We start from the raw sequence: 51,563 nt of genomic DNA on the forward strand, positions 1-51,563 counted from the left end.
GCCTGAGGATGCGGGCAAGAGTATCTCCTATAATCGAGTTGCGGATATGTCCTACATGAAGAGGACCATTCGGGTTTGCCGAAGTGTGCTCAAGGAGAATTCTGTCCTTTGGTGCCCCACAGCCAAATTTTTCTTTTTCTACCCGGACCGCATTTACGGTTCTGTCCAGGTAGTGCCTGCCTGCAAAGAAGTTAATGTAAGGACCTGCGGCACTTACTTCTCCTATATATGAGTCTTCAGGAATTTCAATTGCAGAAACGATACGGGATGCAAGATCTTTTGGGTTTTGCTTGTGAATGCCTGCAAGCCTGAAGGCGGCTCTGCTCGCAAGGTCAGCATGGGAAGAGGTTTCGAATTGAAGTTCAGAATCCTCAACCTCAAACCCGACCTTTCGGATAGCTTCTTTTAAGATTGATGTAGCCTGAGCTTTGAGTTCCAGGAACAAGATAAATCACCTATATAAATCACCGTAAAAAACTAAAAATCCTTAATGTAATCCTCATGTGATAGATTTAATCTGTCAAATAATCTGTCAACTTCTAATCTTCTGATCTGATTGATGTGATAGACTTTAATTTACCAATTTCTGATCCACTGATCTAAGGACAATTTAATTAAAAAAGTATTGGGTGAAAATCACTTAGAAGAGGATCTTGCCCCTTAGTGAGATCAAATCCCAGTGTTGTACCTGAGGATTGCAGCTATGCCTCCAAAAGCATTCATAAGCTGGGAACCTTCATCAAAGTCGGTGGATACGAAGAATACCTTTGCATTACTCTTGTCGGCAAGCTCTGAGAATTCATCCACGACATCTGTAACGTCCGTAACCTCAAGAGAAGAACCACATTTAGGGCAATTTCCGGCTGTGGGAGCAGGTTCTCCAGGCTTCCAGCGCCGTGTCCACTTATTTTCGTATTCACAGACACTACATTTCGTAGTTACCCTTTCTGCACGCAGGTCTTCGGAAAGCAGGAGCACATCCACTGAATTGATCTCGAGGTTTGCCCTGACCTGGGCTTCTCCATAAGCTACCTTACCCGAATCGGAAATCAGTTCTTTGAAAAAGGATCTGACGGCATTCTTCTGTCCCGTGAGCTCAAGGTCCTGGAGCTTTTCCCCTGCAGCATTAACAAGTTCTGAAAGCCCGGACTCGTCGGTATATGCCGTATCAAAGAGCCCAATAATTTTTTTCAGGAGCTCGTGGTGCAGGAAATCACCTGCATAGAACTCTTCCTTTGTCGGTGAAGGACCCCCTATCAGGACGCCTTTGAGATCTTTATGGTCTACACCCATGAAAATCTCACTTGCAGCATCTCCTATCCTCTTGTAGAACTCATGAATTGCAATGAGCCTGAGCTGCTGGAAACGATGAGCACTCTGACCACCTTTCCTTTGCTTTCCGGGAACCGTTGAGGTCAAGTTGCGGAAAGCCTGGATTCGTTTTCCGACCAGAAGCCCTACAGTTGCTTCCCTGCGGTCAAGAACCAGAAGCCCGTAGGTGTTCTTATCTTTGAGCATATCCTCAAGAGGCTCAAGGTAGAAAGATGAGTCACAGTGGTATTTGTAGACAGTTATGGGGTCAGGAGGAACAATTACCTCGCTTTCCATATTTGTCTTGTTGGCTCCGATATCCACAGCTCCTGTAAAGTACACTACCCCATTCTCAGGTACTTTGTCCAGGTATCTTAGCCTTGAAAGCAGAGACTCAATTGCTCCCTGCACATTCGTCCTCGTAAGCTTGGACTTGATGTTTGCAGCCTGTCCGTGCTCGTCTTTTAACTGGTTTGTAACATCGAAAATCTGCTTGTCAGCAGGAATATAAAGAGAAATAAGCTCCGTGCTCCTTCCTCTCTTATTCCTGAGACCTTCAAGCTTCTTTTTAAATTCATACTTTTCGTGTGCGGATTGTTCAGTCATTTTAAAATTTCCCCGATGAATAAAGTAGTAAGATTCGTGAGTTAGGAATTATTCAGTTTAGTTTATTCTGATTAACTCGAAATTATGAAACTTCTATTGAAACCGGTGATTTCTATTGGAAAGTTATAAAGTCCGGCATCATAATAAATTTAGTTATTCAGTGTAATATTCGTTTAGCATTTCGGATTCGTTTAGCACGTCGGTTGGTATACAACGGATAACCGGAGGATTCGATGAGGATAAATCACACAGTGAGTTCCTGTCTCACCCGAAATCCGGGTACAAAAACCGCCTGGAAAACGAAGAACCTGAGAGTGAAAAATACACCCTTCAAAAGCCGGCATCTCAACAAGCCGCTAAAGCTTGCATTTATGCTGCATAAACCTGCCAGGTTTCGCATTCTTTTGATCGCACTAGATATGAGACATAATCTTACTCAAACTGTATATGATAATTTGATAATTAACGATTTGATTTAATTTAATATTGAATTAACCCCTGTGGGATGATACTCTAATTGAAACTTAGGTTTATATTTGTTTCTATCCCCCGATCTATTTTATAGATTTATGCAGCTATAAAAGAGTTACTGTACACTGATCTCCTGCTTTAGAATTCACTTCCAGATAGAAAAGAGATAGAGAAAGCCAGAAAAAGGAGAACTAATTAGATAAGTAAGAATCAAAGTGAGAATTGAAAATAAAAAAGTTAGATGAAAAAAGCTGATAAAAAAGATTAGCTGATAAAGGTTTAATCCAAGCAGGAAACCTTTTTTACGGGAGATTTTTTCCCGTCCTTTGAGAGCAGGACAACCCTGCTAATTTCGGACTCATCTACGATTTCATACCCCAGGTGCTTTACAAGCTCTTTCGAAAACTCCAGTACCTCTGCGTGGGTCGGCATGGCAGAGCGGTCTAGACGAAGGCGTGAAAAGCCAAGGTGCATGTAAGCCTTTATTTCCACAAAATCCGGGGAGGCTCTTTTAATTAGTTCAGCGTAACCTTCCGGATTGAACATATTTTTGCCCTTGACCAGTGTAATCCTGATGACCGTTCTTGAGCATTTATCTTTCATAATATCCAGAGACTCGTTGATCCTGTCCCAGAGTGAAGGGGATTTTGGCTGGCAGACTCTGAGGTAGGTCTCGAGGTCCGGAGCATCGAGACTCATGTATAACTGGGAAGGGCTGACCTTTGCAAACATTGAAGGGACAGTTCCGTTCGTAACCAGAAAGGTAGTAAAACCTCTCTTTTCATATTCTTCAATAAGTTCAGGAAGGTAAGGGTAAAAGGTCGGCTCTCCAGACAGGGAGATTGCAACGTTATTCGGTTCATTGCCTTCAAGCCAGCGTTCCCTGAGTGCATTTGGAGAGCCGCCGAACCCTGTGATCAATTTACGCTGGCAGGCGATGCTTTCCTCAACTATTTTCTCAGGAGAATCCCATTCTCCGGGTGCAGGGACCGGAACCTCAGTCGGACGCCAGCAGAAAAGGCATCGCTGGTTGCACATGAGAGTAGGAGTCATCTGAAGGCAGCGATGGGACTGGACACCATAAAACTTCGATTTGTAGCAAAAACCTTCATCGTTCATGGCTTTCCTGAGCCAGAGACAGGTCTTTACTGCTGAATGGCGACCTGCGAGGGCATAGCCCTGCTTTTTAAGAAGGGTTGCAAAATCAGGGATATCAAAGGGAAGAGAGGTCTGCTCTTCATCCCGATTTTCTTCCTGAATTTCCGGAAAGCTTTCTCCGGAACCTTCTTTTTCTTCCTTTCTTTCTTCAAGCGACATTTTCCAGATATTAAACCTTTGTGGTATATATAAGGATCGGAAAATAATTTTAGAGAACTTCATCAGGCTAGAGGATTTAGAGAAATGGAAAGTCTGAGTTTTCAGACCCGGCTTAGTCAAATGCCAGAATTTTCACATCGAAATCCGCAAGATCCACAACTGGAACTCTGGCTGGCACAGGCATCAGGTTTACACGCTTCTGGAACTCAGTCTGGGCCTGCCAAGTTCCGGAATTAACCAGTAGAACATTTTTGTATCGCTGGACTCCAAGGGTATGGACATGACCTGTATGAATGATATCCGGAACAGGGTCAATTATAAAGTAGTCTTTTTTCTCCGGGGATATGGAAACCCTGCTCCCGTACGTTGGAGCAAGGTGCCTGCGCTTAAGCATCTCAAGGACTGCACCTGCAGGATCCTGATAAGAGACGCCGGGAACACTTGCCACCAGATCGTCAATCGACCTGCCGTGGTAGATAAGGATTCTGACGCCGTCAAGATCCACAAGAGCCGGGTTGCCTACAAAAGTGACATTTTTTGGAAAATCTGCGCAGATCCTCTCAGGCAGGGCTGGCTGTGGTTCTGCCTGGCGTACAGCGTCATGGTTTCCAGGGCTTATGATCACGTGTATGTGTTCAGGAACTTCTCTGAAGTACTCTGCTGCTTTTCTGTACTGTTCATAGACATCCAGAATATCCAGTTCCATTTCCTGGTCAGGATAAATCCCTATACCGTCCACGAGGTCTCCTGCAACAACGAGATAACGGACCTGAGCTGCAATCTCCCGCATTTCTTCGGAGTCAGATTCACCTTTCAAAAAGTCCAGGAAGTCCAGCCAGGCCTCTTCCAGGAACTGGGAACTACCTACGTGCACATCCGAGATAAGTACGGCTTTCCCATAGCTACCTGTCCTGCGCTGAACACTGTTCGGGACATCTGGCTGGATGATCTTTGTGGCAAGCATAAGCTTTCCGTCGTTAGTAACCGAGCCTGTTACCCCGATGACCTCGTCCAGAAGAAGCTGCGAAGCCAGCTCAAAGAGTTCCTTGTCGCTATTTCGGATAAGAACTGAAAAAGAGCCTGTAGAGTCTTCAAGAGAAAAGATTTTGTGCCCATTGGTTGTGCTGCTGATATCAGAAACCATTCCTATAATCGATATCTCCTCAGTGTTTCCGTCTGATCCACGGCGAAAATTCCTCCTTTTCAAACTCTCTATAGGGCGTGCATTAATCCTGCCCCGGATGATCTCAGAGAGCCTGCTGTACCTGTCCCTGAAATACTGCACAAACTGCATATACTCCCCAACACAGGTCGAATGCCCGGTAATATCGGAAAGCACGGTAACAGGGTTGCGGCCTGGGAGATACCTGACTTCTTCATCTCTGGAACTCGAACGGAAAGAATTTCCCTGGTTTGAAAAGAGAGAATCTGCTCCGTAAGCACGGTTGGAGGGAGAAGGAGAGCCTGCATGTCCAAAAAAAGAGGAGGCTGATTTTTCTACACTTCTTGAAGAAGCAGAGGGATAAACAGGATTGGAAAAAGAGCCATGAGCAGAATCATGAGCAGAATCATGAACAGAATCATGAACAGAATCGTGAACAGAATCGTGAACAGAATCGTGAACAGAATCATGAACAGGATCGTGAACAGAATCGTGAACAGAATCATGAACAGAATCGTGAACAGAATCGTGAACAGAATCATGAACAGGATCAGAACCCTGAGAAGAAAGAATGTCAGGTTTAATCTCCGGATTGGAGTCTGAGACTTCAACCGCCGAAAAAACATCCGATTCAATACTTGATAATCCTGGTTCCTCAAGGGCATCCAAAGCAGGGTCAAAAGTTTTTACCACGTGCGAGTCTACGGGTTCTAAGGGAGAAGAGGAAATTTTACCTGAAGCCATCTGGGAAACTGCCCCGGGAGATGTTTCAGAAATTATCCTGGAAACCATTTTAGAAGCTTCAAAGTCCTTCAGGTCGATATGTTCGGGTTCAATAACGAAAACACAATCATCAATAGTTGAAAGGATATATTTTAGAAGGCTTTCAGGAGAGTTACTCAATTTGATTAATTCTACGGCTTGCGGACTTATCTGGTATCCTTCCTCTATAACTGCCCGTACAATATCGATCTCATTCATAATTCCGACCTGACTATCTCAACCTGACTATCTCAACCTGACTATCTCAACCTGACTATCTCGACCTGACTATCTCGACCTGACTATCTCAACCTGACTATCTCAACCTGACTATCTCGACCTGACTATCTCAACCTGACTATCTCGGCCTGACTATCTCGACCTGACTTTATGACCGCCAGGGTCTGTTGAACCTCATTTGATATGATATCAATCAACTTGAGGTCAAATAGATTTAAGGCAAAGACCCACTTAAAATATAAAAACTAAACACATACAAAATTGCTTCGATGCCAGCAAAATAACATCATACATTAGTAAGGGTTTTCAGTTAAATTAATGATTTGAGATTCTCCAGTGACTGTTTATATAGGACTTTCTTAATTATAAAAATATTTCCTGAAACTTATCATTTTTCCCACTTATCGGTATAATCAGATTTCTAAATAATCATTCAAATTTTATAGAATTTCAGTCTATTTTACACAGAATGGCCTGTAAAAAATATCATGGTCTGACGATAAATAGTAAATTAATATAGGATAAAAACAAATCGTATAGGCAAGTATACTGAGAAGAGTCGTATAATAAAACAAAGGATTCTGGTACAATTAAAGCGTGAAAATGAGATTTATACAAAAATATAAATTACATAGCTGATGAAATGCTGGCACAGACACTACAGACCGAATGAAATATGATACAGCACCAAAAGAATAAGATAAAGGGAATAAAGACTTACTATGAGCAACACTAATACACAAAAAAGTACCCAGGAAGAAGAAAGCTTCCTAGTCTCCCTTGGGAAGGATTTACTGTCGGTTGCGGCTGTACTGATAACCTTTATGATTCTTTCCAAACTGGCGTTCGGGCTCTGGACACCTATGGTCGCAGTGGAGTCCGGAAGTATGGAACCGCATATGCAGATAGGAGATATTATCTTCATCAAAAACATCGATCGAGTTGATCTTGTTACCAATGAAGAAGGGAAAAATTCAGACTATATGACCTTTAGTGACTACGGAGACGTCATCCTCTATCGACCCTATGGGCAGGAAGGCATAACTCCCATAATACATAGAGCGATGTACAGGGTAGAAACCGGCGAGCCTATGTGGGAAAATGGTCCTGCTGCCCCTTACTCAGGATACATTACCAAAGGAGATAATCCTGTGACCAACAAGCACTTTGATCAGGAAGGACAGATCAGTTATTATGTGCCTGTAAAGGATGAATGGATAATAGGGGTCGCAAAGTACAGGATTCCTTATCTCGGACATATCAGGCTGTTCTTTTCATGAGCCTTTTGAGTTGTATAACCACCAGCGGATAATCCTTCAAGTTATTAACCGATGAACATACCTCCATCAAAGGATATAAACACTGATTATATCCCCTTCCAGTTACATACCCTCTTGACCTGTACATTTAATTCCAATCAGCACTTAATTCCAATCAGCACTTAATTCCAATCAGCACTTAATTCCAATAAACACTTAATTCCAATAAACACTTAATTCCAATAAACACTTAATTCCAATAAACACTTCCGTACTCTTAATTCCAATAAACACTTCCGTACTCTTAATTCCAATAAACACTTCCGTACTCTTAATTCCAATAAACACTTAATTCCAATAAACACTTCCGTACTCTTAATTCCAATAAACACTTCCGTACTCTTAATTCCAATAAACACTTAATTCCAATAAACACTTAATTCCAATCAACACTTCCGTACTCTTCATGAAAATTCTGAACCAGACTTTCCTTCCCTGGTTCAAGCATCTTGCTTTTCACTTCTTTTCTTTCAGTCACCCGGACTTGTACATTCGGCAGTTGTTCAAACTTTTTCCATACATTTTTGCGAAACCTTTTTGAGCTTCAACAAATCAGAGTAGACAATAACTATAAAGTGAATCTAAAACTGAAAACGAACCTAAAAAAATTATAAAAACAGCTAATAAGTATAAGAAACATGAGCCTTAAAAAACTGAAAATTGGCAGGACAGAGCTTCCTGGAAACCTTCTTCTTGCACCTATGGCAGATGTAACAAATCTGGCTTTCAGGCTGCTTTGCAGGCAGTATGGAGCTGACCTGACGTACACAGAGATGATAAATGCAGATGCCCTGCTCAATGAAAGCAGGAAATCTTTTATTAAAGGACTGAGTTCTCCTGAAGACAGGCTCTTCGGGGTTCAGCTTGTGGGAAGCTGCCCTGATAAACTGAGAGAGGCTGCACTTCTTGTTGAAGAAGAGTATAGGCCTGAAGTTATAGACGTTAATATGGGCTGCCCCGTAAGACGCATCACGGGGGCTGGCTGCGGCTCAGCTCTCCTCAATTCTCCGGGACTTATCTATACAATAATCTCAGAGCTTACCGATGCCCTGAAGACTCCGGTCAGCGCAAAGATCCGCCTCCTTGAAAAGGAGGAAAAAACTCTTGAAATTGCCCGTCTGATAGAAAAAGCAGGAGCATCAACTCTGACTGTGCATGGAAGGACAGCAGCACAGATGTACTCAGGCAGCTCGGACCTTAAAGGAATAAAGGCTGTCAAAAATGAGCTTTCTATTCCTGTTATTGCAAACGGGGACATCAAAGATGAAGAGTCGGCAGAAAATACCCTGGAGGTTACAGGCTGTGACGGGCTTATGATAGGGCGCGCTGCAATGGGAAACCCTTTCATTTTCAGAAGGATCAGGCACTACCTTGAAACCGGGGAAAGAATGGAGGTGAACCGGCCTGCAAAGCAGCTTGAAGAGTTTGAAGCTTACATCCTCCTCCTTGAAAAATATAATCTTCTTTCTTCCATGAATCTCCGGATGCATGCCCACTGGTTTACAAAAGGACTTCACGGCTCGCGGCATATAAGAGAAAAAATTAACAGTTTAAAAGATGGAAAAGCCATAATTGAGCTGATGAGAAGTTCCCGCCAGGAAAAATATTAAAATATACTATCTTTTGAAGGCAAGGATTGTTTACAGCTAAAGTGAGAGAAAACAGATCAAGAAGGCAGGTTAACCTGATAAAGGAAATTATAAAATGTCTGAAAAATAATTATAGGTTAGAAATATATATAAATAACTTCTTGATTTTCACCGAAAAACTAATAATAATCTACACTATTATCCATGAACTATGGACACAACACGGCGTGAATATAAAATTGAAAAAATATTACGTTTAAGATAAGTTATGATCCAGTTATTATAATACTTTCAGGTTAACAATCAGCCGTCCAAACTTTTGGGTCCTTGCGCATCTGCCTGTGCGTTTCGCCCAGTGTCTGTAGAAAGCGTTATGTGCAAAGCCGCAATGAGCAACAGATGCTGAATTTGATCTGACAAACATTAATAGATTGAATAACATCAGGTTAATTCGATTAACAGCAGTGTGCCAGACAACTAAATTATATAAGTATGCCATACAGACTGCAAAGAAACATCCAAAAACGTCCAAAAACATTCAAAAACGCCCAAAAACGTCCAAAAACATCCAAAAACGCACTAATAAAAATCACATTTAAAAAGGAGAATCCAGATGAAGGAAATCAGAATACACGGTCGAGGAGGCCAGGGTTCTGTTACTGCGGCTGAAATGCTTTCCGTTGCAGCTTTTGAAGATGGGAAGTTCAGCCAGGCCTTCCCCGCTTTTGGGGTAGAACGTAGAGGTGCCCCTGTGCAGGCATTCACCAGACTCAGTGACAGTCCCATTAGACTCCGAAGCCAGATATACACACCAGATTACGTGATCGTCCAGGATGCCACTCTGATCGAAACTGTCAACGTTGCAAGCGGGATTAAAGACGACGGTATCATCCTCATCAACACAAAAGAAAAACCCGAAGAACTCAAACTTGATACAAAAGCAAGGGTCATGACCGTAGATGCTACAAAGGTGGCAATGGACATCATAGGTCTTCCGATTGTGAACACTGTCCTTCTGGGAGCTTTTGCAGGTGCGACCGGAGAGATCAATGTAGAATCCATTAAAAAAGCCGTAAGGGACCGTTTTTCCGGCAAAGTAGCCGAAAAGAACTCTCAAGCAATTCAGAAAGCCTATGAGCTTATCAGGGGGAAAGAAGCGTGAAAATCACAACAGGAGGAGCTTGTGAGCCGGGTTCTACCCTGGTAAACAAAACCGGAGGCTGGAGAAACTTCCGTCCCGTATATATTTACGAAAAATGCACCAAATGCGGAATCTGCGAGATTATGTGCCCTGACATGTCAATCCGTCCCAGAGGAGATGGCTTTTTCGAATACAACTACGACTACTGCAAGGGATGCGGCATCTGCGCAAATGAATGCCCTGCAAATGCAATTGAAATGATCCTGGAGGAAAAATAATGCCGCTCAATTCAGCTGACAAGGCCAAAATGGTCGTCGTGGAAGGTTCATACGCAGTTGCCCAGGCAGCAAAGGTTTCCCGTCCAAATGTTATTTCCGCTTATCCTATCACCCCTCAGACCCATATTGTTGAGGACTTATCTCAGTTTATTGCAGACGGGGAAATCCCGAACTGTGAATATATCAACGTGGAATCCGAATTCTCGGCAATTTCTGCCCTTGTGGGAGCTGCCGCTGTCGGGGCAAGGACATACTCCGCAACCACCTCCCAGGGGCTTTTGCTCATGCACGAGGTTCTCTTCAACGCCGCAGGAATGAGAATGCCCATCATCATGACCGTGGCAAACAGGGCAGTCAGCGCCCCGATCAATATCTGGAACGACCACCAAGACTCAATTGCCCAGAGAGACACAGGCTGGCTCCAGCTTTATGCCGAGGATATCCAAGAAGCCGCAGACATGATCCCCCAGATCTTCAAGATCGCAGAGGACAAAGATGTGCTCCTGCCTGGCATGGCCTGTATGGATGGATTTATCCTCTCCCATGTCTACGAACCCGTTGTGCTGCTTGAGCAGGACCTTACTGATGAGTTCCTGCCCAAATATGAGCCGGAATACGTGCTTGACCCCAAAAATCCTCTTACTTTCGGAGCCTTTGCTGACCCCTCGACTTACACCGAATTCAGGTACCTGCAGGAAAAGGCAATGCAGGCAGCTCTTCCGAAGATAGAGGCCGTTTCCAAAGAATTCGCAGAGATCTTTGGAAGGGACCACGGAGGCCTTATCGACGGCTACCAGCTCGAAGATGCCGAGGTAGTTATCATGGCCATGGGCTCCCTTGTAGGTACCCTTAAGGATGTAGTTGACGAGTACAGGGCAAAGGGCGAGAAGATCGGTATCCTGAAAGTCAGGTCCTTCAGGCCCTTCCCGAAGATGCAGATCAGAAAGGCCCTGGCAAAAGCCAATGTTGTTGTCGTGCTCGACAAGAACATCTCCCTCGGAACCAACGAAGGTGCCCTCTTTACCGAGACCAAGGGCTGCATGTACAACAGCAGGTGCGATATTCCAATTATCGGCTACACCTTAAACCACGGAGGCCGAGATGTACGCATTGAGCTGGTCAGCAAGATCATAGAAGAAGCCAAGAAAGTCACAAAAGACGGAATTACGGTTGAAAGCCAGTTTGCTGATGTCAGGGAGGAATTGCTATGAGTAAACCCGCACCTAAAACCTACCTTTCCCCGGGACACAGGGGATGTGCAGGCTGCTGTGACGCCCTTGCCGCAAAGTTCATGCTTATGGGCGCAGGCCCGGACTGCATCATCGTTAACCCAACAGGTTGCCTGGAAGTTATGACCACCCCCTTCCCGGAATCTGCCTGGCAGGTCCCGTGGATACACTCCCTCTTCGAAAACGGAGGCGCAGTGGCATCAGGTATCGAGGCTGCATTAAAAGCCCTCGGCAAGAAAGGAAACACAAGGGTCGTCGGAGTCGGCGGCGACGGCTCGACAATGGACATCGGGATTCGGTCTCTCTCAGGTGCCTTTGAACGGGGCCACGACATCACCTACGTCTGCGTTGATAACGAGGCCTACATGAACACTGGGATCCAGAGAAGCTCCGGAACCCCCTTCGACGCTTCCACAACGACAAGCCCCGTAGGCAAAGTCTCCTTCGGAAACCCACGCCCGAAGAAAGACATGCCCGCTATCATGGTAGCCCACGGTTCTCCGTACGTGGCCACAACCTCAATCGGTTTCCCGCGGGACATGATCAGGAAAGTCAAAAAAGCTACCGAAACTGTGGGTCCTACCTACATCCACACCCTCGCCCCCTGTCCCACCGGCTGGGGTTTCGACGGCTCCAAGACTATCGAACTTGCAAAACTCGCAGTTGAGACCTGCCTCTGGCCCATGTATGAAATGGAAAACGGTGAACTTACCCAGGTGAGAAAAGTCAAGAACCCCAGACCCGTCGAGGAATACCTCAGGGCCCAGAAGCGGTTCAAACATCTCTTCACCATGGAAGGCGGCGAAGAAGAAATCGCAAAGATCCAGGCCGCTGCAGACTGGAACATAAAACACTACGGGCTTCAGTAAAATCTGAAGTTCTACTTTTTCTTTTGTTTTTGAGTTATTTTTTTCAGGTTTGGGTTTTTTGCTCGATTTTTGATTTTCAAGTATCGGTTTTTGGTCTGAGATTGTTTTTTTACCTGTGCTCCGAAAAAGAAATTACTATTTGCTGATAGATCTTTCCAACTTCTTCCAGCCAGATAATCCAGAAATTGATATCAAAAGACTCCTATCCAGAGGTTGCATCATAAGTATTTGAGCCAAATTCGAAATCCATTGATTTTCAGCTTATTTATTCTTCAGATCACCTTTACGTAAACCTCTGCGGATATCAGCCGCCTCCGTATAAACTACACAAGCTTCATCTTTCTGCCCCCTGCTGGAAAGCAAATTACCCATGCTATCTTTGACCTTTGCCAGAGAAGAAAGATACTGTGTATTTTCGGGATCAGCCACAAGCAGCTTTTCATAAAGCCCAAGTGCCTGGTTAAACCTTGTTTCTGCTTCTCCCGTTTGTCCGAACCGGAAAAAGAGCTTTCCGATCTTGTCCTCATTTGATGCCGACCATTCGGTAAGAACAGGATCTGCATTGCCTCCTTCTGCATCATCGTTGGCTTCAAACAGCTTTATGACCTGGAGAGACTTTTCAAAATATCTCAGGGATCTTTCGAAGTCTTCCAGGTCTGAAAAGACACTCCCTGCCATGCTGTAAATAGGGATAAGAATCTCGGGTTTTCTGGCTGTTAGGGCAAAGTGCTCGGCCCAGACAAGGAAGTCAAGGGCTTTTTCGAAATCCCTATGGGTGTAAAGATCAAAAGCTTGCTGGAGTAATTCTAACGGATCTTCTGACAAATCCGGAGATTTTGAGGTATCTGGTTGCATTTTGTTTCCTTGCCATTAAGAAGAATTTTTTGGTATAAATATAAAAAAAATAAAAAGGAAGTTGTTTTAATCAGATATAAGAACATTTATTAAGATTTGCCTGCAATTTAACATACAATCCGCTATTATTTAACTCATGTTTTCCGAGTATTCAATAAACATCTTATGAAGATCAATAAACATCTTTTGAAGATCAATAAGCATCTTTTGAAGATCAATAAACATCTTTTGAAGATCAATAAACATCTTCTCTGGAGATGATTCCATGACCTCTTCCGGTTCAGTTTTCAACAACCTTCCTTCCCGTTACGACACTCTCCAAAAACAATGCCTCCCAAACTGGCAGACCTTCTTCGCCACAGTAATCGAATTTATCCCTGAATCAATCTCAGAATCAATCCCTGAATCAATTCCTGAATCAATCTCCAAATTGATTCCCGAGTCAATTCCTGAAGAAACAGAAAGAAAGAAGGAAAAGAAGAACCGGGAAATCGAGATCCTCGAACTTGGGAGCGGAACCGGTTTTCTTACAAGCCTGATAAGGAAAAAAAGACCCGATGCCAGAATCACCTGCATCGACAGGAACTCGGAAATGCTGGCTGTGGCAAAGGAGAAACCAGAGCTGCAGAAGAACGTCACGTTCATTGAGGGGGATATTCTGGAAGAGTGTGAAAAATGGAAGGAAAAGCCCGGATGGCAAAAAAAATCTGGGTGGAAAGAAAATCCGGAGATAAAAGGAAAGTTTGATGCCGTGGTTTCCACACAATGCCTTTTCTCCCTTCCCCCAGATGCAAAAACCAGGATTTTCAGGCGGATTTATGAGGCTCTCAAGCCGGATGGGAGGTTTATTGAAGGAGACATCTTCAGGCCCGAGAGTGAGTGGGAAGAGGAGATTTACAGAGCTCACTGGAAACGGTACATGGTTGAGCAAGAACTCACCGTTCAAGAAGCAGAAGAAATGCTGGGAACGTTTGAAGATGTGCGGGAGAAAATCGATACTCCAGAGAAGTTCAGGAAGAGACTCGAAGAAGCAGGATTTAAGTGGGTTTTCTGCCCTTACTGGTACGAGATGTACGCTATTTTTGTAGGCAACATATAAAAAATCAGATTGAATGCATCCACCCCGCCCAAAACAAGCTGTCTGACAATTACCTTCAGTAATAACATAATCTTACTTTCGGCAGATCACATTTAATTTTTTATACTTATTATTGATGGTGATTTTGAAATAATGTTCTAGACTTGTGTGTAGTTGTTAGATTTACATATGGTCCAAACATAATCTATCACACAAAACTTTATTGAAAAAATGATTTAATTCTTGATTCCGTACTTATATGTGTCGTGGAAGTTGAGCCACACGTGAACCAATTTTAAACATAACATATAGTTATCTAATGTTATAAAACGACATCATAAAAAACATTTTAAATTTTAATGTCGACCTACCGAATGTAAGATACTAAATATTGTCTGGAGTATTGTACTATTAAATACAATAAGTCTGATGACCAACGAATTAGGGGGAAGGGGAAAAAAGTGAGAAATTAAAATATGTTTAGTTTGGGCTTTACATTTGATGCTCTCAAATTAGCTCCGAAAATCGGCATTCTAATTGATAAGCTGTTGTCGAGATTAAGATTACAGTAGTCCAAGAAAAAGAATCAAATAAAAGCAAAATTATTATGGAAGAGACAGACACAAAACAAGCATCATTATTCTCTTTTCTGAGCATGAAAAAAATACCTCCCAGATCAATAAAAACGTTATTTTTAGGAGTATTAAATACATAGACATACACAAACAAAGTCGTATGATAACGGAAAAAATCAGTCGTCTTTGAAAGTCAAATATAAGCAGATTTCGTTGGAAAATCACTAGATGTGGTATTCGAAGTTGTGCATAGAATCCATTAACTGATGCCAAAATAAAAGAAAGTAAAAGCAGAGGGGATAAGGTAACAAAGCATTATCTGAGCTCTATCCAGAAAAAATTAAATAAAGGGATTAAGCCTTCATATAATGTGATAATGTTTACCATTTTATTTTTATGATTGGTTTTTTTTGGTAGTTAATTTCTATAAAACAATTATTATCGCTTTTTTTGTATTCAAGCTAGCATTTTAAAACATGTTTATGATATAATGTTATACACACATCATTAAAAAAATAATCTAATATGACTATATTTAAAACAAAATATATTTTTAATTGTTCAACAAAAAATTTTAATAGTATTGAATGGAATGCCTTGGTAACAAATAAAAAAAAATGAAGATTTGGTTACAACATTTACACATAATCTGAACTTATCACAAAACACACTTCAACTTGAAATTTTAAAATCGACTCGAGAGAATGTAAAGATGAGAACAAATATGAGATATCTGGTCATGATGAATTATCACTTTTTTTTGTATTCAAACTAGCATTTTAAAACATGTTTACTGATATAATGTTATGCATACATCATTAAAAAATTATCCAATACAACTATATTTAAAACATAGTATATTTTTATTTATTTTCTAATAATTTTTAATGGTAATGCGTTAAATGCCTTGGTAACAAATAAAAAAAACATAGATTTGGTTACAACATTTACACATAATCTAAATTGATCACAAAACACACTTCAACTTGAGATTTTAAGATCGACTCGGGAAGATGTAAAGATGAGAACAAATATGAGATATCTGGTCTTGATAATTATCGGAATACTCTGGTTAACAGTGCCAGCAACCGCTGATACGGATCCATTAGGGACTGCTAAAGATTACAACGGCTTTATATTTGAGAATATACTGCATAATGGAGGAGACATTCAAGGTGCTGTTGCTGCGGGGGGCAATGCCACACTTTCTAATTATGGTGTAGGAAACTCATTACCTATTGGTGGGAACCCTGCAGGGATAGGAATGGTTGTAGGAGGTAATTCGACCTGGATCAATGGTAATGTGTACCATGGTGATATACACATAGGTGGAAACGTCAGCCATACAGGTGTAAACATTAACGATGGTGTTTTGCTCAACCCAAGCACTCCAATTAACTTTACTGCTGAAGAAACTTACCTGAAATCCCTATCTACATACTGGGCAAGCCTGCCGGCAACATCAGGAACTACGGTTACTCTGCAGTCATGGGGCCGATTGGATTTGACAGGTACAAATTCAACACTTAATGTTTTCTTTGTTCCAAATACAGAGTGGAAAGGAACTGGAGAGGTTAATCTAGTAGTACCAGAAGGTTCAAGCGTCATCATTAATGTTGAAGGAACAAGTGATATTCTCCCACACACTCCACCTGGTTATTTTGGCAGCATGAATTTCAACGGCAATAATAATGGGGCTGCCTGGCAAACTGTTATCTGGAATTTCTATAATATGACAAATATATCAATGTTTGGATTAAGCTGGAAAGGAAGCATTCTAGCCCCATATGCTGATTTCATTTATGGAAACGGAAATTTGGAAGGAAACCTGATTGCTAAATCGCTGACAATGACGGGCTTAGAAGGTCAGGCTCAGCTTCACTTATACCCGTTTAGGGGCGATGTCCCGGTACCTACAACCCTGAATCCTGATTTGACTATCGATAAATCAGCCAGCCCAATGAACTATTCTGAAGTTGGCCAGAACATAACCTATACTTACAACGTTACCAACTCTGGAAACGTCAATATTACAGCACCAATTAACGTTACAGATGACAAGCTTGGAGTTATTCCACTTACGAGTGGAATCCTTRTACCRGGACAGARTGAAWCGRTAACRKKGRACTATACCATTACTCAGTCTGAYMTKRATWMSGGATYWGTWACCAATRMAGCRTTTGYATCCGGTMTGTTYGSAGGYAACTTCACCAATTCTACTTCGGTHAATGCAACTGTAACTGCAATCCAGATTCCGGAGTTGACGATCGAGAAATCAGCCAGTCCAATGAACTATTCTGAAGTTGGCCAGAACATCACATACACTTACAAYGTWACYAACTCTGGAAACGTCAATATTACAWCACCAATTAACGTTACAGATGACAAGCTTGGAGTTATTCCACTTACGAGTGAAATCCTTATACCAGGACAGAGTGAATCGATAACGTGGGACTATACCATTACTCAGTCTGATCTTAATAACGGATCTGTAACCAATACAGCGTTTGTATCCGGTCTGTTTGCAGGTAACTTCACCAATTCAACTTCGGTTAATGCAACAGTTACTGCAGAGCAGAATCCGGAGTTGACGATCGAGAAATCAGCAGCTCCTGAAACCTATTCCTCTGTAGGAGAGAATATCACATACACTTACAATGTAACTAACTCCGGAAACGTCAATATTACAGCACCAATTAACGTTACAGATGACAAGTTAGGAGTAATTCCACTTACGATTGAAATCCTTATRCCKGGACAGAGTGAAWYGRTAACRTGGGACTATACCATTACTCAGTCTGATCTTAATAACGGATCTGTAACCAATACAGCGTTTGTATCCGGTCTGTTTGCAGGTAACTTCACCAATTCAACTTTGGTTAATGCAACTGTAACAGCAATCCAGATTCCGGAGTTGACGATCGATAAATCAGCCAGTCCAATGAACTATTCTGAAGCTGGCCAGAACATCACATACACTTACAACATTACCAACTCTGGAAACGTCGATATTACAGGGCTTGTCAACGTTACGGACGACAAGTTAGGAGTAATTCCACTTGCGAGTGAAATCCTTATCCCTGGACAGAGTGAAACGATAACGGTGAACTATANTTTGTATCCGGTCTGTTTGCAGGTAGCTTCACCAATTCAACTTCGGTTAATGCAACAGTTATTGCTGATCAGAATCCTGCCTGCACTATTGACAAAATAGTTCAAGATGTCTCTGGAAAAGGACCCGAAGGACGGATAACAATCCCTGGAGATATCATTACATATCAGATTGTAGTAGCCAATACAGGAAACGTTGACCTGACAAATGTTACTGTTACCGATATTCGGATTGAAAATCTCACCGGACCAGATGAATCTCTGAATGAGAATAGAGTTCTTGAGACAGGAGAAAACTGGATATATATCGGAACTTACACCGTTACCCTTGAAGATATAATCAATAATGTAGTAAACGGCTTCATAGAAAATACTGCAACTGTTGAGTGTGACCACCTGGATCCGAGATCAGACAGTGTTAGAGTACCGATAGGAGGAAAAGGAGGAGAAGGAGGAGTAATACCTGAAGAAAAACCAGATTGTACAATTGATAAAACAGTTATTGATGTTGCAGGAAAAGGACCTGCAGGAACAGTAACAGCCTCTGGAGAAATTATTACATATCAGATTGTAGTGACCAATACCGGCAACTTTTACCTTACAGGAATATCAGTAACCGATTCGCTGATTCAAGATCTCAATGGACCGGAAGAGTCCCTGATAACTGATGGGGTACTTGAGCAAGGAGAAAGCTGGGTATATACCGGCTATTATATGGTGACTGAAGAAGACATAATCAGCAGCGGTGAAGAAGACGGGTTCATAGTAAATACTGCAACGGTTGAGTGTGACCTGCTGGGTCCGAGATCAGATAGTGCAGCAGTGCTGATAGAAGAAGAACAAATACCGATCAAACTTGAATACTGCATATCCAAGTCAGTAATCGGGGTGGATGAAGCAGGGGATTGTATAATCAACGAACCTGGAGATATAATTTCATACCAGATAGTGGTTGAAAATGAAGGAAATGTTGATCTCACGGGAGTTGAGGTAAACGATTCTCTGATTCAAACTCTCGATGGGCCAGTAGAATCCCTGTATGATGATTCAGTTCTCGGGATAGGGGAAAACTGGACATATACAGGCTGTTACATGGTTACCCTGGAAGATATCGAAACTAACGGACATGGAGACGGCTGCATAGAAAATATAGCAACCGTTGTATGCGATCAGCTGGACGCGGTATCAGACAGTGCTGAAGTCCCGATCGGAGAAGTCCCGATAGATGAGTATCCGGATTATGCCATTGAAAAAACGGTAACGGACGTTGGAGGGAAAGGACCGGCAGAAACAATAACACAGGCTGGAGATATAATCTCATATAAGATAGTGGTTGAAAATGAGGGATATGTCGATCTCACGGGAATTAAGGTAAACGATTCTCTGATACAAATTCTCGATGGACCGGTAGAATCTCTGAATAATGATTCAGTTCTCGGGATAGGGGAAAACTGGACATATACAGGCTGTTACACGGTTACCCTGGAAGATATCGAAACTAACGGACATGGAGACGGCTGCATAGAAAATATAGCAACCGTTGTATGCGATCAGCTGGACACGGTATCAGACAGTGCTGAAGTCCCGATCGGAGAAGAGCCAACACAGGTGATAACTGAATACTGTATATCCAAGTTAATAACCGGGATCGATGAAGCTGGGGATCGTAAAATCAACGAAGCTGGAGATATAATAGAATATCAGATAGTTGTGAAAAATGAAGGCAACGTAGACCTGACAGGAGTTTCGGTAAGTGACCCGATGATTACATTGACAGGACCGATTGGAGACGATGTTGACTCAGGGATGTTGAATCCGGGAGAGTCATGGAAATTCTTCGGAAACTACACAGTAACTCAGGAGGACATTAGCAGTAACGGTGAAGGAGACGGATTTATTGAAAATACGGCAACAGTAACCTGCAACGAACTTCCTGAAGAAAACAGCAGTATAAAGCAACCGATTCTTCTTGGTTCAGAGGACGAGAAAGACAATGCTGATACCCAACACCATGGGAATGGTGGAACTGGCAGTGCCCGTGTGGTTTCCAAATCCGTCAAAGACATTGAAGTGAGTGAAAATAAAGAAGAAAATGATACCGTGAATGACACTGGAACACAGATTAAAACCAGTACTGAAATACAGTCTGAAACTGACAATGAAGATGTTAAACAAAATAAGGAAAGTATAGAATCAGATGTTGAAAAGAAACAGGAGGAGAAACAGGAAGGAAATAGAAGTGTGCCTGGATTTGAAATCGTTTATTGTGTAGTCGGGCTGCTTGCTGCAATATTTCTATACAAAAGAAAGTAAAAACGAAGTGAACCAGATAAAAAAGCGTTAATCAAGCCCGATTCAAAAAATAATTAGATGAGGGATCAAGCCTTCACCTAATTTACTTTTTAGGCTCTTCGTTATTCTCTATGGATAAGATGATTTTCAATTCAAGACCAAGTTGGTTATTATAAGAATGTCCATATAAAACAACGAAGAGCCAATTTTTATTTTCAATCCAAAGAGATATTCAAGAAAAATATGATCTTTTTTGGTTTATTTCAAAGAGTAGCAAACCAGAAAAAGAGATAAAAGTATTTTTTCCCGGGGGTTAGTTTTAGAAGGCTTCATGATGAATTTAAGAACTGGATACAGACTCATCAAAACCCATATTTTTAATACGAAAGTTATTTTAGAAAACGTTAAACGTTAAAAACAAAGAGATGCGAAAATCATTGAATGAACAAAACTAAAAAAATCTACGTATCGAATTGATGGTAGGCATCTGTTTTGTAATGCCGTTTTTTAATCCCCGTTTTTCAAGGATTCCGTTTTTGTGCCTTTTTTAAAAGATATCGTTTTTCAAGATATCGTTTTTCAAGATATCGTTTTTCAAGATATCGTTTTTCAAGATACCGTTTTTCAAGATATCGTTTTTCAAGATACCGTTTTTCAAGATATCGTTTTTCAAGACACCGTTTTTCAAGATATCGTTTTTTTTACAGATGCCTTGAACTCCAAATATCTTTCACTAAATATAAGACTACGGTTGTACTGAAAATTGAATATAAATTTCCAGCGGTACTGTAATTCTCCAGTAAGTTGGAGACCAAAATCCTGCATTCTCCAAGTCGACATAAGAAATTAGAATATACCTCATGATGCCGTTTTAGAACCATAGATAACCATATGTTGTGATTAAAGTTGGTTAACAGTTGGATCAACTCCCACAACACACATAAGCACTGAACAATTTTTTCTTTAAAGATTAGTATGAGAAATTATGTTTGAACTATATGTAAACCTAACAGCTACACACAATTATAGAGCATTATTTCAAAATCACAATCATTAAAAATTGTCATAAAGGTAGAAAATATTAGTGATCCCACATTCCGCAGTATTTTTTCAAAAATCAATATTTTCTTTGATAGCGTTTTTGAAACAAATCAAATTAATTTGGACTTTTAATGGAACTTGGTGAAAATTGAATGATATCATTTTTTTGTCTCTATGATACACCATATAGCTGCTTTACCTCCTGCATAAAAGTCCAATAAATCCATGTTTTATTGAAAATCGATAATTGAAAATCGATAGCAGGAAAAATTGTAAATATGCAAAAATTTACTGCGGAAAGTGGGGTGATTGGTAAATAGATTCAAAAGTCAACTTTTGTGAACCTACCTCGGAATCGCAGTACAGTGGTATTTCACAAAACTCAGGTTTGTAAAACTTAGATTTGACAAAATTTTAGACATTGGAAAAAAAGAAATGTTGAAAAAGTGAAATACAATAGAAAAAGAATAGAAAAAAAGTAGGGCTGCCTGAGGATTAAATGTCAACTAAGGGCAGCTGTCTTCTGAGGTCTGGCAAATAACCTTCTCTGTGGAGGGCAATTTTATAATCACTTATTGATCTGCATACCTTGTGTGTATATTTTATGCAGTCGGTACCAACTTCACCTTTAAACAGCAGCTTTTCTGTCTTTTCTATGAATTCCGGATAGGTAAATAACAGTTCTTCTCTGGTGTGCAGGAAAAGGGCTGTAAAGTCCCTATGGATACCCATGCTTCTTTTAAGCAACTCAACGTTGAGGTGACCCTCAGAGAGGTAGCTGTTGAATTTCACAAACGTATAAAAGTCTGCGATGTTCTGATTTAAGGAGTTTAGAATTGAATATAGCACATTATCTGTTTCCGGAAGAGGGATATCCGGAAGATTGAGGTTTTCACCTTCAAAGGTTTCGTTTTCTTCAATATTTTGATCCTGGGTTGTCTCGCGGTCCATTTTATCACCCTGGTATGACGTTTTATATATAAGTTTTTTATATAAAGAAGTGGATCTGGCTGTTTCCACTTTATAGTAACAGAACCAGTCTTTTATTTCTTTTAGGTGGCTTTCGGATACACCTGCTAGCTTGATATGGTGGCGGCACAAGTGTATAGTTGTACATCGAGGTGAGATCTCTCTATGCAGGCTCTTAACCTGTCGCAAATGCATCGCTTCCCCACTAGAAACGGCTTTGTGGCATCTCACACGGTGCTGTGGACTCCGTTTTTGAATTCCGTTTTTGAATTCCATTTTTGGATTTCTCTTTTGGATTTCGTTTTTGGATTCCTTTTCAATACTAAATTATCCCAGGAATGCTGACCTTAAAATCCTGGTCTAGTATAAAAAAAAACTTGATTTACAATTAGGTTTCTTGCATTTTACTATATATAAAATTATGTCTTAATAAAACTATTCAAATATAATTTTGTAGAAGGTAAAATTTAGTTCTGCCAAAAAACCTACTTAAGTACATTATATATTGAAGAGTGCTAGAATATATACCTGAGGAATAATTCAAATATAATATCAATAGGTTTTGTTGCCAAGAATGATTGTTGGAGGACCTGGAATTATAGATCGATTCCCAAACTGAAAATTAGAAGTTATAGTTTTATCATTCCTGAACTTTCAGATCTGAACCTTATACCTGAGTTCTGTAGATTATCTGAGTTCTGTAGATTATCTGAGTTCTGTAGATTATCTGAGTTCTGTAGATTATCTGAGTTCTGTAGATTATCTGAGTTCTGTAGGTTTTAATTGATCCCGGAAAAAATTAATTTCTGCACTTTAATTGATTTTTGAACTTTTAGTGAACAGGTTTAACCGTTCACTAAATGCACTCATGATAGAGGTGCCGACAGGTTCAAAAAAGCTTTAAAAACTAAACTGCATAGTTTCAACCCTTCAAAACGCGTCTGCTCTCAAGAATATCCATCCCAAAAGCTACAAATCCATATACCAGACTCAGTACAAGAATAATAGTGGCTCCCGATGGAACATCCAGAGCATAGGAAAGGCCTATTCCGGTAACACTGATAACGGTCCCGAAGGCAGTGGAGATAAGCATCATTCGCTTCAGGTTATTGGTGAATTTGCGGCTCAGGGTGGCAGGAATTGTCAGGAGGGCGATCACAAGAATAATTCCCACGACTTTTATAAGGACAACAATTGTAAGGGCAATAATACAGAGCAAGAAAAGGTAGAGCTTTTCGGTAGGAACGCCCTGTACAGTTGTGAACTCTTCGTCAAAGCATAAAGAGAGAAATTCCTTATAGAACAGATAGACTGCACCCACTATTACTATATCAAGACCAAGCATCAGGTACAGGTCAAATCGGGGAACTGTAAGGATATTTCCAAAGAGGTAAGTCATCAGATCCGGGGCATATCCGGGAGTAAGATAGACAAAAATAACTCCCAGGGCCATTCCAAGAGACCAGAGAATGCCTATTGCACTGTCTTCCGGGATTTTAGATTTCTTGCTTACGGTACCCATGACAAGAGCGGATAGCAGGCTGAAAGGAAGAACTCCGAGCATGGGGTTGATTCCTAAATAATAGCCAAGCCCGACACCTCCGAAAGAAGCATGGGCAATCCCCCCGCTGATGAAAACGATCTTTTTAACAACAACAAAGGCACCTATGACTCCACAGGCAACGCTTGCAAGGATTGCGGCTATAAGGGCGTTCTGGATAAAAGTATATTGCAGAAGCTCAAACATTTTTTTTCTCCTTGAGAGACACTGTTTTTCAAACCTAACCCTTGACTTCAGGAACTCTCTTTGTGCTTTTCCAGCACTCTATGAGGCACTCCATGAGCAATCAGTTCGACAGGACACTGGTAGGTGGCTTCCAGGTCCTCAACCGGGATTTCCTTAGAGTTATGGTAGTGGAGCGTGCGGTTCAGGCAGGCTATCCTGTCCACGTAGACAGAAACTGCACTGAGGTCATGTGTGACCATAATGATTGCCATTTCATGCTTGAGCCTGTTCAGAAGCCTGTAGAGTTCGTCCTGCATGTGAGGATCAAGCCCGGAATTGGGTTCGTCCAGAAGCAGGAGTTTGGGGTTAGTTGCAAGAGCCCTGGCAATAAAAACCCTCTGCCGCTGCCCGCCAGAGAGCTGGCCTATCTGCCGGTCCTTAAGGTCGAACATCTCCACTGTCCTCAGAGCCTCTTCAGCGGCCTTTTTGTCTTCTTCACTGTACTTTTTCAGAAAACCCGTATGGCTCATCCTGCCTGTCAGGACGACTTCCCAGACACTGATAGGAAAATCAAAGTCAAAACCTTTATACTGAGGGACATACCCTACAAGGTCTCTGCTTTTTTCCGGAAGCTTCCCAAAAAGTTTCACGCTGCCTTTATACGGCTTCAAGAGCCCGAGGAGCACTTTGAGAAATGTAGTCTTTCCTCCACCATTAGGTCCAATAATCCCAAGCAGCCCGTTGGGCTCTTTTAATTCCAGATTTACTGCCTCAAGGATTGTCTGGTTTCCGTAGCGAACCCAGACGTCCTCTAGCTCTATAACATTCTCCATTGCTCTTCCTTCAGACTATCGTTTTTATCTTACCCCGAATTAGGTTCTTTTTATATTTAGATATAGAACCTGAATGCTAATTTTACACAAGGTTTCTGGAAAAGATATCGGATACGTTGTCCATGTTTGCAATGTAATCTTTTGCAAGAGGGTCAACAGCCACAACTTCCCCGCCAATTTCTTGAGCTACGACGTCTGCACTTCGCGGGTTGAACTGAGTCTGGACAAAGATAACTTTGACTTTCTTTTCCTTTGCAAGATCCACAAGCTTCGCGAGATCCCTCGCACTTGGCTCTTTTCCTTCAACCTCAACAGGAATCATAGTAAGCCCGTACTCCGCGGCAAAATATCCCCAGGATGGATGATAAACCATGAAATTTCTTTCTTCACGTCCTTCCAGCTTTTCCTGAATCCTCGAATCCAGAGCGTCCAGCTCTTCAAGGTAAGCATCTCTATTCTGGGTATAGTAAGCTTCATTTTCAGGATCGAGTTCTACAAGCCCTTCATAAATATCTTCAACCATCATCTTTGCGTTTTCAGGTGATGTCCAGATATGGGGGTCCAGTTTTTCATGGTCTTCGTCAATTTTGTTTTCATCCCCAGCTTCAAGTGATTCGTTATGTTCTGCTTCTCCTTCGTGATCGTGCTCAGCAAGTTTCCTTAGTTCAATTCCTTTAGAACAATTTACAATAAGAGTGCCACTATCCATGGACTCGAAATTGTCAATCCAAACTTCCTCAAAAGGCATACCAACCCCAACTGTTACTAGCATCTTTGCTTTACTTATTTCCTGGACTTCCTTTGGAGAAGGTTCATAGGTATGAGGATCTGCCCCAGATGGGACTATAACAACAGTTTTTACATTATCTCCTCCGACCTTTTCTGCAAATTCAGCTAGGGGAAGAATACTTACGGCAACTGTTATGGGCTCGCCCATTCCTGATATTTCAGTTTTCTGTTCTGTACTCCCATTATCCCTGGAATCGCCAGAATCTGTACAACCGCTGATAAAAATGCTCAGACCAACAATCAAAAGTACTAATATAGGTATGATTTTTAATTTCATAATTAAACTCCTGTTTTTTCACTTTCATTTTTACTTCATTGCTTCAATTAGCTTCAATACTGGAGGGGACTGAAATAAGGTTGATATTAAGACAAATTTGGCATATGCCCAAAGATTTGAATTATATACAAGATTTTTTGGAGTTGACCCAACTTTGACTCAAAACCGGATCAAAGGTTTTATTCAACCCTTCATTCATACTGGCAATCAATGATAATGCCCCTCATGAATGCATTTCTCGTGGCTGATTGCTCCACATACGCCGATCATCGGATGGCCCATCGAGTTGCAGATTTTGTTTACCGCATCCCTGGAAACAAAAGCTTCAAATCGGGAAACTTCAGCACATGCTTCCTCCGCCGATAGACCGTAATGAGTAAAGAGAAGACTCAAAATCCTGTGCCTCCGAACAAGAAATTCTGCATATGCTGCCCCCATTTCTGTCAGGTCTACCCCCCTGTATGGAATATGGTTTAGATAGCCAGCTGCTGCAAGTTCATTTAAGGTTTTGCTTGTTGTTGAAGGGTCAACCTGCAGGTTGGAAGAAATTTCAGTGGTTTTTACAGTGCTTCTTTTTTCAAGAATAAACTTGAGATAATCTGCCTTTCTCGGAGAGAGTTCAAGGCCCGTAAACTCAGAATAATTCTGCTCACTCATATAGATAAATATAAAAAACTGGTATATATTGTTTGTCGTATACCAAATTATAACGTTATATTTGTAGTGTATCAAACTTGGAGAAAACCGGAATGGTCCTCCGACAAAAATAAAAAGCATTGAAATCCGAGGAATTAAGTTCCAGTATAAAAAGATGACACTAGTGAAACTAGCAGCATGAAAAATTCAGTAGAAGAAAATATATACCCCGGAAACCAGCAGGAAGCTTATCACGCCCATCAGAGCGCCCCCAAGAGTATTTGCCCTGAAAACCTCGGAGGGGTCAAGTTCTGCCAGTTCTCCAAAAATCCAGAAGAATGGATCGTTAACATGCGAAATCATGAAGGTGCCTGAAGCCATTGCAAGGATCAGAATCTCCGCAGGAAGTCCAAGTTCCGGAACCATAGGAAGCAAAAGAGATGGTGCAACAAGCATTGTTACCACCCTTGACCCCTGCACGGTTTGAAGGGCTACTGCAACAAGAAAAGGAACAAGGATATGAGGAAGGTTAATCTGCAGGAAAAACCTGCCAAGAGCTTCTCCTGCCCCTGTCATGGCAAGAGTTGCACCAAGAGCTCCTCCCCCACATAGGTCGAGCAGGACAACACCACTTCTCCTTACTGCTTTTTCGACCAGGGTCCTGACCATTTCAAACTCCAGTGCTCTGCTGGAAAAAATGGCGAGAAGAACTCCTATAAGGAGTGCAACATTTGGGTTTCCCAGAAAAGCAAACAGAGGGTTGGGATTCTCAAAGCCAGCCTGGAAAAGGATAAGAAGCAAAGGAAGAAAGATTGGTGCATAAGTTTCAAACCTGCCTGGCTTTCCAGTGTCTTTTCTCTGCACTCCATCTTTTCCTTGAACTTCGATACCTTTTTCCTGTACTATTCCTGCCTCCTTCTTTTGTGGATCTTCTGTAATCTCTGTAGATCCTGGGTGAGCTTGAACCTGATTCTCGTTTTCAGAAACTCTGGAGTTTTCAGTTTTCCCCAATCTTCTGGCGTAAAGATAACCCGCAGTAGAAGTAGGAATAGCGATAAAAAATCCCAAAAGAATGAGTGTATCCGTATTTGCTGAAAGTTCTTCTGCTGCCGAAATAATAACAGGGGATGGATATACCAGATTAAATGAGGCAACCGCCCCGAGTGCAAGTGCAGTTGCAGTGGAAATGGGGGGGTAATTAAGCTTGGTAGCCAACTCTTTTGCTATCGGAATAAAGATGACATAAGCAAGGATATAGCACATCATTGGCACGGAAAAAAGAAAACCAAGGAAGTTCAGGGCAAGCAGAGGATTTCTGGAAAAACGCATAATGTCAGAAGCTATTAAAGACATTCCACCGGTCTTCTGGAGTAGAAGTCCGATGATACTACCACTGGTGATAATGATAGCAAAACGGGAAAAAACATTTCCAAGTCCCTCAGTTACCGCTTCGACTGCCCCCATGGGTTCTCCTGCAAGCACACCTATAAAAAAAGATACAAGGACAAGGCTAAGGAAAGGATGAAGCCTGAATTTTGCTGTAAGAAGCAGTATGGATATAAGGGCGAAAAGGAAAATAAGGACAGGGTGCATAACATCTAAATCTAAAATCTTTTGAAGTTATAAACAATAAATTATAACAATAAATTATCGACAATAGAGAGTTTTCATCAGTCACATCCTACTTATAACATATAAATATTCTCCTCAGGAAGCTGATCAGAAGAAGAGGAGGAAGAAGAGGAGGAAGAAGAGGAGGAAGAAGAGGAGGAAGAAGAGGAGGAAGAAGAGGAGGAAGAAGAGGAGGAAGAAGAGGAGGAAGAAGAGGAGGAAGAAGAAAGCTGGCTAAGTTCGTCAATTTCCTCTTCTCCAAGTACCCTTGCAAGGTTCAGGAGGATAAGAAGTCTGTTCCCTTTTTTCCCGACTCCGGTCAGATATTCTGCATTAATTTTCGATTTAATCATATCTGGAGTCGGTTCAACAGAAGAAATAGGCAGTTTCAACACCCCACTTACGGAGTTTACAAGCATGCCTATCATTGTATCTCGAACTTCCACTATAATAATTCTAGACAGGCTGTCCCTTTCTTTGGAGCTGAAACCAAGGCGCCTGTTGAGATCTATTACTACAATAATTTTTCCGCGCAGGTTAATTAATCCCTTTACACATTCAGGAGCCTGAGGAACACGGGTGATTTTTGAAACTGGGATGATTTCGGAGACCTGCATGATATCAACCCCGAATTCTTCTCCTGACAGTTCAAAAACCACTAACTGAAGCGATTCTTTTGGAAGTGTAGAATCTTCCTTTATTACTGTTTCCTCAAACATTTCAATCCCTCAGGCCAATTTAAGGATTTTAACCCGCTATATTTAACCAATCATATTTAGTCAATCATATTTAGTCAATCATATTTAGTCAATCATATTTAGTCAATCATATTTAGTCAATCATATTTAGCCAATCATATTTAGTCAATCATATTTAGCCAATCATATTTAACCGACCGCATTTAACCAACAGTATCAACCAACCATATTTAGTCAGAAATATTTTCGGGCTCTCCTTTTGAATTGCCAAGTCTGAATTTTTCAGTGACTTTTTTCATCTTTTCCCCAAGCAAAGAGAGATCATTCGCCATGCTTGCAAGCTCAGACATTGAAGCACTCTGTTCTTCAAGAGCTGCCGCAGTTTCCTGGGTTCCTGCAGCGGACTGCTCCGATATAGAGGATATATCTTCCAGAGTAGAGGTAATTTCTTCAATAGATGCAGACTGTTCTTCTGTAGCAGCTGCAACGTCCTCTATCATATTTGTGATTTCATTGATTGTGGGGACGATTCCTGTAACCATCTCAACCTCTTCACTAACCGATACTGAACCGTTCTTTACGTTCTTTTTACTTGCTTCTATGCTTTCTACGGTATCGCTGATACTATCCCTGATCTCATCAATCAGCCTGGAAATATTTTTGGCTGCGCTTCCGGATTCTTCGGCAAGTTTGCGGACTTCATCGGCTACAACAGAGAATCCTTTACCGTGTTCACCTGCCCGTGCAGCTTCAATTGCGGCATTCAGTGCAAGCATATTGGTCTGGTCTGCAATTCTGGTTATCAGAGTTATGATCTCATTGATCTGCTGAGACTTGGAGTCAAGTTCCTTGATAACAACTTCAGTTTCATCAACAGAAGAACTGATAAGATTCATCTTAAACAGGACATCTCTGGAAACATTTCCGATACTATGAACAGTATCATTCACCAGGTTTGTACTTTTAGAAACTTTCTGGGTGTTATCCGCAATTTCCTGAATATTGTGGGTCATATCCTGCATTGCATGAGTTATATCAACAATTTTTGTGCTCTGCACCTCTGCCCCGTTAGAGATTTCAGCTGCGGTTTCTGAAATTCTCCTTGATGCAGATGCCACTTCTTCAGAAGATGCAGACAATTCTTCCGAAAGTGTGGCAAGGTGAAGTGAACCTCCCTGAATTTCTTTAATCAAACTGCGCAGGTGCTCAACCATTGCTTTAAAAGCCTCTGAAAGCTGGAAGATCTCACTTCTCGAAGAACCTTTAATATTAACATCAAGGTCTCCTTCAGAGATCTTATCAGCAGCTTCAAGCAGTTCGTAGATAGGCCTTTTGTAGATGTTCAAAATCACAAAAACAAGTAAAGCACCAATAAGCATTGAAATAAAAGTTACCAGAAAGATCTTATTTATGGAGTTCGAGATCAGTGTATACAATTTTGTTTTCTGGTCAACACGGGCATCTGTAGTTACTTCTCCAACCTGTGCAGCTATATCCATCATATTTATCTCTGCACTCGCTTTTCTTTCTTCCAGAACCTTAAACTGCTCGAAACCGGCCTGGATATTTTTTGCACTTGTAAGTATTTCCTTTCCTGCGGCAATATTTTCCGGCCTTTGCATTCGCCCGTTTAAATCCGTAGAAAGTTCAATGATATCTTCCATGAAAGTATCGAAATTATCTACATATTCCTGATCAGGGTTCATATCATAATTCCGATATTCATTTCTGGCTTTCATTGTCAATACAATGATCTTCTGAGCGCTCTCGGCATTGGAAAATTTTTTCTCGAGAGTTTCATTTGAATAGCCAGCTTCAAACTCCTCCCTGTACTGGATCATCTGGTTTCTAGAAAGCTCATCTGCGTTTGTTATTAGAATTTCACTATATACAGTCAGATTAGCTCTTACATCTGCCTGTTCGTCATCTGCTTCAACATATCGGTTAAAAGCGTCCTCAAACTCACTTGAAGCTGCAAGAACGAAATCCATCCGGTCGCGGTTCACAGGATCAAGATAGCCTATGTATATTTCTTTGGATATCGCTGCCTGTGTGGGCACAAAGCTAAGATAATAATAAACTTCTTCTTTATCAGAGGGCTCACCGTGAATAATGTACCTTTCTTCCGCTTGCATAGCGTCCTGCATGTTATTCATGATAAAAGTCATATTCTGGATAGCACGACTCTTCTCCTCAACTTCGTTCATTCCTTGATAACTTACATAACCCACAAAAAAGATCAAAATAAGGAGAAAGGCAAATCCTATCACCACATGCCCTATCTTTGTGCTTTTGTACATCTTTTTCACCCGTGCTTCCAGATTCTTCACCTTTGTGCCCTTTCTATTCTGCAGCCGAACTACAACCCATTGTCAGTGCCTGTTGAAAAGGACAGAAATATATAAACATATAAACACCTGCAAAGGTCTTTATCCAGATTTCCCAACTAGTACTCAATATAGATTATTAAGAATTCATAAATTTTCTGATTCTTAAAGAATAATAACCCCAAATAATAGGAGAACCAGAGTTTCGGCATTTATCAAGAATACTCCTTCTGGAGATATTATTCTGAAAAATACAGTGAAGAACTCGCCACTGTAAGAAACTCTTTCACCTGGGATCCAAAAATATCAAAATTTATGGGTTTGGAAAGGACAGCATAACATCCGGCTTTAAGGAATTCTTGTTTACTTTCAGGATCACAATGTCCTGTAATGGCAACCACTTTTATGCTTCGTGTATCAGGGTTGCACTTTATCCGTTGAAGCAGTTCAAGACCATGCATCTTTGGAAGTTCCATATCCATCAGTACAAGATCAACTTTGACCTTACTGAGAACTTCCAGCGCTTCAAAGCCATTTTTTGCCTTTTTCGGCTCATATCCGTAAGATTTCAAAAGGTCAGCTTCAACAACAAGATTAAGCAGGTTATCCTCAACGATCAGGATTTCAGGCATTTGATCATCAGGCATTTGATCATCAGGCATTTGATCAGCTCCAGTGCTTGCCGGAAGAATTCTCTGAATGAGATTCTTCTTATAAAGGTGCTGTTTTTACTGAGATATTATTCTTATAGGGGGTATTTTTGAAAAATATTTTACCATAGGAAACAATAAACGGCTTAATTACATGAAATATTTTATCATTACTCATCGTAGTAAAAATCTTATTATCACTCATCGTAGTAAAAATCCTATTATTACTCATCGAATCTTATTATCACTCATCGTAGTAAAAATCCTATTATTACTCATCGAATCTTATTATCACTCATCGAATCCCATTATTACTCATCGAATCCTATTATTACTCATCGTAGTAAAAATCCTATTATTACCCATCGTAGTAAAAATTTTAGTAAATACCCTTATAAATTTTCTATTGCAAACAAATTTTATTTAAATTTCACATCTCTTGACATAATTAGTAAGATTTGAAGACAAATCAGTTGGAATTTACATGCTGGTACTTAAACATTTACAACTAAATTCTAATACCAAATAGAGTGAATTTAAATGACAAAAAGAAGACATTCAGTCTCCAGTGTTGATCTTTAACATAACGATATAGCAGATAGCAGTAAATTACCCGGCTTAATAAAGATAATATGAATTCCTGTAGAATATAAAGTTATTTGTTAAGATATATACCACTATATGAATATATAAACAGATGATAAAAATATCCATTTTTTATTTGGATGTGTTTCCAGAAAAAGTTGATTCTACGTAGGATATGAAAACAAGTGCCTTAAAAGCGTTCAAAATTATTCTGTGCAGTAGCAGACCCTGACAATATAAATAGGATTTTTAAAACTTAACAAACCTTTAAAAATATTGTGTTAAAATGCAAACATCCCGCAATTGAGACGAGTTTAAAGCTACATAAATTACTAAAGACAATTAAATAAGTTTAATATAGCAGGACTCTCATGTATTTTTTTACATAAACATGAAAAACTTACGTTAACAACTTACGTTAACAACATACGTTAACAACATACGTTAACAACTTACGTTAACAACTTACGTTAACAACTTACATTAACAACTTACGCTAACAACATACGTTAACAACATACGCTAACAACATACGTTAACAACATACGTTAACAACATACGCTAACAACATACGTTAACAACATACGTTAACATAATATATACTCTGATTTTTAAAAGATGAAATTGTAAGGTAAAGTAAGGTAACTTCAGAGCAGTTCCAAAAGGGCAGTTCCAGATATACAGTCGAACAAATACCATCACATAAGACATTGTCACAAAGATATTATCACTTACTTAATAAAAATAAAAGAAGGTAAATAGATGGCAAGAGTAATGATCGTGGACGATGCCGAATTTATGCGGATGGTAATCAAAGACATTCTTTTAAAGCACGGACACGAGGTGGTTGCTGAGGTCGGTGATGGGGAAGAAGCAATTCAGACCTACCTAGAGGTAAAACCTGACCTCGTGCTAATGGACATAATAATGCCAAATATGGATGGGAAAGAGGCATTGAAAAAACTTCTTTTAATGGACCCTGATGCAAAAGTTGTAATGTGCTCTTCTCTTGGGCAGCAGGCTCTGATAACGGAATCGATAAAAATAGGTGCCATGGGTTTCATAGTAAAACCTTTTGAGTCCAATAGTATGCTGGATGTAATCAAAAAAATTGCTGAACCAAATTAACTGAAGAGCTTTAAATAAAACGTTCGATTCTGAATTAACTATCCGAATTTTAGATTAAATATCTTATTTCTGTAGTAAGTACTCAATTACTGGATTAAACAGTTAGTTTCTGGATTGCAGAAATGAGTTCTGGACCAAGAAAGACTGAATCGAAATACTTGAGTTTACTTGAGTTAAATAAAAACAATTTTTAAATAAAACGATTCAACAAAAAAGTGCTTGAAATGACTATCTGCGCACTCATAGTAGATGATTCTGCTTTAATTCGCAAAGTTCTCTCCGATATTCTCAGTGAAGACCAGAAGATCAGGGTTATCGGAACGGCAGTCAACGGAAAAGATGGTCTTGAAAAAGTCAAGAAACTTAGGCCCGATGTAGTACTTCTGGACAATGTAATGCCCGTTCTTGACGGCCTTAAGACTCTTGCCCGTATCATGAAAGAATATCCGACTCCTGTAGTTATAGTGTCAGCTCTGGGGGAAAGAGCTGAAGAGATTACCCTTACAGCTTTTGAATATGGAGCAGTGGATGTGATCGAAAAGCCCTCAGGTATTCTCAGTCAGAACATGCCTGAAATGGCAGAGGAAATTTGCAGGAAAGTCAGGACAGCTTCAAAAGCTAACCTTAAAAACCTGGAATGCATGCGAGATTTAGAACCCTGGAATCCAGAGAAAGAGGAGAAGAAAGAGGAGAAGAAAGAGGAGAAGAAAGGGGAGGAGAAAGAGGAGAAGAAAGGGGAGGAGAAAGAGGAGAAGAAAGGGGAGGAGAAAAAGAACCGGGAAAAAGTAACCTCTGTAAGAAATGTACTGGCAATAGGCGCATCCACAGGAGGTCCAAGGGCCCTGGAAAAACTTATAGGCTCACTCCCCGCTGAGATTCCAGCTGCAGTTCTTGTAGTACAGCACATGCCTCCGGGATTTACAGCATCTCTTTCTAAAAGGCTTGATGCAAAGTCAGCCCTCAGGGTAAGAGAGGCACAGGAAGGGGATATAGTAGAAGAGGGAACTGTGCTTATAGCCCCGGGTAATTATCATATGGAAATTGTACGAAATAAAGTAAACGGCCATGAAGAAGAAGTAGTACATCTATCCTGCAGCCCAAAAGAATTGGGATCCAGACCTTCAGTAAATGTCCTTTTCAGATCACTTGCCCCGGTTTACGGCTCCAGAGCTATTTCCCTTGTCCTTACAGGAATGAACTGTGATGGAGCAGATGGAGCTGAAGAAATTAAAAAAATGGGGGGCAAAGTAATCGCAGAAGCCCGGAGTTCATGTGTGGTATACGGAATGCCCGGAGAGATTGTAAGACGAAACCTGGCAGACTTCGTGCTCCCTCTGGACAGGATGGCTGAAGAAATTATCAGAATAGTAAAATAAAGTTAAAGATAAAATATCTTTTATTTACCGCAAGATTAGCCGGAAAAAGCAAATCAGCCGGAAAAAGCAAATCAGCCGGAAAAGTAAAAAGTAGAAATAAAACAAAAAACAAAGTAAAAAGAGAAAAAAACAAAAAAAGAGTACAGAGATAAGGAAAAATTTTTAAAATTTTTCGGAAATTCAGATACCTCTCAGGACTATAAAAGGCAGGGAAAAATCATGGATATGTCAAAATATATAGACATTTTCAGGTCGGAATCTGAAAAATATATTAAAGAAATGAGTGATTCCCTGCTGGCGCTTGAACTGGATCCTGAAAATGTCGAGCAGATGAATGTAATGTTCCGTGCAGCCCATACTTTCAAAGGCATGGCTGCAACCATGGGATTCAGGCAGATTGTTGAACTAACACATGAGATGGAAAGCCTGATTGACAGGTTCCGGACAGGACGGCTGATTCTTGATTCTTCTTTAATTGATATTCTCTTCGAATGTCTGGATGCTCTGGAGGAACTTGTTGAAAATGTTTGCAAGGGCATGGAAAGTAAAACCGAAGAGAAAAAAAAAGATAGAAGTGAAAGTAATAAGTCTCATCCCGATACCGGGGAAGTTCTGAAAACTCTCAGGACTATAAATAATCCCTTAGAAGAAGTTGTCCCTCGAAAAATTGAATCCGAACCCTTTTCTGCAGACAAAAAAATAAAGGAAAAAGTCGAGAAAAAAGAAGTAGAAAAAGAAGTAGAAAAAGAAGTAGAAAAAGAAGTAGAAAAAGAAGTAGAAAAAGAAGTAGAAAAAGAAGTAGAAAAAGAAGTAGAAAAAGAAGTAGAAGCAGAAGTGGAAGAAGAAAAGGAAACAAACGAAAAAAAAGAAGATAAAAAAGAGACAGAAGAGGAGAAAGAGAAAAAGGAAGAGGAGAAAGAGAAAAAGGAAGAGGGGAAAGAGAAAAAGGAAGAGGAGAAAGAGAAAAAGGAAGAGGAGAAAGAGAAAAAGGAAGAGGGGAAAGAGAAAGGAAGAAGGGAAGAAGAGGAAGAAGAAAAGCAGCTCGAAAGTATAAATGAAGAACTAAATGAAAAAAAAAGGGGTACTGCTTCTGAACAGGATTTTAAAGTAAAGGGTGTACAAAGCTTAAAAATACAGAATTCAAAGATACAGAGTTCAAGGATCAGCACGGAACAGTTAGACAAGCTGATGAATCTTGTGGGTGAACTCATAATTAACAGGAGCAGGGTAAAAGAGCTTACAGGGGAATCTAAATCAAAGGATCTTGAGCTTGCACTTTCCGAATTCAAGAAACTAACAAGGGAACTTCAGGAAGAAGTGTTAGAGATCAGAATGGTTCCTCTGGATCATATAACCAATATTTTTCCTAGGATGATAAGGGATCTTGCAAGGGCACAAAATAAAAAAATTAACTTTGTAATCAGGGGAAAAGAAATCAAACTCGATAGAGCTATTATGGAAGAAATCGGAGACCCTCTGGTGCACCTGTTAAGAAACGCAGTGGACCATGGAATAGAAACTCCCGAAAAGCGTGTGAAACTCGGGAAAGAGGAAACCGGTACTATAATGATTACGGCTTCAAAGCAGCAAAATTATGTTCTTATCAAAATAGAAGATGATGGAAGAGGAATAAACACAGAAAAAATCCGCAAAGCTGCATTGAAAAAAGGACTTATTTCAAGAGAGGAAACTGAACAGCTTTCGGAAAGAGAAGCAATACAGCTGATTTTTGCACCGGGACTCAGTACTGCCAGCATGGTCACCGATCTTTCAGGCAGGGGAATTGGAATGGATGTTGTAAAGAACCGGATTGAACGTCTGGGAGGGTCTGTAAAAGTGGAATCAAAACCCGGATCTGGTTCAATGTTCGAACTGAAGCTGCCCATAACAATTGCTCTTTATCAGGCTATGCTTGTAAAGGTCGGCATGGAAAGGTACGCAATTCCTTTCACCAGCATAGTAAAAAATATCTCAGTCAGGAAAGAAGAAGTCCGGCATATCAGGGGTGAAGAGGTTATTGTGATAAACGAAAAAGCGCTCCCTCTCTTGAGATTGCGTAAGTTGTTTCAATTGCCTGCTGCCCAGAGAGAAGAAAACTTAGTCGTTGTTATAGTGGAGAAAGCCGGACAATCAATAGGAATCGTTGTAGATGCACTGCTTGGAAAGCAGGAAGTGATTATAAAAAATTTTAAAAGCCGGCTGCTGGAAAAAACCCGGGGATTTGCAGGAGCAACAATTATGGGAGACGGGAGTGTCATTTTAATTCTTGATGTTAACTCCATAATCTAAAATCTTAATTCAAGAGACTAATAGTGCCAGTAATAATCTTCAATTTTAATTCTTGATGTTAACTCCATAATCTAAAATCTTAATTCAAGAGACTAATAGTGCCAGTAATAATCTTCATCAGAGAAATTACAGGTGAAAAGAAAATCAAAGTTGTGTTGGCGCACCCCGCTGAAAGCAACGGGGTATGTTCGCACCACCGCTCAAAATTCCGTTAAAGAAGACAATACTCCTAAACAATTTAGTTTGAGCAGAAGTAACAACCAAAAAATGGAATAACAACCAAAAAATGGAATAACAACCAAAAAATGGAATAACAACCAAAAAATGGAATAACAACCAAAAAATGGAATTGATAAATCATATTATCATTAATGGTTACTGGGGAAGTTTTCCATCCCTACAGCAAGCTAGCGGGGTATTCGACTGAAGTAAAAATGGGATAAGTGAATGAAGAATCAAGGTGGAATAAACTTAATTGAGGAAGGAAGGAGTAAAAGGAAGTAAAAACGGGATAAAAACCGGCAGAGAAACAGTAAAAATAAACAAAGGGAGAATACAGATCGGTGAAGATAAAATAAAGGCAAGCAAAAATCTCGAGGAAGACCCCGGATTTGAACTGTTAAAAAGAGTGATTACGGAAAGTACTGGTTTTAACTGTGAGCAATATAAAGAAGCCCATTTCAGGCGTAGAATTAACATCCGGGTCAGAGCTACCAATTCCAAGAGCTATGAAGAATACCTCAAGCTGCTGAAAAAAAACTCAGGAGAACATGAGGATCTCATTACAGCCCTTACCATAAACGTCAGTGAGTTTTTCCGAAACCCGGAAACCTTTGGAGTAATTGAAAAAGAAGTCATTCCCTTTCTGATAAAATCAAGATCAGATTCGCTTGTAAAATCAATCCGTATCTGGAGTGCAGGCTGTGCAACAGGAGAAGAAGCTTATTCTCTTGCCATTTTGCTGCACAGAGTTCTTGGGAGAGACTTCGACAGGTATAGAATAAGTATTACAGGCACTGATATTGACAATTTAAGCCTTGAAAACGCCCGTAAAGGGATTTACCGTGAAAATGTGCTTAAAAACGTGGATGCCAGTATCAGAAAAAGCTATTTTGTAAAGAAGGGTGAGACGTACCAGGTTTCCGAACAGCTAAAAAGTATGATACGTTTTAAACGGCATGATATGATATCAGAATCCAGTACAAACCGTTTTGATCTCATAATCTGTCGAAACGCCATGATATACTTTAAAAAAGAAATTCAGGAACAGTTGCAGCTTAATTTTTATCATGCATTGAACAGAGGAGGGTTCTTTGTGATAGGAAAAGCAGAAACACTACTGGGAACCGCTTCAAATCGTTTTAAACCTTACAATGCAAGAGAACGCCTGTATATAAAAGAAACCTAAGATTTTTAAAGAGATCTGAAAGAACTGAAAGAACTGAAAGAACTGAAAGAACTGAAGAGAATTAAAGGCGACGTTCATGGAAAAAATCAGAAGCTTGAGCGAATTTGAGTATGGAGCGCTGAAAGAGATAGGAAACATAGGGATCGGAAACTCAGCAGTTTCTCTTTCCAGACTTGTAAACAGCCTTGTCTGTACCAGAGTTCTCGATACAAAGTTCGAGTTAATCGAAGATATACCGAAAATAGTAGGCTTTTCAGAGTCTCCGGTAATAGGTACATTAATGAGTATCAAAGAGAATCTCAATGGTTATATCCTTGTCTTTTTTCCTGAAAGCAGCGCAAGAAGTCTCTGCCTGAACCTCTCAAGTGAGGAAGGAAAAAGTGACCTGATAGATACTATAAACCTGTCTTTAATTGAAGAAGTAAGTCATATCCTGGCAGGAACCTACATAACTTCCCTTGCTAAATTTTTGAAACTCGATCTTTCGATTTCAACACCTTACACAGCATATGATATGTCTGACTCTATTTTCAATTCAGCCGTTGCAGAGATGGGCTACATAGCAGATTTTGCACTAGTACTTGATGCAGAGTTTCTGATAAAAGAAAAGAAAATTGACGGAAACGTACTGATTTTGCTTGATCCGGAATCTCTGAATAATCTATTAAAAAAGATTAATACAATAATTGATCAAATGAGCTTATTCCAAAATTGAAAAAATTGCTTTAAAAACTAATAAAAGATCTAAAACTGCTTATTTAGTAAAAAAATTACGTTTAGAGCCTTTAAAAAACACTACTTCAAGATTAGTTATGAATAATTGCACCAAAATAATAATAAATAAGATATTTAGTAAAAAATTATAATACTATCTGAATTATAACTTACAAATCGATCAGTATATAATTTCTCCGCAAATATTAAAAATCAATAAGCTCATTATTCAAATATTAAGGAATAAAATGGGATTTAACCAAAAGAAAATGAAATAATATAGATTTAAATCGATCCTAAATTAGTTAAAAATAAAATTTTGACAAAATAAGGCTTATTATCTAATATTATTGAAAAATAAGTAATTTTAAAGAAAATGACATAAGCTCAAATACAATAATTGATCAAATACAATTGATGATCAAATACAACAATTATGAAAGATCATGAGCAAACCATAAGGAGGTTTTTTACAGATTGGCCGATCCAGTCATAGTTATGGTGGGTATAGGAGACTGCGCAATAGCCAGAAGCCCTGTGAAAATTAAAACCTCCGGACTGGGTTCCTGCTTGGGAATAACCCTCTATGACAGACAAAAAAAAATCGGAGGCCTGCTCCATACCATGCTTCCGAATATAAAAGGAGCAAGGATAAAAGATAATCCTGCCAAATTTACAGACGCAGGCATAGAATACATTGTAGATGAAATAATACAAATGAGGGGATCCAAAAAAAAACTTGGAGCAAAAATTGTAGGAGGTGCAAGCATGTTCGACAACTTGCACATGAATATAGGTGAGAGGAACATAAAGAGCGCGAGAGAAACTCTGAACAGACTGGGAGTGGAAATCATAGCTGAAGATACAGGGAGAAACTACGGACGCACAATAATATTCGATACCTTTACTGGCGATCTCCTCATAAAGACAATTCTCAGAGGGGATAAAGTAATCTGAAAGTAATAAAGACTTTTTTTATAATCTTCTTTATAATTAACATACAGTTTAACTGACATAACATCTTTCCTGATTCATTCTAACATACTGCCCAGTTTTTTTCAATTTCTTTTCTTTGAAAAATTATATATTTGATATAAATATTATAATAGACATTCATTAGCTAATCGATTAAACCGATTAAAGCCCAAAGAGAATAAAAGTACCATAAAACTTTAAGTGTATGCCTGAGATTAAGTAACGCTGCAATTATGTGGCTTTTTCTGTATGGCATAAACAATCCAGCCGAGCATGAACAACCAGCGCAGCACAAATAATTCGAATATAGCATAAATTTCAAAAATATCTAAGCAGACTAAAAGAAAATAATGTATAATGATTGGAATGTGCTGGATTATGCGATACTGGATTATACGGTACTGGATTATACTGGAATATGCTAAAATACGCTAATTTATAGTAAGATTTCAAGCCTGGATATCAGAATAATTAATAAAGAAAAGTAAATAGGGGATTTTCATGGAAATTAATGGAGTAGAAATTGAAGATACATATGCAGAAGCGTTTCCGATCAAGATTTCAAGGGTGCTCATAACAGCAGCCACAAAGCACTGGGCACAGGTAGCAGCCACTGAAGCCACCGGCTTTGGGACGTCAGTTATAATGTGCCCTGCAGAAGCGGGAATTGAAAAATTCGCAAGCCCAGGTGAGACCCCTGACGGAAGACCTGGAGTCTATATCCAGATATGTACTTTCAAATACGAAGCTCTGGAAGAACAGATGCTTGAGAGGATAGGGCAGTGCGTACTTACCGCTCCTACAACTGCAGTCTTTAACGGGCTGCCTGATGCTGAGAAACAATTTAATGTTGGCTTTAAACTCAAATTCTTCGGAGACGGTATGGAGTCCGAGGCTCAGATTGCAGGCCGCAAAGTATACAAAGTCCCAATCATGGAAGGAGACTTTGTGACTGAAGAAAATATAGGAGCCGTAGCCGGAATTGCAGGCGGGAACTTTTTTATCTTCGGAGACTCCCAGATGAGTGCCCTGACTGCAGCCGAAGTTGCTGTTGATGCAATTATGGAACTTGAAGGCACAATTACTCCATTCCCTGGCGGCATTGTCTCAAGCGGGTCCAAGGCCGGAGCGAACAAATACAAATTCCTGAAAGCTACTGCAAATGAAAAGTTCTGCCCCTCCATAAAGGACAAAGTTGAAGGCACCGAAATTCCTGCCGATGTCAACGCTGTATATGAAATTGTCATCAATGGGCTTGATGAAAAGAGCATAAAAGCAGCCATGAAAGCCGGAATAGAAGCTGCAGTAACCGTTCCTGGAATCAAGAAGATTTCTGCAGGTAACTACGGCGGCAAACTGGGTAAGTATCAGTTCAAACTTCAAGAGCTCTTCTGAGCTCAAAAATTCTCTTTTTTAGCAATTACATTTCTTTTTTCTTCTGAGCTCAAAAATTCTCTTTTTTAGCAATTACATTTCTTTTTATTCCATACATCTTTCTCACACCATCATCTTACATACCTTTTTATTTTTCAGATTGAATTACTTTACAAGGAAACCGATAATAAAGAGATGCATAAAGTCCATTCTTAAGAAGTCTCGTTTTTTAGAATTTTCATTCTTAAGAAGTTACTTTTCAGATTCAGAGAACAAAAATGAGAGTGGAAACATGAACAGACAAAAAACCAATTATTTAATAGACCTTGCCCTGACAACACTGTTTTTTGGAGTCGCAGGTACAGGTCTTTTCATGTATTTGTTTATACCTTCAGGAGTTCAAGGGGGTAGATACCTAATGTACATGGGGCTAACGAAAGCTACCTGGGTCTGGATACATAGCAGAATTGGAATCCTGATGTCAATTCTTGTGGTCATTCACCTTATCCTCCATTGGAAATGGATTATATACACTACGAAGAGTTTCTTCGGGAAAGAAAAGCGTGAGTTGTAAAGATTTTCGAATTACAGTAACTTCATGCTACATAAAAAGGAAAAAATAGAAAATAGTTCTGAAAATAGTTCTAAAAATAGTTATGGAAAGCAAAGATGTTATCCCGCTACCAGAGAACTATTTTTCAGAGTCCAAGTGCACTGAACCCGGAATGGAGAAGATCCTGTGGGTTGAGACCTGTAACCTGTAGCATTACATACGCCCCAAGGAAAGTACCTATCATACTTCCGATATTGGCAAAGCTGGCCACAAGAAGAACACGCATAAACCTGTTTTTGAACATTTCTTTGAAAGTTTCTATCCCTGCAAGGGCTTTAATATCGTCAGTGGTAGGATTTTGCTGTTTTGCTTCTACCAGACCTGCAAACCAGCCTGCAGCCATCATAGGGTTAAGAGAGGTTAACCAAGCAACCGAAAAGGCTGTAAGGACAGAGTATGGATGTCCCCCCGCCAGGAGGGTGCCGGCTGCGCTAAGGGCCCCGTTAATGAGGAACCACCATCCAAAAGCTATAAGAAGGAGTTTAAGGGGAGTGCCCGATACAAGGAGCAATAAAAAAACTAGAAGCGCAAGACCAACTATTCCAAAACCAACAACTTTACCGATTCCAATGCGCTTCTTAGGAATCTCCACCAGAGTACTAAGTGGTGGAATGTTCTTTGGGTTTTTCAGGTAGTTAATTATTCCTGGTTTATGCCCTGCTCCAACCACTGCAACAATAGTTTTATTTCCGCCTGCAGCCACCTTGAGGAGGCTCCCTGCAAGGTATGCATCCCGCTCATCTATGAGAGTTTCAGCCGCAGTTGGGGCAAATTCTCTAAGCTCACTGACAAGGGCTGTGACAACATCCTGTTGAGTCATCTGATCGATATCGATATCAACCCCTTTTCCTACTCCTATCAGGCCGCCTATTAGAGAACCAAGCATTTTTATTTTCTCCAGGAATTTCATACGACCCCAGAAACGCTGGAGAGTTACCTGAATATCCCTGTCAATTAAAGCTACTCTGGCTCCTGATGCTTCTGCTTCTTCAATTGCGGAAATCATCTCAGAACCGGGTTTTACACCCATGTCTTCACCGATCTTTTTCTGCACATAGGCAAGCAACCAGTTGACAAGGTAAAAGTATACCTTTCCTTCGGTGAGAATTTCCTTTATTGGAAGCTGATTCGTCTCCTGAATGTTTCCTTTCAGAGAATCATAACGTGCCCGACAGAGCTCAATGGCTACAATATCGGGTTTAAGTTTTCTGATAGTATCCCTAACTTCAGCCACGCTCTTTTCCGAAACATGTGCCGTACCTATGAGCACAACCTTTGAAGGCTGAAACTCGGCAGCCGGATTGAGCTCATCCAGAGACGGAGGTTGGAAAGTAGAGGGAACTGAAAGTTCCGAAGCTGAATCAGGAAGAGGTTCCGCAACAAGCTCGGAACTTATATCGAGCTTCACTTCAATATCTCCGACTTCTGCTACAGATGGCAGTACAGAAGCGCCGGTTTCCTCTGGCTTGTTGATTGATGAATCAGAAAGTTTAGACTTTCCGACAGAAACATTATCTTCTGCGGATTCGGTTATAAGTTTGTCCATAGAGTATATTGACTCCTGAGATGAACTATGAAAATTGTATTCAGGCTCCTTGTCCTGAGAATCTGTAATTTTAGACCTATCCATTATCAGTCTCTCTGTTGCGGCTGATTAGAAGTGACGGATTAAAATGTATAAAGCAGAGCATTTTTCACTCTATTGCTATGTACTGCTGTCCAGAGTACATTACTCTACCTTAAAGCCATTGCCAAAATACGTTACTTTATCCATTATACTTCCTAATTTTAAACACTTACTGCCGCGAATTCAAAGATATCAAGTAAATAGTTTAGCACACAAGTAATTTAATATATAGTATAATTAAGTCATACACATCAAATAAGTTACACATGTTATATAAGTGATCTGTAAAAAACTGATCTGTAAAAGCCAATCTATACATAGCCAATTTGTACGGATCTGAATATGAAATAAGTTATGTATATGAGATAAGTTATGTTATACCGTAAAACAACTGTTACCGTGAAACAAATAAATTATAATTGATGAATACCAAATTATACTTTAAAGATATTAAACTACACATCTAAGATATTAAACTATACTTCAAAGATATAAAATTATACATTTAAAATAACCAAGTAATAAATATGATAGAACTAAACTGTAAAAAAATTAGTGCCGGCAAATAATTAACTCGTGTAATTACTGCCAGAAATTTCTGTTTACCATTTTCACATTTTTCCTTAACAATTTAGTTTTATTTAGTTTTACAGATTTTCAGTGTTCAAGTATGCAGTTCTTTTTCAGTTGCACATTTCTTCAGTTGCACATTTCCAAAAAGGAATCTTTTGGTGCTTCATTCTGATCTGAGCCTCAGTGTCCTGACCAGGTCTGTTCTGGAAAGTACCCCTACAAGAGACCCATTATCAATGACCAGAACTCTTCCTATGTTCTTAGATGTGACCAATTTGAGGACATCACTTGCCTGTGCATCCGAAGTAACAGATATGACATCTCTGGTCATAATATCTGAGATCCGGGTTACAGGACGGTCAAGAGTGGAAACGCGCTGGATATCGGTAAAAGTCACAATCCCTTTCAGGTCGCGCCCCTCTATTACAGGATAACCCATATGCTTTTTCTCAAACATAAAAAGAATCAGATCTTCAACATTCATGGAAGGAGGCACTGAAACTACATCTTTTGTCATTATATCTTTTACCAGAACATTTTCTAAAGTTACGGATGCCTGAGTAGAACGTTCCTCCTCAGATGCACCGACATAAATGAAGAGAGCAATCAAAGGGAACCAGAGGTTTCCAACAAGAATTCCAAAAATCGCCATCAAGATAGCAAAAAATTTTCCTAAGGCAGCTGCACTTTGCGTAGCTTTGACATAAGACATTCTCCTGGCATAGAAAGCACGGAGCACCCTGCCTCCATCCATGGGGAATGCGGGCAGCAGGTTGAAAATTCCAAGAACTATGTTCATGGCTCCAAGAATCCAGATTGTCAGAAAAACGGGATTGTCAGAAAGCGCAGAGTTTGGTGCAATTATATACCCATATATTAAAAGACAGGCGGCACCTATAATCAGACTCATTAGAGGTCCTGCAAAAGCCATCTTTGCTTCCTGTCCAGGATCTCTTGGCATCTCTTCCATTGAAGAAACGCCTCCGAAAAGGAAGAGCGTGATGCTCTCAATACTGACTCCATAGCGCATTGCCAGATATGAGTGTGCAAGCTCATGCAAAAGGATTGATGCAAAAAGCAGGATTGCAGTCAGGGTTGAAAGCGCATATTTCATAGCAGGCGACTCAACCTCTTGAAAGCCATAAGGGTATGGATTAATGGCGAAGACATATGCAAAAATGGGAAGTATCAAAAGAAAAGTGATGTGCAGTCTTATAGGTATGCCCATTACGCTTCCGATTTTCAGTGCAGATTTCATAAAATAAAATACCCCCTTTATCTATCTAATACAAACACTTAATGAGCTATATATGAAATATATGTGAAACAAGTTGATAAGCCATTATGACACAATGATATGCATATCTGAAATATGTTGCCAGAATGCATGAACGTGCGACAGGTTGTTACACCTAAGCTTCAAAACGTTTGTTTAATTTCTTAATTTTAGCTTATTAGTTTGTTTAATTTCTTAATTTTAGCTTATTAATTTCAACCCGCTAACCTGATCTGAGAGACAGAAACTATCGTATATCCAAAAGCATCAATTATATTATTTTAAATAGTATAATTATTTTTTGCATCCCTTAAACAGGCAAAGAATAACAACAAACTTGATGATAGTCATCCTAAAGATAAAGTAGCCAGGTAAAATAATGAACTAAATTATGAACTGAACCACTAATCTAACCGCTAATTGAATCATGAACTAAATCACGAACAAAATCATGAACTAAATCATGAACAGAATCATGAACAGAATCATGAACAGAATCATGAACTAAATCATGAACAGAATCATGAACTAAATCATGAACAGAATCATGAACTAAATCATGAACTAAATCATGAACAGAATCATGAACTAAATCATGAACAGAATCATGAACTAAATCATGAACAGAATCATGAACAGAATCATGAACTAAATCATGAACAGAATCATGAACTAAATCATGAACAGAATCATGAACTAAATCATGAACAGAATCATGAACTAAATCATGAACTAAATCATGAACAACGGTCAAAACGCTACAACTCGTAAAAGTTCCAAGTTTTTTATTAAACAAAATATTAGTTAATTGCCTCCCTAATTATTTTTTCTCCACAAAACGTAGCTGATTCTAATTTACTATTTAGCAATAATATTATAGATATTTGCTTTCGCAAAATTAAAAGCAACTTTAAATCATTGCTGTCACTTTCTTAAGATCCTCCAAAAATATATTAATACCTTCTGGAGTATTATGCGGCATCAGGACTAAACGGAGGGTTCTTGGAGTGCGGGTGATTGAGACATGCCAGCCGAATCTTTCAAGAAGCTGTTCTCTGACAAAGTCAGGTTCTGGGACTTTTAGAGCAACTACGTTCATTACAGGTTCTAGCAGGGGTTCAAAACCGATTTTTCGAGCTTCTGAAACTAGCTTTGTGGTAAGCTGCATGCAGTATTGCACGTTCTTTCTGTAACCTTCATAGCCGAGATATTTCATAACAGCACAGGTAGCGGCAGCTGAGGCTCCGCTCCTGGTGCCTGTAAGTGTGAACTGGGATTTTGTGGTAAGATATGGAGTGTTTACCTTAAGGGAGTCCAGAAAAGAAGGGGATCTGAAAAGTATGGCGCCTGACGGGATTGTGGACAGGCCCATCTTGTGGGGGTCTATAGCAATGGAAGTAACTCCTGGCACTTTGAAATCAAAAGGCTGGGGTTTTTCTAGGAAAGGAATTACGAAACCTCCAAAAGCCGCATCAACATGCAGGAAAAGCTCATTTTCAAGAGCTAGTTCAGAGAGTTCGGCAATAGGATCCACCTGGCCAAACTCAGTATTCCCTGCTATCCCTACGAGCCCTATGGTGTTTGCATTTATATGACTTTCAACAGAAGCCATGTCTACCCTGAACTCCGAATCCAGTGAAGCCCTTTTGACCTCTATACCCATCATGTCGGCAACTTTATCAAAAGAAAAATGAGCCGACTCGGGAATTACAATGTTTGGAGTTCCTTTCAACCCTTCCTTTCCTGCGGTAACAAGATTTTTCATTCCTCTTACAGCCTGAATATTGGATTCGGTACCTCCTGTAGTAAGGTAGCCACAAACAGAACTCTTAAATGAATCTCCGGATGGAACATCAATTGGGGGGGCGTGAAGAAGCTCACCAAGCATCCTGACAACCTCTTGCTCAAGCCGGTGAGTTCCACCAAAAAGCCCGAGGTCTCCCAGGTTAGCCTCAATAAAGAGCCTATTAACCTCAACCGCGATCTTATGAGGGTGAGTACACATTGAACTTAAAACCCGATAATAATCCGTATCTTCTGACTTTGCATTTTCCAGATAGGAAAATATCTCTCTTTCAGAAAGACCCTTCTTATTCATATAGATAAAGTAAAACCAGTTTTATTTAAAAGACTTATGGAATAAAACTCAAAAAATAATTGAAAAACAAAGAAAAAAGGACTTGAAAGAAAAAAGAAGTAACTCGTATAAAAGGCAATTGCAGCTTAAGTTATATAGCTATATTTTTATAAAAAACAAACGTAGGCTTGAAGGGTAGTTTTTGTAACTTACGGTGTAACTTACGGAAAGGAAAAAATTAAAGTAAAAGAATAACTTTTAAAAATGTTCAAAAAACCATCAATTTTAGAAATAAATCAAGTGAAAAGGGAAAGAAGGAAGAGAGAAGAAGAAGGAAGAGAGAAGAATTGATAAAGAAGAAAACCGGTTTCCAAAATTCAGAAAGAGATTTGACATATTAAAGAGATTTGATATATTATTCATTGGTTTTATTCACTGGTTTTATTCACTGGTTTTATTCATTGGTTTTATTCATTGGTTTTATTCACTGGTTTTATTCACTGATTTTTAGATCTTATGACCCTAGATAAAGTTTCTCTGTAAATGAAGGATATGGATTGTTAAATTATCAAGAATAATGTATATTTAAAAATTTTGTTCTTAGGGAGAGACCCCTTTATTTCTACTGGAGAGAAGTATTCGTGTTGTAGTGTAGTTTACGGTAGAATTAAACTATAAAAAAGTATAAAAATTATATAAATATTAAAAAAATAATATTAATATTTCTATTAAGTGTTTGATTTTAATTTTGACCTGCTAATTTAGAACTACCCATAACAACATATATATACAAGTAGTGTTATAACACAACAACATTATTTTGTTCCCATAACAAAATAAAATTGTATTTTTTTTGTTCTCAAAACCTCCTTAACCGTTTCAATGGAAACCATGGGGTCTGGGTGTTATATAAACTTTCCAGTAGAAATAAAGGGGTCTTTTCCATTTTCTCCTTCCGTCCAACTTAATAATTTACATAGCTTAAATCTTGAAATTTTAAAACTACATTCCGCAGTTTTTTTGAAAATCAATGTTTTTCTTAATAGTATTTTTGAAATATATTCATATTTCGCCATCTGGATTATTTTTTACCCAGGCATCAGTCTAATCTTTCAGAGTAAAAAAAGAGAAGCAAATGAAGGAAAATAAAAATTAAAATCGACAAAAAACTCTGAAAAATACTCATCTCTTTTTCAAGTTCTTCCTTGTATTTTATGGAAAAGAGGCACCGCCAGGTAATCTGGCGGGGGTATTTTATAGCATGTGAATTGGGAAGTGGTTTAAGGTGTCAAGAAGGTGTTTTTCAGATTACCTACTCATTTGAGGTTTCGAGAGGCACCATGTCTTCTTTGTGAATAGCTTTTCCATGGAGATTTATATGGTTTACGCGGTCGAATTCTTTAAGGATTTCTTCTGTAGGACCTTCCTTATCCAGAATACTGAGGAGGTAGATTGTTATACATGAGAGGAAGAAACCAGGGACAATTTCATACATGTCAAAAATTCCACCTGAAAGTTGCTTCCAGACGATAACAACTAAGCCACCGACAATCATTCCTCCGAGCGCTCCATTTCTGGTTGTTTTTCTCCAGAAAAGAGAGAATAAGATAACAGGCCCAAAGGCTGCTCCAAATCCTGCCCAGGCATATGAGACCAGGCCCATAACCGAGTTATTAGGATCTCTCGCTATTAAATAGGCAATTGTTGAAATTGCAATAACTGCAAACCTGCCCATCCAGACGAGCTCTTTTTCTCCTGCATCTCTTTTTACTATTATCCTGTAGATATCTTCGGTAAAAGCAGAAGCAGCTACAAGGAGCTGGGAATCAGCAGTACTCATAATAGCTGCAAGAATAGCCGCAAGGAGAACTCCTGCAATAACAGGAGTAAACGTGTTGTTTATCATTACCATAAAGATAGTTTCGCTTCCCGCATCTCCAAGAAACTCAGGATAGAGGTAAGCTCTTCCGATGATCCCGCCTACTACAGCAAAAAACAGGGAGATTATAACCCAGACCATTGCAATAAGTCTTGCCTGTTTTATTTTGTCAGGGGATTCTATGGCCATAAAACGAACCAGGATATGTGGCATACCAAAGTATCCCAGGCCCCAGGCCAGGTTTGAGATCAGGGGAATTGAACCTCCAGAAAGAGCAGTCCAGGGATTAAGCAGCTGCGGGTCTATACTTTTAATAAGACTTACAGTAGAATCATAACCTCCCATTCCCTTTAGGGCTGCAAGGGGCACGAAAACAATGGCGCAGACCATTAGCATTCCCTGGAAAAAGTCGGTCCAGCAGACGGCCATGAAACCTCCAAGAAATGTGTAGCTAATAATCACCAGTGCACCGAAAAGAAGAGATTGCTGATAGGGAATTTCAAAAACAGTATTGAAAAGTTTTCCGCCTGCGACAAGTCCTGAGGAAGTGTAAAGCAGGAAAAAGACTAGAATCAGAATAGATGAAATAATTCTCAAAGCGTGGCTTTCGTCTCTGAACCTGTTTTCAAAGTACACTGGAATAGTAATGGAATCTCCTGCAATCTGGGTATATTGGCGCAATTTCTTTGCAACGAATTTCCAGTTCAGGTATGTTCCAGCAGCCAGACCCACTCCTACCCAGATAGATTCCATTCCTGCCAGATAAGCATATCCGGGCAATCCCATTAGCAACCAGCCGCTCATATCCGACGCCTGCGAACTCAGCGCAGTAACCCAGCTGTTTAACTTTCTTCCTCCTAAAATATAATCTGAAAGATTCTCTGTTTTTCGATAATAGAGAACTCCGATGGCGATCATAAAAAGCAGATATACTGCGAAAATAAGTATAATACTAAAATTATCTGATACCATTATTTAACTCCAGTTTTTTAGTCAACTTCATTTTTAGTCAACTTCATTTTTAGTCAACTTCATTTTTAGTCAACTTCATTTTTAGTCAACTTCATTTTTGGTAAACTTAATTTTTTCAGTTCAAATGATAATTACTGTCACCATTGTAGAATTAAATTTAATTTTAAGACACGCTCTAAGATTACTTCCATCTGCAAATTTGCCAGTTACGGCGATTCTGTCAGCAGCTGTATTCAGAGACGTATATTGTTTATAATGTATTTTTATTGTGTGGGATATATATTATTGTGTATAATTTATGACAATTCTATAATACTATTTTGTTATTCAGACATTAAAAACGGTTCGTTTTATTTCGGTACATTAAACTGATTATTAAGAGTATTACTATTTTCGATTTATTTCTTCAAAAATTCCTTTGTTATCTTAATTTGACGAGTGAAATTGCAGTAGAAAACATTGAATCAACAGTTCTAGAAACTAAATCAACAATTCTAAAACAAATCTTTAAAAAAACAATATGATTTGAAAAATATGCAATTTGAATAAAATTTATAAGTTAATATGTAAACATAGCCAATTTTTTATGTATTTACACTCCAGATATATAGTTACTTTTAATGTCTATTCCTTGTTTTCGGCCCAACTGTCTTTATTTATTAAGCAATCGTTTTGTTATCAATGATCTTATTTACATCAAAACGGTTTTCATTTTTAACATATCCTCTTTCGTTTCAGTATAGCCGTTTGTTTACCTCGTATTATTATTCTATACTAAATATTTTTAATCATTCAATGGAAGTGAAGGGGTCCACAATTTTCTGATATTTTTCCATGCGAAAAAGGGGATTTAAAACTGACCTTCAGGGGTGCTGGAATTGTAAATCTTTTATTTTATTGAAACTGAGCTTAATGGTATCGATTTCTTTAGAGGG

37 protein-coding genes (1 of these 37 cut by a window edge) are annotated in these 51,563 nt (G+C 39.6%); 18 read left to right on the forward strand and 19 right to left on the reverse strand.

Annotated elements, in window-relative coordinates; genetic code table 11:
• From argS to MSWH1_RS17095, 4 genes are all read right to left on the reverse strand, one after another.
• Positions 1 to 445, reverse strand: partial view of an arginine--tRNA ligase gene (gene argS / locus MSWH1_RS17075; protein ID WP_048130088.1) — the beginning only. It extends 1,265 nt beyond the left edge of the window; only the first 445 of its 1,710 coding nucleotides appear in the window; it begins with the start codon at positions 443 to 445; the stop codon falls past the left edge of the window.
• A 224-nt stretch (positions 446 to 669) separates the two neighbouring features.
• Positions 670 to 1,917, reverse strand: a complete 1,248-nt coding sequence (gene prf1, locus MSWH1_RS17080; protein ID WP_048130089.1) for a peptide chain release factor aRF-1 — start codon at positions 1,915 to 1,917, stop codon at positions 670 to 672.
• 750 nt (positions 1,918 to 2,667) lie between these two features.
• Entirely contained in the window at positions 2,668 to 3,705 is a 1,038-nt protein-coding gene (twy1, locus tag MSWH1_RS17090) for a 4-demethylwyosine synthase TYW1 (RefSeq protein WP_048130091.1), read from the reverse strand.
• A gap of 112 nt (positions 3,706 to 3,817) precedes the next feature.
• On the reverse strand, positions 3,818 to 5,848 hold the full coding sequence (locus tag MSWH1_RS17095) for a DNA-directed DNA polymerase II small subunit (protein WP_048130092.1): 2,031 nt from the start codon (positions 5,846 to 5,848) through the stop codon (positions 3,818 to 3,820).
• A gap of 743 nt (positions 5,849 to 6,591) precedes the next feature.
• On the opposite strand from MSWH1_RS17095, the gene MSWH1_RS17100 reads away from it, so the two are divergent.
• The 6 genes from MSWH1_RS17100 (at position 6,592) to porB (ending at position 12,294) form a co-directional block, all read left to right on the forward strand.
• Positions 6,592 to 7,149 (forward strand): S26 family signal peptidase, encoded by a 558-nt coding sequence (locus tag MSWH1_RS17100; protein WP_048130093.1) that lies wholly within the window; start codon positions 6,592 to 6,594, stop codon positions 7,147 to 7,149.
• A gap of 677 nt (positions 7,150 to 7,826) precedes the next feature.
• Entirely contained in the window at positions 7,827 to 8,798 is a 972-nt protein-coding gene (gene dusB / locus MSWH1_RS17105; RefSeq protein ID WP_048130094.1) for a tRNA dihydrouridine synthase DusB, read from the forward strand.
• Between the two features lie 592 nt (positions 8,799 to 9,390).
• A complete protein-coding gene (locus MSWH1_RS17110; RefSeq protein WP_048130095.1) occupies positions 9,391 to 9,939 on the forward strand; it encodes a pyruvate ferredoxin oxidoreductase subunit gamma in 549 nt (182 codons plus the stop codon).
• Complete coding sequence (gene porD, locus MSWH1_RS17115) at positions 9,936 to 10,196, forward strand: pyruvate synthase subunit PorD (RefSeq protein ID WP_048130096.1); 261 nt, start codon at positions 9,936 to 9,938, stop codon at positions 10,194 to 10,196. Before MSWH1_RS17110 ends, porD begins: the two co-directional genes overlap by 4 nt.
• Positions 10,196 to 11,407 (forward strand): pyruvate synthase subunit PorA, encoded by a 1,212-nt coding sequence (gene porA, locus MSWH1_RS17120; protein ID WP_048130097.1) that lies wholly within the window; start codon positions 10,196 to 10,198, stop codon positions 11,405 to 11,407. Before porD ends, porA begins: the two co-directional genes overlap by 1 nt.
• On the forward strand, positions 11,404 to 12,294 hold the full coding sequence (porB, locus tag MSWH1_RS17125; protein WP_048130098.1) for a pyruvate synthase subunit PorB: 891 nt from the start codon (positions 11,404 to 11,406) through the stop codon (positions 12,292 to 12,294). The genes porA and porB overlap by 4 nt, the downstream gene beginning before the upstream one ends.
• Positions 12,295 to 12,555: 261 nt before the next feature.
• Here porB and MSWH1_RS17130 read toward each other — a convergent pair whose 3' ends face one another.
• The gene (locus MSWH1_RS17130; protein WP_048130099.1) at positions 12,556 to 13,149 is read right to left on the reverse strand and encodes a tetratricopeptide repeat protein; all 594 of its coding nucleotides are present in this window, start codon (positions 13,147 to 13,149) and stop codon (positions 12,556 to 12,558) included.
• A 265-nt stretch (positions 13,150 to 13,414) separates the two neighbouring features.
• Between MSWH1_RS17130 and MSWH1_RS17135 the strand changes: the two genes are divergently transcribed.
• From MSWH1_RS17135 to MSWH1_RS21015, 4 genes are all read left to right on the forward strand, one after another.
• Positions 13,415 to 14,248 carry a class I SAM-dependent methyltransferase gene (locus MSWH1_RS17135; RefSeq protein ID WP_048130100.1) on the forward strand — a complete coding sequence of 278 codons (834 nt, stop codon included), beginning with the start codon at positions 13,415 to 13,417 and terminating at the stop codon, positions 14,246 to 14,248.
• A gap of 1,575 nt (positions 14,249 to 15,823) precedes the next feature.
• Complete coding sequence (locus MSWH1_RS17140; RefSeq protein WP_048130101.1) at positions 15,824 to 18,016, forward strand: choice-of-anchor A family protein; 2,193 nt, start codon at positions 15,824 to 15,826, stop codon at positions 18,014 to 18,016.
• A 56-nt stretch (positions 18,017 to 18,072) separates the two neighbouring features.
• Positions 18,073 to 20,226 (forward strand): PGF-CTERM sorting domain-containing protein, encoded by a 2,154-nt coding sequence (locus MSWH1_RS17145; protein WP_369798617.1) that lies wholly within the window; start codon positions 18,073 to 18,075, stop codon positions 20,224 to 20,226.
• 517 nt (positions 20,227 to 20,743) lie between these two features.
• Positions 20,744 to 20,965 (forward strand): pentapeptide repeat-containing protein, encoded by a 222-nt coding sequence (locus MSWH1_RS21015; protein WP_048130102.1) that lies wholly within the window; start codon positions 20,744 to 20,746, stop codon positions 20,963 to 20,965.
• A 776-nt stretch (positions 20,966 to 21,741) separates the two neighbouring features.
• Here the strand turns inward: MSWH1_RS21015 and MSWH1_RS17155 are convergent.
• From MSWH1_RS17155 to MSWH1_RS17195, 9 genes are all read right to left on the reverse strand, one after another.
• Positions 21,742 to 22,197 (reverse strand): hypothetical protein, encoded by a 456-nt coding sequence (locus MSWH1_RS17155; RefSeq protein ID WP_048130103.1) that lies wholly within the window; start codon positions 22,195 to 22,197, stop codon positions 21,742 to 21,744.
• Positions 22,198 to 23,137: 940 nt separating this feature from the next.
• On the reverse strand, positions 23,138 to 23,962 hold the full coding sequence (locus MSWH1_RS17160; RefSeq protein ID WP_048130104.1) for a metal ABC transporter permease: 825 nt from the start codon (positions 23,960 to 23,962) through the stop codon (positions 23,138 to 23,140).
• A 47-nt stretch (positions 23,963 to 24,009) separates the two neighbouring features.
• Positions 24,010 to 24,774, reverse strand: a complete 765-nt coding sequence (locus MSWH1_RS17165; RefSeq protein ID WP_048130105.1) for a metal ABC transporter ATP-binding protein — start codon at positions 24,772 to 24,774, stop codon at positions 24,010 to 24,012.
• Between the two features lie 82 nt (positions 24,775 to 24,856).
• A complete protein-coding gene (locus MSWH1_RS17170; protein ID WP_048130106.1) occupies positions 24,857 to 25,840 on the reverse strand; it encodes a metal ABC transporter solute-binding protein, Zn/Mn family in 984 nt (327 codons plus the stop codon).
• Between the two features lie 207 nt (positions 25,841 to 26,047).
• Positions 26,048 to 26,497: a metal-dependent transcriptional regulator gene (locus MSWH1_RS17175; RefSeq protein WP_048130750.1), complete on the reverse strand. Its 450-nt coding sequence runs from the start codon at positions 26,495 to 26,497 to the stop codon at positions 26,048 to 26,050.
• Positions 26,498 to 26,683: 186 nt separating this feature from the next.
• Positions 26,684 to 28,069 carry a GntP family permease gene (locus tag MSWH1_RS17180; RefSeq protein WP_048130107.1) on the reverse strand — a complete coding sequence of 462 codons (1,386 nt, stop codon included), beginning with the start codon at positions 28,067 to 28,069 and terminating at the stop codon, positions 26,684 to 26,686.
• A gap of 92 nt (positions 28,070 to 28,161) precedes the next feature.
• Entirely contained in the window at positions 28,162 to 28,806 is a 645-nt protein-coding gene (locus tag MSWH1_RS17185; RefSeq protein ID WP_048130108.1) for a chemotaxis protein CheW, read from the reverse strand.
• A gap of 209 nt (positions 28,807 to 29,015) precedes the next feature.
• Positions 29,016 to 31,115 carry a methyl-accepting chemotaxis protein gene (locus tag MSWH1_RS17190; protein ID WP_231585518.1) on the reverse strand — a complete coding sequence of 700 codons (2,100 nt, stop codon included), beginning with the start codon at positions 31,113 to 31,115 and terminating at the stop codon, positions 29,016 to 29,018.
• Between the two features lie 236 nt (positions 31,116 to 31,351).
• Positions 31,352 to 31,774 (reverse strand): response regulator, encoded by a 423-nt coding sequence (locus MSWH1_RS17195; protein WP_231585519.1) that lies wholly within the window; start codon positions 31,772 to 31,774, stop codon positions 31,352 to 31,354.
• Between the two features lie 1,335 nt (positions 31,775 to 33,109).
• Between MSWH1_RS17195 and MSWH1_RS17200 the strand changes: the two genes are divergently transcribed.
• From MSWH1_RS17200 to MSWH1_RS17235, 8 genes are all read left to right on the forward strand, one after another.
• Entirely contained in the window at positions 33,110 to 33,475 is a 366-nt protein-coding gene (locus tag MSWH1_RS17200) for a response regulator (protein WP_048130109.1), read from the forward strand.
• A 224-nt stretch (positions 33,476 to 33,699) separates the two neighbouring features.
• Complete coding sequence (locus MSWH1_RS17205; RefSeq protein ID WP_048130753.1) at positions 33,700 to 34,851, forward strand: chemotaxis response regulator protein-glutamate methylesterase; 1,152 nt, start codon at positions 33,700 to 33,702, stop codon at positions 34,849 to 34,851.
• A 219-nt stretch (positions 34,852 to 35,070) separates the two neighbouring features.
• Positions 35,071 to 37,140, forward strand: coding sequence for a chemotaxis protein CheA (locus MSWH1_RS17210; RefSeq protein ID WP_048130110.1), 2,070 nt, complete (start codon positions 35,071 to 35,073; stop codon positions 37,138 to 37,140).
• Positions 37,141 to 37,615: 475 nt separating this feature from the next.
• Positions 37,616 to 38,548 (forward strand): protein-glutamate O-methyltransferase CheR, encoded by a 933-nt coding sequence (locus tag MSWH1_RS17215; RefSeq protein WP_048130111.1) that lies wholly within the window; start codon positions 37,616 to 37,618, stop codon positions 38,546 to 38,548.
• Between the two features lie 76 nt (positions 38,549 to 38,624).
• Positions 38,625 to 39,263, forward strand: a complete 639-nt coding sequence (locus MSWH1_RS17220; RefSeq protein WP_048130112.1) for a chemotaxis protein CheC — start codon at positions 38,625 to 38,627, stop codon at positions 39,261 to 39,263.
• A 497-nt stretch (positions 39,264 to 39,760) separates the two neighbouring features.
• Positions 39,761 to 40,219 carry a chemotaxis protein CheD gene (locus tag MSWH1_RS17225; protein WP_369798618.1) on the forward strand — a complete coding sequence of 153 codons (459 nt, stop codon included), beginning with the start codon at positions 39,761 to 39,763 and terminating at the stop codon, positions 40,217 to 40,219.
• 519 nt (positions 40,220 to 40,738) lie between these two features.
• Positions 40,739 to 41,632 (forward strand): formylmethanofuran--tetrahydromethanopterin N-formyltransferase, encoded by an 894-nt coding sequence (gene fhcD / locus MSWH1_RS17230; RefSeq protein ID WP_048130114.1) that lies wholly within the window; start codon positions 40,739 to 40,741, stop codon positions 41,630 to 41,632.
• Positions 41,633 to 41,903: 271 nt separating this feature from the next.
• Entirely contained in the window at positions 41,904 to 42,185 is a 282-nt protein-coding gene (locus tag MSWH1_RS17235) for a DUF4405 domain-containing protein (protein WP_048130115.1), read from the forward strand.
• Positions 42,186 to 42,309: 124 nt separating this feature from the next.
• Here the strand turns inward: MSWH1_RS17235 and MSWH1_RS17240 are convergent, their stop codons facing one another.
• The 5 genes from MSWH1_RS17240 to putP form a co-directional block, all read right to left on the reverse strand.
• The gene (locus tag MSWH1_RS17240) at positions 42,310 to 43,854 is read right to left on the reverse strand and encodes a TraB/GumN family protein (RefSeq protein WP_048130116.1); all 1,545 of its coding nucleotides are present in this window, start codon (positions 43,852 to 43,854) and stop codon (positions 42,310 to 42,312) included.
• 733 nt (positions 43,855 to 44,587) lie between these two features.
• A complete protein-coding gene (locus MSWH1_RS17245) occupies positions 44,588 to 45,682 on the reverse strand; it encodes a CBS domain-containing protein (RefSeq protein ID WP_048130117.1) in 1,095 nt (364 codons plus the stop codon).
• A gap of 427 nt (positions 45,683 to 46,109) precedes the next feature.
• Entirely contained in the window at positions 46,110 to 46,454 is a 345-nt protein-coding gene (locus tag MSWH1_RS19525) for a hypothetical protein (protein WP_156148231.1), read from the reverse strand.
• Between the two features lie 156 nt (positions 46,455 to 46,610).
• The gene (gene mfnA, locus MSWH1_RS17255) at positions 46,611 to 47,798 is read right to left on the reverse strand and encodes a tyrosine decarboxylase MfnA (RefSeq protein WP_048130119.1); all 1,188 of its coding nucleotides are present in this window, start codon (positions 47,796 to 47,798) and stop codon (positions 46,611 to 46,613) included.
• Positions 47,799 to 49,089: 1,291 nt separating this feature from the next.
• On the reverse strand, positions 49,090 to 50,628 hold the full coding sequence (gene putP / locus MSWH1_RS17265; protein WP_048130121.1) for a sodium/proline symporter PutP: 1,539 nt from the start codon (positions 50,626 to 50,628) through the stop codon (positions 49,090 to 49,092).
• Between the last annotated feature and the right edge of the window lie 935 nt (positions 50,629 to 51,563).

The sequence above is a fragment of the Methanosarcina sp. WH1 genome (assembly GCF_000970005.1).
In the GTDB taxonomy this organism is placed as follows: domain Archaea; phylum Halobacteriota; class Methanosarcinia; order Methanosarcinales; family Methanosarcinaceae; genus Methanosarcina.

Excerpts from the sequence above, each read along its gene's own strand:
- prf1 (WP_048130089.1), bottom strand. The coding sequence starts at position 1,917 with ATGACTGAACAATCCGCACACGAAAAGTATGAATTTAAAAAGAAGCTT.
- twy1 (WP_048130091.1), bottom strand. The coding sequence starts at position 3,705 with ATGTCGCTTGAAGAAAGAAAGGAAGAAAAAGAAGGTTCCGGAGAAAGC.
- MSWH1_RS17095 (WP_048130092.1), bottom strand. The coding sequence starts at position 5,848 with ATGAATGAGATCGATATTGTACGGGCAGTTATAGAGGAAGGATACCAG.
- MSWH1_RS17100 (WP_048130093.1), top strand. The coding sequence starts at position 6,592 with ATGAGCAACACTAATACACAAAAAAGTACCCAGGAAGAAGAAAGCTTC.
- dusB (WP_048130094.1), top strand. The coding sequence starts at position 7,827 with ATGAGCCTTAAAAAACTGAAAATTGGCAGGACAGAGCTTCCTGGAAAC.
- MSWH1_RS17110 (WP_048130095.1), top strand. The coding sequence starts at position 9,391 with ATGAAGGAAATCAGAATACACGGTCGAGGAGGCCAGGGTTCTGTTACT.
- porA (WP_048130097.1), top strand. The coding sequence starts at position 10,196 with ATGCCGCTCAATTCAGCTGACAAGGCCAAAATGGTCGTCGTGGAAGGT.
- porB (WP_048130098.1), top strand. The coding sequence starts at position 11,404 with ATGAGTAAACCCGCACCTAAAACCTACCTTTCCCCGGGACACAGGGGA.
- MSWH1_RS17130 (WP_048130099.1), bottom strand. The coding sequence starts at position 13,149 with ATGCAACCAGATACCTCAAAATCTCCGGATTTGTCAGAAGATCCGTTA.
- MSWH1_RS17135 (WP_048130100.1), top strand. The coding sequence starts at position 13,415 with ATGACCTCTTCCGGTTCAGTTTTCAACAACCTTCCTTCCCGTTACGAC.
- MSWH1_RS17155 (WP_048130103.1), bottom strand. The coding sequence starts at position 22,197 with ATGGACCGCGAGACAACCCAGGATCAAAATATTGAAGAAAACGAAACC.
- MSWH1_RS17160 (WP_048130104.1), bottom strand. The coding sequence starts at position 23,962 with ATGTTTGAGCTTCTGCAATATACTTTTATCCAGAACGCCCTTATAGCC.
- MSWH1_RS17165 (WP_048130105.1), bottom strand. The coding sequence starts at position 24,774 with ATGGAGAATGTTATAGAGCTAGAGGACGTCTGGGTTCGCTACGGAAAC.
- MSWH1_RS17170 (WP_048130106.1), bottom strand. The coding sequence starts at position 25,840 with ATGAAATTAAAAATCATACCTATATTAGTACTTTTGATTGTTGGTCTG.
- MSWH1_RS17175 (WP_048130750.1), bottom strand. The coding sequence starts at position 26,497 with ATGAGTGAGCAGAATTATTCTGAGTTTACGGGCCTTGAACTCTCTCCG.
- MSWH1_RS17180 (WP_048130107.1), bottom strand. The coding sequence starts at position 28,069 with ATGCACCCTGTCCTTATTTTCCTTTTCGCCCTTATATCCATACTGCTT.
- MSWH1_RS17185 (WP_048130108.1), bottom strand. The coding sequence starts at position 28,806 with ATGTTTGAGGAAACAGTAATAAAGGAAGATTCTACACTTCCAAAAGAA.
- MSWH1_RS17195 (WP_231585519.1), bottom strand. The coding sequence starts at position 31,774 with ATGCCTGATGATCAAATGCCTGATGATCAAATGCCTGAAATCCTGATC.
- MSWH1_RS17200 (WP_048130109.1), top strand. The coding sequence starts at position 33,110 with ATGGCAAGAGTAATGATCGTGGACGATGCCGAATTTATGCGGATGGTA.
- MSWH1_RS17205 (WP_048130753.1), top strand. The coding sequence starts at position 33,700 with ATGACTATCTGCGCACTCATAGTAGATGATTCTGCTTTAATTCGCAAA.
- MSWH1_RS17210 (WP_048130110.1), top strand. The coding sequence starts at position 35,071 with ATGGATATGTCAAAATATATAGACATTTTCAGGTCGGAATCTGAAAAA.
- MSWH1_RS17220 (WP_048130112.1), top strand. The coding sequence starts at position 38,625 with ATGGAAAAAATCAGAAGCTTGAGCGAATTTGAGTATGGAGCGCTGAAA.
- MSWH1_RS17225 (WP_369798618.1), top strand. The coding sequence starts at position 39,761 with ATGGTGGGTATAGGAGACTGCGCAATAGCCAGAAGCCCTGTGAAAATT.
- fhcD (WP_048130114.1), top strand. The coding sequence starts at position 40,739 with ATGGAAATTAATGGAGTAGAAATTGAAGATACATATGCAGAAGCGTTT.
- MSWH1_RS17235 (WP_048130115.1), top strand. The coding sequence starts at position 41,904 with ATGAACAGACAAAAAACCAATTATTTAATAGACCTTGCCCTGACAACA.
- MSWH1_RS17240 (WP_048130116.1), bottom strand. The coding sequence starts at position 43,854 with ATGGATAGGTCTAAAATTACAGATTCTCAGGACAAGGAGCCTGAATAC.
- MSWH1_RS17245 (WP_048130117.1), bottom strand. The coding sequence starts at position 45,682 with ATGAAATCTGCACTGAAAATCGGAAGCGTAATGGGCATACCTATAAGA.
- mfnA (WP_048130119.1), bottom strand. The coding sequence starts at position 47,798 with ATGAATAAGAAGGGTCTTTCTGAAAGAGAGATATTTTCCTATCTGGAA.
- putP (WP_048130121.1), bottom strand. The coding sequence starts at position 50,628 with ATGGTATCAGATAATTTTAGTATTATACTTATTTTCGCAGTATATCTG.